Below are 56605 nucleotides of genomic sequence, written 5' to 3'. Positions count from 1 at the left end.
ATCAGTGGGAGCAGCATCTTCACGGGCGCTTCCATCGCCGCCTTCTCGGCGCGGGCGAAGCGCTCCGCGCGGCGTTGTTCGCCCTGCGCGCGCAGCATCGGGCCCAGGCTCATGCCCATGTTCTCGGCCTGAATGACCGTGGAGACCAGGTTCGCGATCGCCGGTTCGCCGATGCGGTCGGCGAAACCGCGCAGCGCGTCGGCGCGCGACTTGCCCGCACGCACGTCGCGCAGCACGCGGTGCAGTTCTTCGCCGAGCGGTCCGGCAGGGCCTTTTGCGGCCGCCTGCTGGAGTGCCCCGGTGAGGTTGAGGCCGGCCTCGACGCACAGGGTGATGAGGTCGAGCACGAAGGGGAGCTGCTTGAGCATCAGCCGGCGTCGGCAGCGGATGCGATCGTCCAGCCAGGACCACGCGATCAGTGTGCCGGCGGTGGCGCCCGCCAGCGCGGGAAGCGCCGGAGGAAGTGCCCATGCGTGGGCACACCCGAGGCCGGCGGCCAGCCCGCACAGCCCGACGGCGACCCGGTGTGCGAGCAGCTGCGCCGGAGAGAGCGTGTAGTCGAGTCCGGCAAGGCGCAGTCGCACGGCCAGCCGTGCCTGCAGCCGCGCCGGCAGCAGCGGTGCGACCAGGTGCGCGATCCAGCGCGTGGGCCACCACAGCAGGCGCAGGAAGCGCGGTGGCGTGTCGAGCCAGGTGCGGTCCTCGGGCCGGACTGCGCTGACGCTGCGGGCCAGCGCGGCGACGATGCCGGCGCTGCCGAGACCGGCGAGCAGGGCCACCGCCGCGATCACCGTGCGTTCGTCGAGCACAAGCAAGTGCGCGGAGCTCATACGTCGATCGCCACGATGCGCCGGATCAGCAGCACGCCGAGCACCTCGAGCGTGGCGATCACCGCCAGCGTCGCCCAGCCGGGCGGCGAGTGCCACAGGAAGCCCATCGCCTCCGGTTCCATGCGGTCGAGCACCAGCAGCAGCGCCAGCGGCAGCATGCCGACCACCACCGCCTGAAGCTTGCCCTGTGCGGTGAGGGCGCCGATCTTGCCTTCCATCGCGAGCTGGCTGCGTACGGTCAGCGCCGCGCGTTCGAGCGCTTCGGCCAGGCTGCCGCCGGTCTCGTTGGCGATCCGCATCGCGGCGATCACGAGGGTCAGCGAGGGCATGCGCACGCGTGCGGCGAGATGGTCGAGCGCCTCGTCGAGCGGAATGCCGAGGCGGTGCTCGCGCAGGGTGAGGTCGAACTCCTGGGCGATCGGCGGGCGCCCTTCGCGGACGAGTTGCTGCAGCGCCACCGTCATCGAAACCCCCGCGCGCAGGCCGCCGGCGATCACCTGCAGCGCGTCGGGCAGCTGCTGTTCGATGAGGTCGAGCCGGCGCCGGCGCAGCAGTCCGAAGGCAAGACGCGGTAGCAGGGCGAGCGCACCCGCGCTGGCGAGTGCGATCAGCACCTCGCCGCTGGCGAGCCAGCTGCCGATGCCGCCGACGGTGACCGCGAGGAGGTTCAGGACGAAGAGTCGCGCCGGGTCCATGAACAGGAAGAGTTCTTCGAGCTGCAGGTGGGCCTCGGCGGTGAAGCGTTCGCGGTAGCGTGCGAGCGCATTGCCCGCGATGCGCATTGCCGACCAGGCGAGCAGGGCGGAGGCGAGGCCGAAGGCGAGCGTGGCCAGCAGCACGGCGGGTGACGAAGCCAGGGCACTCATGAGCGCTTCCGGTCGAACAGGTGCAGGTCGAGCGCGACCCCTTGGCGACGCAGTTCGTCGTAGAAGCCCGGCACGGCATCGCAGCCAGTGAAGTGGCCGCCGCTCGGGTCGGCGGTGGGGGAATCGGCGGTGCGGCGCTCGAAGCGGAAGAGTTCCTGCAGCTGGATGCGTCCGCCCTCCATGCCGGTGAGCTCGGTGATGCTGGTGAGCCGGCGCGCGCCGCAGGCGAAGCGGGTCTGCTGGACGATGATGTCCACCGCGCTGGCGATCTGCTCGCGGATTGCGGCCAGCGGGAGATCCATGCCGGCCATCAGGACGAGCGTCTCGAGGCGGGCGAGCGCATCGCGCGGGCTGTTCGCGTGCAGGGTCGTCATCGAGCCCTCGTGGCCGGTGTTCATCGCCTGCAGCATGTCGAGCGCCTCGCCGCCGCGGCATTCGCCCACCACGATGCGGTCGGGGCGCATGCGCAACGCGTTGCGCACGAGGTCGCGGATGCTGATCGCGCCGCGTCCTTCCAGGTTGGACGGGCGCGCCTCCAGGCTGACCAGGTGGCTGTGGCGCAGGCGCAGCTCGGCGGCGTCCTCGATGGTGAGGATGCGTTCGCCGTCGGGGATGAAGTTCGACAGCAGGTTGAGGAAGGTGGTCTTGCCCGAGCCGGTGCCGCCGGAGACCACGATGTTGCGCCGCTGCTCGACGCAGGTGCGCAGGAATGCGGCCATCTCGTGCGAGAGCGAACCCATGCGGACGAGGTCAGCGACCTCGAGCGCCCGACGCGCGAACTTGCGGATGGTGAGCGTCGGGCCCTTGAGGGCGAGCGGCGGGATGATCGCATTGACCCGCGAGCCGTCGCGCAGCCGGGCATCGACCATCGGCGAGGATTCGTCGATGCGGCGGCCGAGCGGCGCGACGATGCGCTCGATGACGCCGAGCACCGCGCGGTCGCTGGTGAAGGTGGTGGGGTGCGGCGCGATGCGGCCGCCACGTTCGACGAAGATCTGGTCGAAGCGATTGACCATGATCTCGCTCACCGACTCGTCGGTGAGCAGGGTCTCGAGCGGTCCGAGGCCGATGGCCTCGTCGAGCACCTCGCTGCACAGCTGTTCGCGGTCGAGCCCGCCTGGAAGCGCGGCCTCGGCGGCGATGATCTCGCGTACGAGCGCGGTGGTCTCGGCGCGCAACTCGTCGTCCGACATGCGGTTGAGATCGCGCCGGCGCAGGTCGATGGTGTCGAGCAGGCGTTCGTGGATGCGTTTGCGCCAGGTGAAATCCGCGTTTGCTTCGGCAGCTGCCGGGAGTGGTTCGAAGCCCGGGCGGAACGGAGGCTCGGGTACGGGCGCGGGCGTTGCGGCCGGCGTATCCGCCGCTGCGGCCAGGGTGGTGGACGAGTCTTCGGGCGGTTTGCGTGCGGTGCGGAAAAACATGCAGGGCTCCGGTCAGTTGCCGCCGTAGAGGGCGTTCCACGCGGGATCCGCGGGCTCGCGCAGCGCCGGCGAGGGTTCGGGCGCGGGGGCGAGGGCCTGCTCGGCACGGCGTTCGAGCAGTTGCGCGCGCGGATCCAGAAGGCCTTCGCCGGGCTCGAGCAGCCAGGGGGTGACGAAGACCACGAGTTCGCTTTCGCGGCTGTTGAACCGGGTGGACCGGAACAGTCGACCGATTACCGGGAGCTCACCCAAATGCGGGAGCGCATTCTCGTCGCTCTGCTGTTCGCGCTGCAGCACCCCGGAGAGCACCAGGGTCTCGCCGTTGCGCAGGTTGAACTCGGTCTCGGTTCGGCGCGAGAGCAGGCCGGGAACGCCCTGGGCGGCGACGCTGCGGTCGAGCGAGCTGACTTCGGTGCGGATGCGCGCGCGGATCGTTCCGGCGGCGTCGGCGACCGGTTCGAGGATGTTGAGGCGGATGCCGTATTCCTTGAACGTCACGCTCGGCGTCCCGGTGGCGGAGGCGACCGGGACGGGGATTTCACCGCCGGCGAGGAAGCTCGCTTCGCCGCGGTTGCGCGCCGAGAGTCGCGGCGAGGCGAGGATGACCGCGTCGCCCTTCTGCGCGAGCAGGTTGAGGCGGCCGAAGAAGCTGCCGACCAGGGCCACGTTGGCGGCGAAGGGCGAGACGCGGTTCGCCTCGATCTCGACCTCGGAGCTCAGTTCGCCGCTGCCGAGCGTGCGCGTCACGGTCGCCCCGGTGCGGTTGTCGTGGTACAGGTCGCCGATCACGCCGATCCCGAGCAGCGGCTTGCCCTGCGTGGTCCAGTCGATGCCGAGGTCGCGCAGGCCGCTGCGGCTGATCTCCACGAAGCGCACGTCGAAGGCGAACATGCGGTCGAGCCCGACGCGGCTGGTGAAGTCGATGAGCTGCGGGAAACGCTTGGCGAGCTCGGTGACCTTGTCGCGTTCGGCGTCGCTCAGGCCCTCGCCCTCGATGACCACGTTGTCGCCGATGGTGCGCGTGCGCAGCCGCGGGACGTCGTGCAGGAAGCCCTGCAGGTCGCGTGCGATGCGGGCGGTGTCGGTCTGGCGGACGGTGATCTTGATGCGCTGGCTGCGGCCCGAGCGGGTCCACACCTGCAGCATGGTGTCGCCCGGGCCGTTGGCGATCAACAGGATCTCGCGGTCGTCGAGCACGGCCGCGGAGAGCACCTTGGCGTCGCCGACGGCGAGGCGCTGCGCGTCGCGCTGCGGCAGCACCCGGGTTTCGCCGGCGAACATCTGGATCTCGTGGACGACCGCGAGCGCTGCGCGCCCAGGTTCCGGCGGCGCGGCGCTTGCGGGCGGAGCGGCGCGGCTCGGGCCGGGCAGGCCCAGGATCAGGATTGCGCACACGAGGGGAGGGAGCGCCCGCCGGCGCGCCGGCGGGGAGATCGGGTCAGTCCGGGTCATGGGCAGGCTCGGCGCGCGGGGTGGGGCGGGTAAGGGGGGACGGGGTGGGGACGAGCGCGGGGTTCTCGATGCCGCCGTAGATGACCGGTACGCCCGCTTCGCGGGCTGGCGGTGCGAGGCCGAGCAGCGCGAGCGCGTCGGTCCGCTGCAGCGGAGCCGTTCTTGTGTCCCGAGGATGGCGGAGCACCGCGGTCAGGCGGGCGAGTGCGCGTGCGGCGACGAGCCGGGTCGCCTCCTCCTCGGAGAGATCCAGGGTCAGGGTGCCGAAGCTTCCACCCAGGAGGTCGCCCGCGCCATCGTCCTCGCCGGGCCGGGTGCGGCTCCCGGTCGCGAGCACGCGTACGCCCTGGAGCAGGGGCAGGGTCAGGTGATGGTGGTCGCGCTGCACGGTCGCGAGCAGGTCGATGCGGTCGCCCGGGCGCAGCAGGCCGGAGAGCGAGCTGGTCTCGTCGACCGGAATCGTGGTGGCGCGCCGACCCGGGGCGAGCTGCGCGGAGAGGGTGGCGGGTCGCCGCTCTTCGAGCTGCGACCACACCAGAGGCTCGCCACCGCGAGCCGGCTGGGCGAGCACCGCACCTGCCGCGCGCTCGAACTGCTCCGGGGTGATCGCGCTCGAGTGCAGCCACTCGACCGGCACTTCGCGCACGGCGACGAGGTCGCGGGTGAGGGGGGTCCCGACCGCGAGGTCCGTCTTGGCGACCACCGCATGGCCCATCTGCCCTTGCTGGCGCAGTTCGATCTCGGTGGCGCGCTCCTCCAGGTAGCGTGCGGCGAGCCACGCGGCGCCAAGGCCGAAGAGGGAGGCGACGGCCAGGATGATGAGGTTGCGGGGGACTCTCTTGAGCATGGGTGGATCACAACGGCAGTGAAATGCTGGCGAGAAAACGCGCGAAGCCGGTGGCCACGGCTTCGGCGAAGAAGACGAGGAGCGGCTTGCCGTCGAAGGCCGGAAGGCCGAAGACGCCGAGCACGATGGCGAGGATGACCAGGTATTCATGCATCGCCTGGCCGCGGAGGCGCCGGATCCGCTTCATCGCCCGCTCCGTGCGCCGTGGTCGATCATCTGCAGCGTCACCGTGGTCCCGCTGCCGTGGCGGACGATGGTCGCAACCGCCTCGCGGCCCCGGGCGCCGAACCACAGCCCCACGCCCTCCAGGCCGGGCCGGGAGACCGGCGCACGACGCTCGAGCGCGAGGCCCTGGGCCGAGAGCTCGCGGACCAGGCGCGCCGCGGCCCAGGAGGGCGAGGATTCGTCATGCCAGACGAGGATGCGTGCATGCCGGCCGGCATCGTTCGTTTCCAGGTCGGTGCTGAGCAGGCTGTCCGCCGGGCGGCCCGGAGCTGGCGAGGATGGCGCCGGATCGCGCGAGAGATCGGACTCGGACAGGGTGCCTTCGGTGCAGGCGGCCGGCGCCGTACGGCATGGACGCAGGCGCAAGGTGCGCAAGGCCGCGCCGTGCTTCCAGGACAGCACTTCCCAGCCGTCGATGCGCGAGCTCAGGGGCGTGCCCTCGACCGCTCCCTCGTAGAAGGCGCGCACGCTGGCTGTCGCGGTTCGCGCCTCGAACCGGCGGATCCGGGTCGGTACGCCATGGACGCGGGCGTTGTCGAGCACCGGCGTGATACGGGCTCCGGCGAGGGGCGGCAAGGGTTCGGGCAGGGCGGCCTCGGCGTGGGAACCGACCAGCAGCGCGAAGGCGATCGACAGGCCTGCGCGCGCGCCGCGACCACGTCCGTCCGGACGAGGCCGGGGATGGAGGGCAGGAGTCGTGTGGCGCGAAGTCGGGAGGCGCGGGGCGGGGTGTGCGGGCATGGTCAGCACCCTTGTTCGAGACGGTCGCAAGGCAGGATCTCGGCGTGCACGCGCCCGACCTCGATCGCCTTGTCGAGCACCAGCGGCGGCAGGAGGCGCCCGACCGTATTCCCGATCAGCGCCAGCGGCCGGATCGGGTAGGCGAGCGGGCCGGCGTCTTCGATGCGGCGGGCGTAGTCGGTCGATCCGGCCGCCGACCAGTTGTGACCGAGCAGGACCTGGTGGCGGCGGATCGACAGTCCGAGGGTGTCGAAGGGGGGCAGGCCGGCAACGTCGCGCGGCGACACGTGGATCGTCCCGGTGTGTTCGGAGCCGGCCGGCAGGTCGAGGCCGTGCGGGCCGGCGAGCAGCGCGGAGGCCGGTGCCGCGTTGGCGTGCGCCGCGAGATCGACCCCGATCCGGCTGGCCGGGTCGGCGAGCAGGTGTTCCCCGCGATGATCGATCCACAAGGGGTTGGCCGGATGCTCCGTCGCGGACGCGTTGCCGGCACCGCTGAGGATCGGCGCTCCGCTTGTGGAGAAGATGCGCTCGCGGACCTGCGCGGCCAGGGCTGCGGCCGTGGGGGGCTGCCGGGCAGGGCCCACGATCGAGGTCTCGAAGGCCACGTAACGTGCCGCCTGCTCGGTCGCGTGGGCGAGGTCGAGGTACTTGCCGAGCAGCGGCAGGCTCAGGAAGAGCGGGACCAGGACCAGCGCGAGCACGAGGAACTCGGTTGTCGACTGGCCGCCTTGCGCTGCGCGCGCAGCCGGGAGGAGGGGGTGGCAGGGCTTCATGGCAGCGCCATCCCGTCCTGCCGTCCGGCGGCCCAGGCGCGGTCCGTCGGGGTGACGGCGGCGAGCCTGGCCTGCCAGTAGGGGCTGTACAGACTTGCCCGCTCGGTCTTGTTGTCGCTGCGCGCGGCGGGACGCTCGAAGAACACCTCGGCGCGCGCCATCGCGGCGAGGTGGCCGCCCGGCGCGGTCGCTTCGAATGCACGCAGGTTTCCCTGCGGTTGCACGCTGCCGATGCCCCCCGAACCGCGCAGTCTTTCCCGTGCCTTGGCAACGTGGACGGTCACGCCGGAGCGGTGCTCTGCGGCGGGCGAAAGGTCGCGCAGCTCGCGTGTCTCCGGCAGCCCGCCGAAGTGCGCGGCCCCCGCATCGACGATCGCGGGCTCGGCCCGGTTCAGCGTCGTGATCGGATTGCTCGTGTAGGTGTCGCCGTGATCGCCACGCCGGGCATCGGCACCCTCATCGCCCGTAAAGCCGGCACCGCCCCAGGCGAGCGGCGTGCGACGCCAGCGCCAGCGCCAGCGTTTCATCCGCTGGCCCTGGTGTTCGAGCGTGTCGAGCGCGCGCCATTCGTCGTAACCGATCAGCTCGGTGCCGCCGCGTCGCTTGAGTTCGACCTTGCGTTGCAATGGCGGGAGGTTCAAGCCGCGGATCGACCAGACGCGCTCGCGGGTGAATGCGTCGCGCGAGCGTAGCGTCACGTCGGCGATCCGTTGGCGCGCATCGCCTTGCGCGGAGTCCTTCGCCATCGTGCGGGTGAGATTGCGGAACCCGTGGCTGATCGGGTTGATCGACGCTCGCATTTCGGGATCGATCCGACGCACGAAGTCGTTCGCGAAACCGGCCTGGGCGATGCCCGTGTCCAGGCTCGCGTGCATGACGCGCTGCGAGAGCGAGAGTGCGTTCGCGACCGCGTCGTGGGCGGTGGCGATGGTACCCAGCCCGATATCCAGGCCCTCCACGATCGCCCGCAGCGAACCGCCGCTCCCGACATCCAGATAGGACGTGCCATTGACCCCGGCGAGCAATTGAAGGAGGCGCGGATACTCGCCGGGCTTGTACAGCCAGCTCGCGGCGACCTGGTTCAGGTTCGGAGCGTTTTCGACCGCCGTCTCGAAGTAGTGCATCCACGAGATCAGGCTGATCGCCTGCGCGATCGCGACCTCGTTGGCGACGATCGCTCGATTGGTGTAGGCGTCGTAGTTGAGCGCGCGCGCCTCGAGTGTGGCCACGCTCCAGGCGGTGGCGTCGGCGGCGTTGGTGAGGCGCATCTTTTCGTCGACCACCCTGCCGGTGTTGAACATCAGCAGCAGGACCGCGAGGGTGGCAAAGACGAGGAAGAGACCGAGGACGAGAGCCTGGCCGTGCTGGCGGTCGGCTCGTTGCGGGCGCTGCGCGACGCCGGGACGCGGGGTGGCGGCCATGGCAACCGGTGCGGGCGGTTCGGACAGGCTCAGCGGCCCGCGTTGCCGGTGTAGGTGTCGAGCGTGCGGGCGGTGTTGGCCTCCGTCGCAGCCTTGCCGGCCGCGGTTTGTGCGGCGCTCTTGGCGGTGCCGCCGTCCTTGCCGGCGATCTCCGTGGCGATCGCCGCGGTCTGGTTGCGCACCGTCTGGCCGAAGTACTGATACACGGCGATCGCGGCGACCGCGATCAGGGCCACGATGATGATGTACTCGGTCATGCCCTGACCGCGCTGCCACTGGATCCTTCTGCCTGCCGCCATGATCGATCCTCCGGGTTGATGATGAGCGGATAATGACAAACGGGAATGGTGTCGTCAATATGCAAATAAGATTCTCTGTTCGAGGTCCTCGGGAGGCGTAAACGCAAAAGCCCGCTGCAGGGCATGCAGCGGGCCTCCGGGGACAGCGCGTCCGGTGGATGTGTCAGCGCGCGATCGGCTTGTAGCGGATGCGCTTGGGCTTGGCGCCTTCCTCGCCCAGGCGCTTCTTCTTGTCCTCTTCGTATTCCTGGTAGTTGCCCTCGAAGAAGAACCACTGCGAGTCGCCCTCGGCCGCCAGGATGTGGGTGCAGATGCGGTCGAGGAACCAGCGGTCGTGCGAGATCACCAGCGCGCAGCCGGCGAACTCCAGCAATGCGTCTTCGAGCGCGCGCAGGGTCTCGACGTCGAGGTCGTTGGACGGCTCGTCGAGCAGCAGCACGTTGCCGCCCTGGATCAGGGTCTTGGCGAGGTGCAGCCGCCCGCGCTCGCCGCCCGACAGGTTGCCGACGATCTTCTGCTGGTCGCCGCCCTTGAAGTTGAAGCGGCCGATGTAGGCGCGGCTGGGCATCTCGAAGCGGCCGACCGTGAGCACGTCGGCGCCATCGGAAATGGCGTCGAACACCGTCTTGTCGTTGGCCAGGCCCTCGCGGGTCTGGTCGACCGCGGCGATCTTGACCGTGGCGCCGATCTCGACCGTGCCGGAGTCGGGCTTGTCGCGGCCCTCGATCATCTTGAACAGCGTCGATTTGCCGGCGCCGTTGGGGCCGATGATGCCGACGATGGCGCCGGGCGGGATGGCGAAGCTGACGTTGTCCATCAGCAGCTTGTCGCCGAAGGCCTTGCTGACGCCGTGGAACTCGATGACCTTGTCGCCGAGGCGCTCGCCGGGCGGGATGAAGATCTCCTGGGTCTCGTTGCGGCGCTGGTATTCGACGCTCGCCATCTCCTCGTAGCGGGCCAGGCGGGCCTTCGACTTGGCTTGGCGCGCCTTGGGGTTGGAGCGCGCCCACTCCAGTTCGGTCTTCATCGCCTTCTGGTGGGCGGCCTCCTGCTTGGCCTCCTGCGCGAGGCGGTCGCCCTTCTGCTCCAGCCAGGACGAGTAGTTGCCCTTCCAGGGGATGCCGTGGCCGCGGTCGAGCTCGAGGATCCATTCGGCGGCGTTGTCGAGGAAGTAGCGGTCGTGGGTGACGGCCACCACGGTGCCGGGGAAGCGGGTGAGGAACTGCTCCAGCCACTCGACCGATTCGGCGTCGAGGTGGTTGGTGGGTTCGTCGAGCAGCAGCATGTCGGGCTTGGACAGCAGCAGCTTGCACAGCGCGACGCGGCGCTTCTCGCCGCCGGAGAGCTTGCCGATCACGGCGTCCCAGGGCGGCAGGCGCAGCGCGTCGGCGGCGATCTCCATCTGGGTCTCGACGTCGCTGCCGGCAGTCGACAGGATGTTCTCGTACTTCGCCTGTTCCTCGGCGAGCTTGTCGAAGTCGGCGTCGGGCTCGGCATAGGCGGCGTAGACCTCTTCCAGCTTCTGGCGCGCCTCCATGATCTCGCCGAGCGCAGCCTCGACCTCTTCCTTCACCGTCTTGGCGGGGTCGAGCTCGGGCTCCTGCGGCAGGTAGCCGATGCGCTGGCCGGCGAGCCACTGCACCTCGCCGTCGTATTCCTTGTCCACGCCGGCCATGATGCGCAGCACGGTGGACTTGCCCGAGCCATTGAGGCCGAGCAGGCCGATCTTGGCGCCGGGGAAGAAGGAGAGGGAGATGTCCTTGATGATCTGGCGCTTGGGCGGAACGATCTTGCTCACGCGCAGCATCGACATGACGTATTGGGCCACTGCGGGTACCTCGTTGGCGGTGTTCGGTGGGGCGGAAAAAGCGGAAGTCTACCCGAGTGGGCAGCGGCAGGCACGCATGGAGCTTGCAGCTAGCCGATTGGGGTATTACGCTGCGAAGACGTGTAAGAAATACAGGAAGGAGAGAATCGAGATGCACACCACACTGACGAGCAAGGGGCAGGTGACGATCCCCAAGCACATCCGCGACGCGCTGCATCTCGAGCCCGGATGCGCGATCGAGTTCCGCATCAATCGCGAGGGTGAGGTCGTCCTGACGCGCCCCAGTGAACTACGAGACGAGGATGATCGCTTCGAGCGCTTGCGCGGCAAGGCCGACGTCAAGTGGCGGACGGATGACCTGATGGCCTTGCTGCGTGGCGACAACTGATGCTGCTGGTCGACACCAATGCGCTGATCGATGTGCTGGAAGACGATCCGCGCTGGGCGGATTGGTCGATCGACATGCTGCGTCGGCAGTCGCAAGTGCATCGACTTGCGATCAATCCCATCATCTACGCCGAACTTTCCTTGACCTTCTCGACCGTCGAGGCGCTGGATGAGGCGGTCACCGATTTCGGCGTTGAAGTCGTCGAGATCCCCAGGCCGGCGCTCTTTCTCGCGGGCAAGGCCTTCGTCGCCTATCGTCGAAACGGCGGCCAGCGGCGCAACGTGCTGGCCGACTTCTTCATCGGCGCGCATGCCGCGGTCGAAGGCTGGAACATCCTTACGCGAGATCCGCGCAAGTACCGACAGTACTTTCCCTCGGTCGAGCTTGTGACGCCCTGAATCCTGTCGCGGGACCACGTCCGCCCCCCGCCTTGGGGCGCACGAATCCGGCCCAGCGCATGCGTCTCCCTTGCCTAGAGCATCCCCTCGATCTCCTTCACCAGTTCCTCCGGCGTGGTGGTCGGCGCGTAGCGCTCGATGCGCTCGCTGTCGCGGCTCACCAGGAACTTGGTGAAGTTCCACTTGATCGCCTCGGTGCCGAGGATGCCTTTCGCGTGCTGTTTCAGATACTTGTACAGCGGATGTGCGCCGTCGCCGTTGACCTCGATCTTGGCGAACATCGGAAAGCTCACGCCGTAGTTCCTGGTGCAGAAGGCGCCGATCTCCTCCGCGCTACCCGGCTCCTGCGCTCCGAACTGGTTGCACGGAAAGCCGAGCACCACCAGGCCGCGGTCCTTGTAGGTCTGATAGAGCTTTTCCAGGCCGGCGTAATGCGGGGTGAGCCCGCACTGGCTTGCGGTGTTGACGATCAGCAGCAGCTTGCCGGCGTATTCGCCGAGCGTGGTGGTGCCGCCGGCGAGGCGGTCGACTTCGAGGTCGTACAGGGGCGAGCTCATGGGGGAGGGTCTCCGTGCGCGGGTGGGATGCGGGCCCGCCGCATGGCGGACTTCGCAGGCTTGGAGGCGGGCGGGCCGGCGCAAGTTTCCGCCGCGCCGCGCGATTCAGGCGCGCCGGCTCAGGAAGCGCTCGATTTCGCGCGCAGGCGCCGGGCGGGCGATCAGGAAGCCCTGCAACTGATGGCAGCCGTGCATCTGCAGGAAGGCGCGTTGGGCCTCGCTCTCCACGCCTTCGGCGACCGCCTCCAGCCCCAGGCTGTGGGCCATGCCGACGATGGCTGCGGCGATCTTGCCCTCGGCGCCGTCGCTGCCGATGTCGCTGACGAAGCTGCGGTCGATCTTCAGCGCATTGACCGGGAACTGGCGCAGGTAGTTGAGCGAGGAGTAGCCGGTGCCGAAGTCGTCGATCGCCAGGCGCACGCCCATCTCGCGCAGGCGCACGAGGGTGCGGATGGTGCGATCGACGTCGCGCATCAGCATGGTCTCGGTGAGCTCGAGCTCGATCAGGCCGGGCGCGAGGCGGTGGCACTCGATGGCCGCCGCCACGGTTGCGACGATGTCGGGTTGGGCGAGCTGGTGCGCCGAGAGGTTCACCGCGAGCGGCGGCACGTCGAAACCGGCGTCCAGCCAGGCGCGCTGTTGGCGGCAGGCTTCCTCGAGCACCCACTGGCCGATCGGCACGATCAGGCCCGATTCTTCGGCGAGCGGGATGAACTGGCCGGGCGCGACCATGCCGAGCTCGGGATGCTGCCAGCGCAGCAGCGCCTCGAAGCCGCCGAGGCGGCCGTCGGCGGCGCTCACCTTGGGCTGGTAGTGCAGCAGCAGCTCGCCGCGCTCGGCGGCGCCGCGCAGCTGGTGTTCGAGCAACAGGCGGCCGAGCGAACTGGTGTTCATGTCCTCGGTGTAGAACTCGAAACCGTTGCGCCCGGCCTCCTTGGCGCGATGCATGGCGGCGTCGGCGTTGCGCAACAGGGTCGATTCGTCGCCGCCGTCGCGCGGGAAGAGGGCGATGCCGATGCTCGCCGTGATGCTGATCTCGTGCTCGCCCAGCCGGCAGGGCAGGGCGATGGCGTCGAGGATCCTGCGCGCGGTGTCTGCGCTGACGTCGGCGGTGGTGGCGTCGGGCAGCACGATGACGAACTCGTCCCCGCTCAGGCGGGCAAGCGTGTCGGTGTCGCGCAGCACGCGCCGGCAGCGTGCGCAGATCTCCAGCAGCAGACTGTCCCCGCGTTCGTGGCCGAGGGTGTCGTTGATCGTCTTGAAGCGGTCGAGGTCGAGCAGCAGCACCGCGGCGCCGCGGCCGTCGCGCCGTGCCTGCAGCAGGCTCTGGCTCAGGCGGTCGTTGAGCAGCGCGCGGTTGGGCAGGTTGGTGAGCGGGTCGTGGTGGGCGAGGTGCAGGATGCGCGCTTCGGCCTCCTTGCGTTCGGTGATGTCGGAGAAGATGCCGATGTAGTTGCACGGCTGTCCGTCCGCCCCCTCGCCCTCGCCCGGCACCGCGGTGATCGACAGCCACTCGGGATAGATCGAGCCGTCGCGGCGGCGGTTCCACAGTTCGCCCTGCCACTTGCCGCGGCTGGCGAGCGTGGACCACATGCGCCGGTAGAAGCCGGCGTCCTGCCGCCCGGAGTTCAGCAGCGCCGGCGAGCGCCCCGCGACCTCCGCCGGGCTGTAGCCGGTGATGCGGGAGAAGGCCGGGTTGGCGGCGATGATGCGGCTGTGCGCATCGGTGATCAGCATGCCCTCGCTGGCGTTGGTGAACACCGTGGCGTACAGGCGCAGCTCGGCTTCGGCACGGCCGAGCGCAGCGGCGTGTTCCTGCAGGTCGGCATGCGCCTTGCTGACAGTGAGCGAGACCGCGCGCAGTCGCAGCGCGGTGAGCAGCAGGTAGGCGCCGAGCGCGAGCGCGGCGAGCACCAGCAGCACGCGGTGGCGGTTCATGCGGGTTTGCGAGGCGACGTAGCCGTCGGTGTAGCTCTCCACCAGGCGCTCGCCCTCGCGTGCGGTCTGCAGCGCGAGGAGCTGGCGCAGGAGGCGGTCGGCCTCGGCTTCGGCCGCGCCGCCGTTCTGCGGCGGCGCGTCGAGGAGCACGCGCAGCGCGCTGATCACGGTGCGCTTGTCGGTCTGCAGGGCGGTGTAGTGATCGAGCTGGCGGCGCACGGCCGCCATCTCGCTGCCGGTGAGGAAGTCGGGAACGCGGCCGAGGTCTTCGAGGAGTTCACCCATCCGCGCCAGGTGGGCGTCGGCCCCGTGCCAGTCCTCGGCGAGCCCGAGCCGGCGGGCGAGCGCGGCGGCGCCGAGCTCGGCATCGACCTGGCGGATCTCGCGCAGGTCGCGGGCGTAGCGCAGGTGCTCGCGTGCCGAGCTGGTGCCGGCCTCGACCACGAACCACCCCAGCCCGGCGAGGCCGATCAGCGCGAGCACGAGCAGGCGGATGCTGCTCGAGGTGTGCAGCAGCAGCGCGAAGGCGGCGCGCGTCACTTCCTCCGCTCCGGAGCGAGGGGCCGGGGAGCGGGGGGCAAGGTTGAGCCGGGGAGAAGGGAGGTGGGCAAGGCGGGCGCGGGCGGATCCTATCTGCGCGTCTTGCCCTGGAATTGATCTGGATCAAAAGTTGGATGATAGGACATGCGGGTCGGGCATGCCGATCCACTATGCCGGGATGGCTCCTTCCACGACAGCTTCACTTCTCCACGAACGCGCGCTCGATCACGTAGTCGCCCGCCACGCCGATGCGCGGCGACATCTTGAAGCCGCGCGCGTCGAGCAGGTCGCAGCAGTCCTTGTTCATCGCCTGGCTGCCGCAGATCATTACGCGGTCGTGCCCGGGATCGAGCTCCGGCAGGCCAATGTCGGCGAAGAGCCGACCGGAGTCGATCACATGAGTGATGCGTCCGGTGTTGCGGAAGGGCTCGCGCGTCACCGTCGGATAGTAGATCAGCTGCTCGCGCACCTGCTCGCCGAAGTATTCATGCTGCGGCAGCTCGCGGGTGATGAAGTCGGTGTAAGCGAGTTCGGAGACGAAACGCACACCATGCACCAGCACGACCTTCTCGAAGCGCTCGTAGGTCTCCGGGTCCTGGACCACGCTCAGGAAGGGCGCCAGGCCGGTGCCGGTGGCGAGCAGGTAGAGGTGTTTGCCCGGGTTGAGGTCGTGCAGCACCAGGGTGCCGGTGGGCTTCTTGCTCACCACGATCGGGTCGCCCGGGCGCAGGTGTTGCAGGCGCGAGGTCAGCGGGCCGTCCGGCACCTTGATGCTGAAGAACTCGAGGTGCTCCTCGTAGTTGGGGCTGGCGATGCTGTAGGCGCGCGTCAGCGGCTTGCCGCCGACGTCCAGGCCGATCATCACGAACTGGCCGTTCTCGAAGCGCAGCCCGGGGTCGCGGGTGGTGCGGAAGCTGAAGAGGGATTCGTTCCAGTGATGGACGCTGAGGACGCGTTCGGTGGCGAGGCTGCTCATGGTTTCGGGTCTCTGCAGGCTGCGGGATGGAGGGGTGAGCGGATTCTAGGTACTTCTCCTTACCTGTATGGCGGATAATATTCATATCCTTCATCGACTTTATCGATATGAAGTTTACCCTCCGCCAGATCCAGGTCTTCGTCGCGGTGGCGCGCGCCGAGCACGTCTCGCGCGCTGCCGAGGGCCTCGCGTTGTCGCAGTCGGCGGCGAGTGCGGCGCTCGCCGAGCTGGAGAGTCAGTGCGCGCAGCCGCTCTTCGACCGCCACGGCAAGCGCCTGCGCCTGAACGAGCAGGGCAGTCTGCTGCTGCCGCACGCGGTGGAGCTGCTCGACCGTGCCGCCGAGTTCGAGGGCCGCATGCGCGGCGAGCAGGGCCTCGGCCCGCTGCGCGTGGGCGCGACGCTGACCATCGGCAACTACCTGCTGCCGCTGATCGTGTCGGATTTCCTCCAGGCCCACCCCGAGAGCCGGGTGCATCTGCAGGTGCGCAACACCGCGACCATCGCCGAGCGCCTGCTGCACCACGAGATCGACCTGGGTCTGGTCGAGGGCCAGGTGGTGGATGCCGAGCTGCACGTCGAGCCCTGGGTCGAGGACGAGCTCGTGGTGTTCTGCGCGCCGGGGCATGCGCTCGCCGCACGCGGTCGCGCGAGCGTGGCCGAGCTCGCCGGCCAGCCGTGGATCCTGCGCGAGCGTGGTTCGGGCACGCGCGAGACCTTCGATCGCGCGTTGCGGCATCACCCGGGCGGGGTCGTGCCGCGGCTGGAGCTCGAGCATACCGAGGCCATCAAGCGCGCGGTGGAGAGCGGCCTGGGCTTGGGTTGCCTGTCGCGGCTGGCGCTGCGCGATGCGTTCCGGCGCGGCAGCCTGGTGGCGGTGGAGGTGCCCGAGCTCGACCTGCGCCGGCGCTTCAGCTTCGTCTGGCATCGCGGAAAATATCACGGTGCCGCGCTGCGCCGCTTCGTCGAGGATTGCCGCGCCTTCACCGCCGGCGCCCGCCGCAGCGACGAGATCCCGCTGCCGCCGGTGGCTTGAATTCGTCGCGGTGTTTCGTTCGGCGCTGCGATCGCGACTTGCGTCGCTCCCACAATGTGCGACGCGGTCATCGCGACTTGCGTCGCTCCCACAATCCGCAGCGCTGATATCGCGACTGGCGTCGCTCCCACAATGTGCGCAGCGCTTCCGCAGCCCGTTCTGCAGGAGCGACGCCAGTCGCGATATCAGCGCCTCAGGCCGCGCCGCGGCGGCGGAAGTCGCGCAGGCGGAAGCCGAGTGCGAACAGGGTGGCGAAGTAGGCCACCGCGCCGCCGAGCACGATCAGGGCCAGGCGCAGGCCGCGCTCCAGGCCGCCGATTTGCGTCCACAGGCTCGCCGGCCCGCTCGCGAACCACAGTGTCGTGCCCATCACGATGAGCGCGACCAGCAGCCTGAGCGCGAACAGGCCCCAGCCCGGCTGCGGGCGGTACACCTCGCGCTTGCGCAGACCACGGTAGAGCAGGGCGGCGTTGAGGCAGGAAGCCAGGCCGATCGACAGCGCCAGGCCGGCGTGGCGCAGCGGGATTACGAAGGCGAGGTTCATCAGCTGCGTCGCGGCCAGGGTCAGGATGGCGATCTTCACCGGTGTGCGGATGTCCTGGCGGGCGTAGAAGCCCGGTGCGAGCACCTTCACCAGGATCAGCCCGGTCAGGCCCACGCTGTAGGCGACCAGCGCGCTGCGCGTCTGCATCACGTCGGCGGGGGTGAAGGCGCCGTAGTTGAACAGCGTTGCCACCAGCGGCACCGCCAGCAGCGCGAGGCCGAGCGCGGCGGGCAGGGTCAGCATCAGGGTCAGGCGCAGGCCCCAGTCGAGCAGCGAGGAGAACTCCTCCGCCTTGTCGTCGGCGTGCAGCTTGGAGAGGCTGGGGAGCAGGATGGTGCCGAGCGCCACGCCGAGCAGGCCGGCGGGAAATTCCATCAGGCGGTCCGCGTAATACAGCCAGGACACGCTGCCGCTCTCCAGGAAGGAGGCAAAGATGGTATTGATCAGCAGCGAGATCTGGCTCACCGACACGCCCAGGATCGCCGGCGCCATCAGCGTCATGACGCGGCGCACGCCGGGGTCGGAGAGGTCGAGGTCGAAGCGCGGCATCATGCCGATCTTCATCAGCGGCCGCACCTGCAGCGCGAGCTGCAGCAGGCCGCCGAGGAACACCGCCCACGCCAGCGCCAGCACCGGGGGGTCGAAGTACGGCACCGCGAACAGCGCCATGCCGATGAAGGCTAGGTTGAGCAGCACCGGCGTGAAGGCCGGGATCGCGAACCGGCTCCAGGTGTTGAGCACGCCACCCGCGAGCGCCACCAGCGACATGAAGAAGATGTAGGGGAAGGTGATGCGGGTGAGCTCGACGGTGAGCGCGAACTTGCCCGCGTCGCCGGAGAAGCCCGGGGCCGACACGTAGATGATCAGCGGTGCGGCGAGCGCGCCGAGCGCCGCGACCACCGCCACCACCAGCCCGAGCAGGGTGGCGACCCGGCTCACCAGAGTGTGGGTGGCGACCTCGCCCTGGCGGTTCTTGTACTCGGCGAGGATGGGTACGAAGGCCTGCGAGAACGCGCCCTCGGCGAACATGCGGCGCAGCAGGTTGGGCAGGCGGAAGGCGACGAAGAAGGCGTCGGTCGCCATGCCGGCGCCGAAGGCGCGCGCGATCACGAGGTCGCGGACGAAGCCCAGGATGCGGGACAGCAGGGTCATGCCGCTGACGGTGGCAAGCGCGCGCAGGAGGTTCATTCGGTCGAGGCGCGCGCCGGCCGGCGGCGCGCGGAAGATGCGGAGGGCGCATCATAGCCGCCCGCCGGTGTCTCGATAAGCGGGAGTGCGGGAAAAGACGCTTGCATTCACCGGAGCCGGTCCCTATAATCGCGGACTTTTCCAGAACCACCAATACGGACTTCAAATCTATGGCCAACTCGGCACAAGCTCGCAAGCGCGCCCGTCAGGCGACCAAGGCCCGCGCCCACAACGCCAGCCTTCGTTCCCGCCTGCGTACCGCGATCAAGGCCGTGCGCAAGGCCATCGTGGGTGGCGACAAGGCGGCGGCTCAGTCGGTCTTTCGCACCTCGATGAGCACCATCGACAGCATCGCCGACAAGAAGATCATCCACAAGAACAAGGCTGCTCGCCACAAGAGCCGCCTGTCGGCCGCCGTCAAGGCGATGGCTGCCTGATCCTTGCCGCATGCCGGCGCCTCGGCGCCGAGATCGAGAAAGCGACCCGAGGGTCGCTTTTTTGTTGGGCGTATGCCGGGAAGTCCTCGGCGCGGACTCCCGGTCCCGGGATCGGGACTTGCGTCGCTCTTGCGGTTCCGGAGCGGAGGGGATGAGTGCGCCGTCTCAGAACGGCGCGTCGCCCATCCACTCGATCTGGAGGTTGTTGTCGTTGGCGAAGTTCACCATGAACTTGTAGGCCAGCGGTTCGACGTCGTAGAGGCGGGCGTCGACGAGGACGGTCTTGTCGCCCTTCAGCGTGCACCCTGGGCGCACGTAGGGCGAATACGTCATCCGATGGTCGGCGCCGAAGGCGGACATCACGCCGCACAGGCGATCGGACCAGTCGCTCGGACGGAATTTCTTCCCCTCCCTCGTGACCCCGACGATGATGAAGTTCTCGATCTTCTGATTCATGTGTGATGCCTTGGCGGCTTCGGGGATGCGCATGTTCCGGTTCTTTGTCGCCGGAATCAGGACGGGCGGCATTCTAGCAGAAATCCCCCGCGGCCATTCCGCCGCGCGGGCGTCGGGCGATCCTGCCGAAGGGCTTCGTGCGACCTGTCGGCGCCGGGGCTCCGGTCGTGCTGACGAGGCTCGCGGATGGCGTCCGGCGTCCCGCGGAGCGCGGCCCGCTTATGTACAGGGTCGGCCGTTTTGGCTTAACATCGGCACATTTCCTGCACGGCGGCGTCTGCCGCCGTGTGCGTTTTCCGGCTTCGCACCGATCGAGGTACCCCCATGTCCCATGTCATGAATACCTACGCCCGCCTGCCCGTGGCCTTCACGCACGGCGAGGGCGTGTGGCTGTACGACGAGACAGGCAAGCGATATCTCGATGCCCTCTCCGGCATCGCGGTCAACACGCTCGGGTACAAGCACCCCCGCCTGGTCAAGGCCATCGCCGACCAGGCCGAGCGCGTCCTGCACACCTCCAACCTGTATCGCATCCCGCTGCAGGAGCAGCTCTCCGACCGCATCGCCGAAGCCGCGGGCATGGACGAGGTGTTCTTCTGCAACTCCGGCTGCGAGGCCAACGAGGCGGCGATCAAGCTCGCGCGCATGTACGGCCACAACAAGGGCATCGAGCTGCCGCACATCATCGTCATGGAGAACGCCTTCCACGGTCGCACCATGGCCACGTTGTCGGCCACCGGAAACCGCAAGGCCCAGGCCGGTTTCGAGCCGCTGGTGCAGGGCTTCATCCGCGTGCCCTACAAGGACATCGAGGCCATCCGCAAGATCGCCGAGCACAACCACACCGTGGTCGCGGTGATGCTCGAGATGATCCAGGGCGAGGGCGGGGTCAACGTCGCCGACGAGGCCTTTCAGCGTGATCTGCGCGCCCTGTGCGACGACAGGGGCTGGCTGATGATCTGCGACGAGGTTCAGTGCGGCATGGGCCGCACCGGCAAGTGGTTCGGCTGGCAGCATGCGGGCACGAGGCCCGACGTGATGACGCTGGCCAAGGGCCTGGCCTCGGGCGTGCCGATCGGCGCCTGCGTGACCAGCGGCCTGGCCAAGGGCCTGTTCGGGCCGGGCAACCATGGCTCCACCTTCGGCGGCAACCCGCTCGCCTGCGCGGCGGGCCTGGCCACCTTCGACGCCATCGTCGAGGACGAGCTCATGGACAACGCCGTCGCCGTCGGCGCGGCGATCCGCAAGGGCATGGCTGAGGCGCTCGCCGGCGAGGCGGGCGTGGTCGACATCCGCGGTCGCGGCCTCATGATCGGCATCGAACTCGACCGCCCCTGCGGCGTGCTGATGGCGCGCGCCGCCGAGAACGGCCTGCTGCTGTCGGTGACCTCCGAGCGCGTGGTGCGCTTGCTGCCGGCGCTCACCTTCACCACCGCCGACGCGCAGACCCTGGTGTCCATGCTGGCGCCGATGATTCGCGACTTCCTCGCGAACGGCTGAGGACTGCGTATGAGCTCTCCCATCAAGCACTACCTCCAGTTCAAGGATTTCACCCGCGAGGAATACGAATACGTGTTCGCGCGCGCGAAGTGGATCAAGGACAAGTTCAAGCGCTACGAGCCCTACCACCCGCTCTTCGACCGCACGCTGGTGATGATCTTCGAGAAGGCGAGCACGCGCACGCGCCTCTCGTTCGAGGCCGGCATGCACCAGCTCGGCGGCTCGGCGATCTACCTCAACACCCGCGACTCGCAGCTCGGCCGCGGCGAGCCGGTGGAGGACGCCGGCCAGGTGATCTCGCGCATGAGCGACCTGGTGATGATCCGTACCTTCGAGCAGGACATCGTCGAGCGCTTCGCCGCCAACTCGCGCGTGCCGATCATCAACGGCCTCACCAACGAGTACCACCCCTGCCAGATCCTCGCCGACATCCTCACCTTCATCGAGCACCGCGGCTCGATCCAGGGCAAGACCGTGGCCTGGATCGGCGACAGCAACAACATGTGCAACACCTGGCTGCAGGCCGCCGAAGTGCTGGACTTCAACGTTCACGTGTCGACCCCGCCGGGCTATGAAGTCGAGCCCGAGCGCGCCGGCCTGTACGGGACGGCCAACTTCGAGCAGTTCGCCGACCCGATGGACGCCTGCCGCGGCGCCGACCTGGTCACCACCGACGTGTGGACCTCGATGGGCTTCGAGGCCGAAAACGAAGAGCGCATGAAGGCCTTCGCCGACTGGTGCGTCGATGCCGAGATGATGTCGGTCGCGCACAAGGAGGCCGTCTTCATGCACTGCCTGCCCGCGCACCGCGGCGAGGAAGTCACCGCTGAAGTCATCGACGGCCCGCAGTCCGTGGTGTGGGACGAGGCCGAGAACCGCCTGCATGCGCAGAAGGCGTTGATGGAATACCTGGTCCTCGGCCGCATCGAGAACTGATCCAACGAACAATCACGGCACGCACGGGCGTGCGCGCCGGCAACACAGCAGGAAACAGGAAAACAGCATGAGCGACGTCAACAAAGTAGTGCTCGCCTACTCGGGCGGGCTGGACACTTCGGTCATCCTGAAGTGGCTGCAGGACACCTACCAGTGCGAAGTGGTCACCTTCACCGCCGACCTCGGCCAGGGTGAAGAGCTCGAGCCCGCGCGCGCCAAGGCGCTGCAGTTCGGTATCCAGCCCGAGAACATCTTCATCGACGACCTGCGCGAGGAGTTCGTGCGCGACTTCGTCTTCCCGATGTTCCGCGCCAACACCATCTACGAAGGCGAATACCTGCTCGGCACCTCGATCGCGCGTCCGCTGATCGCCAAGCGCCAGATCGAGATCGCGCGCGCCACCGGCGCCGATGCCGTCTCGCACGGCGCCACCGGCAAGGGCAACGACCAGGTCCGCTTCGAGCTCGGCTACTACGCGCTGATGCCGGGCGTGAAGGTCATCGCGCCGTGGCGCGAGTGGGACCTGCTGTCGCGCGAAAAGCTGCTCGCCTACGCAGAGAAGCACGGCATCCCCATCGAGATGAAGCACAAGCAGGGCGGCTCGCCCTACTCGATGGACGCCAACCTGCTGCACATCTCCTTCGAGGGCCGCCACCTCGAGAACCCCGCCGCCGAGGCCGAGGAGTCGATGTGGCGCTGGACGGTGTCGCCGGAGGCCGCGCCCGACGCCGCCGAGTACATCGACCTCGAGTTCGAACAGGGCGATCTGGTCGCGATCGACGGCAAGCGCATGAAGGCGCACGAGCTGCTCGCCAGGCTCAACGAGCTCGGCGGCAAGCACGGCATCGGCCGCCTCGACCTGGTGGAGAACCGCTACGTCGGCATGAAGAGCCGCGGCTGCTACGAGACCCCGGGGGGCACCATCCTGCTGCGCGCCCACCGCGCCATCGAATCGATCACGCTCGACCGCGAAGTCGCCCACCTCAAGGACGACCTCATGCCGCGCTACGCCAGCATGATCTACAACGGTTACTGGTGGAGCCCCGAGCGCCGCGCGATCCAGGCGCTCATCGACCACACCCAGCAGACCGTCAACGGCTGGGTACGCCTCAAGCTCTACAAGGGCAACGTCATCGTCACCGGTCGCGACTCGAAGACCGACTCGCTGTTCGACCCGACGATCGCCACCTTCGAGGACGACGCCGGCGCCTACAACCAGAAGGACGCGCACGGCTTCATCCGCCTGAACGCGCTGCGCATGCGCATCGCGGCCAACGCCAAGGCCAAGCGCGGCTAAACCCGCAACGGATCCCTTGCGATGGCCAACGACGACTACATCCTCGGACTCAGCTTCGTCGAGTTCGAGGACCTCGCCCTCAAACTCGGCTTGACCGGCCTGATCCTGTTCATGGTCTTCATCATCTGGAACCTGGGCAAGGAATCCAAGGCCGGCCGCTACGGCATGATGTGGCTGTTCCTAGGCCTGGGCGTGGGCTTCGTCGGCTTCATCGCCAAGGGCATCATCCAGAAGCTGCTCGGCATCGAATAAGGAAAACGCAAGCGATGGGCATTACCGCCAAGCTCGACGGCGTCGCCGTCACCACCCAGGCCAACGTCTATTTCGACGGCAAGTGCGTCAGCCATAGCGTGCAGTTCGCGGACGGCACGAAGAAATCCGTGGGGGTCATCCTGCCGGCCTCGCTCACCTTCAACACCGGCGCGCCCGAGATCATGGAGGGCGTGGCCGGCTCCTGCCGCGTCCGCCTGAAAGGCCAGGCGGACTGGAAGACCTACGGCGCCGGCGAATCCTTCGACGTGCCGGGCGACTCCAGCTTCGACATCGAGGTGGCGGGCGAGCCCTACCACTACATCTGCCACTTCGGCTGAGCGGGGGAGGGGAGCATGCCGTCTTTCGACATCCTGTCCGAGGTCGACCAGCCCGCGCTGCGCAACGCGGTCGAGCAGGCCAACCGCAAGGTCGACGGCCGTCACGACTTCAAGGGCACGAGCGCCAAGATCGAGCTCGCCGAGAAGCTGCTGACCCTCTACGGCGACAGCGACTTCCAGCTCGAGCAGATCAAGACCATCCTGCTGCCCGAGATGACCAAGAAGAACGTCGACGTCCGATGTCTCGACTACGGCGACGTGCAGAAGATCTCCGGCAACAAGGTCAAGCAGGAGGTCAAGGTGCGGGTCGGCGTGGAGCAGGAACTGGCCAAGAAGATCGTCAAGCTCTTGAAGGACAGCAAGATGAAGGTGCAGGCTGCGATCCAGGGCGACGCGGTGCGCGTCTCCGGCGCCAAGCGCGACGTATTGCAGGAGGCGATCGCGCTGGTCAAGAAGCAGATCACCGATTTTCCGCTGCAGTACGGCAACTTCCGCGACTGAGCGGAACGCCGGGGCAGGAATCCGACGGGCGCCGCGAGGCGCCCGTCGTGCGTTCGGGGGTTGGGTTGTGGGGGAGTCGGGTTGACGGCGACGAGGCGATGTTCCGGGCGGGGAATCGCGACTTGCGTCGCTCCCACGAGAAGCAGCGGGGAATCGCGACTTGCGTCGCTCCCACGAGAAGCAGCGGGGAATCGCGACTTGCGTCGCTCCCACGAGAAGCAGCGCGATTTCGGACGCGGTTCGGCTGGGGTTCGGCCGTTGTTTCCCGCGCGGGTGGGGCGGTCCTCACGCATGCCGAGCGCGCTGCGTTCGCGTATTTCCGACACCTGCACGCGCTGCAGGAGCGGCGCAAGTCGCGATGCGGGCGGTCCGTCACCCGCTGCCGCCGGTGCGGCTCAAGCTCCTCCGCTCCCTGCCGATATGCTCTTCGACATCACCGCCCTCGCCCCGGCTCGACAGGAGAACAAATCATGGAAGCAACCGCAATCGCCGCGCTGGCCTCGAACAATGCGCTCGCGCAGGTCCAGCAGGAAGCCTCGGTCGAAGTCCTGCGCAAGGCGCTCGACCTCCAGGGCGAGAGCGCGATGCAACTGCTGCAGGCGATTCCCCGGCCCCCCGCTGCGGCGGTCGGCAGCACGGCGGGCGGCATCGTCGACACCTGGGCTTGAGCAGGTCGTCGGGCCCGAACCACGAAAACCACCCATGCGTCTCGCAGCCATTGGCTGGACCCCATTTTGGGGCATCGATGAGGCCTCGATTTCGCTTTGCGTCGGTTTTTTTTACAGTTAACCAGGGTTCGGGGGGGGGGTGATAATTTAAGTCACGGATTATTAAACAAAATTTTTTCTGGCTTGATTTTTGCTGGTAACGCTCGTCGGCAAGCATGTAATACCCGCTTGCTCAAATAGAACGGGAGAACCACATGAATCCTCAACCCCGCCTGATGGCGCTGGTGCTTTCCATGATCGGCATGTCGGCTGTCCAAGCCGCACCGATGATTTCCGAGCGGACGTACGATATCGCTGAGAGAAGTTATGCAGTGACCGACTCGTCCGTGATGGACGGCGCGGTGAGTACGGCAATAACGACCAGCGGCTCGATCGGCCCGAATTCGTTCCAGCAGTTCGATGCATCGACGGGCGTGCTGACCTCGATTACCGCATCGGTCTCCGCTTCGAACTTGCTGCTCTCGCAGCAGGTCACGGGTGGCGCGACGGGGACGAGTGCGGTGCGCGTCAGCTGGACGTCCTTCGGCGAGTCCCTGTTCGATCGCCAGGTCATCGGTTCGGTGAGCACGCCGACGCCGTCGCTGAGCAATTTCGATACTCTTTCTCGAACCATCGCCTCGGGTGATGCGGCCGGAGATGCGTTCGTCGCGAAAGCCGGGCAGACGCCCGGAAACAGCGCGGCTTCGTACGGGCTTGTTGCCGACCTGAGTTCGACGGCGCCGGGTTCGGCCGACTCTTTGACCTCATTCCTCAACTCCCAGACGGCCGACGCGGCGGGATCGTTCACCCATACGCTCGCTTACAGCTACGTTCCTCATGCGATCGCCTCCTTCGAAGGAGGCCAGACCACGACGACTTGGCGGCTCCCTGTGTCAGGGAACATCGAGGTCGAGCTCGGCGACTTATTTACGCTCGATCTGAACATCTTCAACCTTGGTTTGCTCGGCGGAGCGGGACTGGATCTGGATGGATTCAAACCCAAGAGCGGTTCCGGGCTGTCGATGACGGACCTCGAATTGTTCGAGGGGCTCGCGCAGGGCACAGGCCGGAATGTCAAGGCGAGCTTCAGGGCGGACGAGCTTGGCAGCCACGAGATGCTGTTCTCGCTCTTGCTGTCGGATGAGGATGTGGGGTTCGCCTCCAGCCGCGGCAGCTACGAGTTGGAGCTGACGGTGTTTGCCAACGTCGTCGATAACGGAAACGGAAATCCGGTGCCCGAGCCGGGCGTGCTGGCGCTCCTCGGTATCGGTCTCTTCGGGCTGGCCGTGCGCGGGCGTGCCGCGCGATGACTTCTTAGGTGGTTCCCGAAACGAGAAAGGCGCCGTCGGCGCCTTTCTCGTTTCCAGTGATCGTGTCCGGTCTCAGCGATAGTTCAGTTCGCGCCAGGATATCCGGCGAATGTCGCCCCCGGACACCGAGGTCACGATCGGCTCGGCTTCGCTGCTGTCGTCGGTCTTGCGGATCAGGCCGATGACCTGGCCGTTCGGCGTCACGATCAGTACGACGCGGCTCGCCAGACCGGGCCGCAGGCGCTTGCCCACGTAGGGAAGGGCGTTTGTACCGATCGGAGCCATCCCGGTTGCGAGGTCGAACTGGAACAGATAGCTCGTCCCGCCCGGCACGCATGGATCGGACGTGCTCGGGACGTTGGTCGTGAATGCGACCGTGGTGTGGGCGATTGCGGGATCGGTCGTGGCGCGTTCGCCGCTGATGTTCAGATCCACCCGCCAGCCGCGCTTGGCAGACCAGTCGATGTCCGCTGCATCGGACAGGGTGCGCGTGCCGTCGGTCTCCGCGGCGAGGGTCCGAGGCGTCAGGTCTGCGCGCACGACGGTGCTGCCGCCGCGGTCGATGCGATCCTCGATGACATAGAAGGTCTGGACCTGGGCGGCGTCGGTCGCCGAGATCGCGGTGCCGGGGACATCCTTCTCGCCAAGGTAGCGCCCCGTGCCCACCACGACCAGGTTGCGGAAATCGTTGCCGGCCTTGACCCGGGTGAGTTCGGGCGCCGCGGTGATGGGCTGGGCGTTGCCGGTGGCGTCGGTGGCGTCGGTGAGGACCGCAAGTTTGCTTGTCGACCAGGCGTCGGGGTTGGCTGCGCTCAGGTCGAAGCGCCACAGGTTCCCCTTCAGGTCCCCACCGTAGACCCACTGCACGCTGTTATTGACGTCGGCGTTGTGCACCCAGGCGCCGAGCTGGCCGAGCCCGCTCGGGTCGCTGGCGCTGCCGACGCCCGTGGAGAGCTTCTTGATGAGCGCACCCGTCTTGGCGTTGAGAACGTACAGATAGCCTCTGCCGTCGCCACTCGTGTTGTTGTAGCCCGAGCTGACGAGCACGACCCACCCCTGGCCCGAGCGCGTCTCGTTACCCCGGTTGTCGGTGGTGACCACTTCGTGCTTGACGATGATCGGCCGCGAGAAGGCGAGGCCGAGATCGGCGTCGCCGCTGAATTCCCACAGCACCTTCGCCGTGAGCGGGCTGGACTCGGTCACTTCGGGGGAGGTGATGTCGAGTGCATAGAAGCCCTTGCCGCCGCGGCCGAGGCCACCCACCAGCAAGGTGCGCCAGTCGGCGGTGCCCCGCGTTCCCCCGGTGAAGCCGAAATCCACATCGCCTTCGGTGAGATAGCCGTCAACCGTGGCCTCGAACAGTCCGTTGGGCGAGGCCAGTCCGGGCAGCCGCGGAAACACGGCCTTGGGGACGTAGGCCCACTTCTCCGCGCCGGTGGAGGCGTCGAATGCATGCATCATGCCGTCGTTGGCGCCGACGTAAAGCATGCGGGTGCGTCCCGCGGTGCTCGAGCGGAAGCTCGCGTAGCCGGCGTCGGCATAGGAGCGGTCGGGCTCGCGCACCAGGACCGGTTCGCTGTGGATGATCGGACCGAGGACCTGCAGCCGGCGACGCAAGCTCGTCGACTCCTGGCTGCGGTCGCCGCGCAGGTAGGCGAGCACCTGTGCGCCATTGCCAGCCCCTGCCGGGGACTGGAGCTGACCGAGGAGCGTGGTGCCGAGGCCGCTGCTGGTGAAGTCCACTCCGCTGCTGCCGTTGAAGGTGGCGATCTGGCGCGAGTCCGCGGTGCGCGCCTCGAGCATCTCGGCGACCCCTTTGGCGCAGGTCCTGCTCGCATCGGTCGGGCAGGGCTTTGTCCAGGCCGGTTGGTTACGGTCGGGCTGCCCGGTTTCCAGGTGCAACTTGTAGGCCTTGATGTCGCCCATCCGCTGCGCAGCCCTGTAGCTGGTCTCGTAGGTGAAATTGTTCGCGATATCGATGTAGGGCTTGGTCACGGCCGCGGCTGCGGCGCCGCTCGGATTGTTGGCGAGCGATTCGAGCACCTTGCTCATGCGCTGGGCGAAGAGCTCCGGATCGTCGGCGCGGAAGAATTCTCCGCGGCCATTGAGTGCCGCGTGGACGAGGTCGTCGCCCTTCGCACGGTCGGTGTTCCCTCCGGTGGTCGGGTTCAGCCAGGACACCGAGTTCAGGCGGCCCGCGAACAGCGCGACGATGTCGCTTTCCGAGAGCATGCCGGTGATGCCGAAGCCGATGGTGTAGGTGGAGAGATGCTGCCAGAAGGCCGGGTTCCGATCGTCATCGGGAATGCCGTTGGCGAGGCCCGGGCGCAGGTCGGTCTTCCAGTAGTACATCGCCACGTCGGCGAGGGTATTGGTGTAGTCGTCCTTGTACGGGGCGGCCGGCAGGTAGCTATAGCTCCTGGTGCCGTCCTCGCTGGTGTGTTCGTCGCCTTCGAGGTTGTCGATGTTCGATCCCGAGATGGAGGTGCGTGCGCTGTCTCTGTCATTGTCGTAGTAGCCGTCGGTCATCAGGATGTGGTGGCTGCGCTGGCAGCTCAAGGCCGCGCTGGTAGAGTCCTCGACCTTCGCACGCCAGGGCGGCGCGCTCGTGAAGTAGTTGCCGACATCGTCCATCGCGGTGCGCAGCGGCGTGGTCAAGAAGCGCGGCATCGGGTCCTTGTAGAGCCAGTCGAAGAACTGGGTGCGCCAGCGCTTGTCGGCGGCCTCCTCGTCCTTGAACAGGCGCAGGCCGCGCACGACCCGCTTGGTCGTGAAGCCGTCGATGTCCGTCTCGGTGGTTCGGTTGATCGTCGCGTAGCCGACACGCAGGTTGTCCTTCTGTTCGGAAAAGGCCTTGCCGATCGCCGCGCGTGCGGCGAGGTGGCGGGAGCGGTGGTAGGAGAACCAGTTGGCGAAGTTCTTGATTTCCTCCGCGTAGGTGCAGGGATCGCCGGCACAGTCGGTACGCTTGGGACTGCGGGGGGGTAAGGTGGTGAGGCCGATCTGCACCCGGGCGAAGTTGCCTGGCGTGTTCGTCGTGGTCGTGTCGGTGCGGACCAGAGGGGCCGGGCCGGTGTAGACGAAATAGGTCGCAGGATAGATCGTGGCCTCTGCAACGTTGGAGTTGTCCGGTGGTGGCCGCCAGAGCAGGTTCTGCGTGAGGTCCAGGGTGTAGTCGTCCCTGTTCGGATGACCCGGATTCAGCCAGGCCCGGGTCGGCTCCGCGTTCGGCCACAGGCTGCCGTCGCTGTTGCTCCAGGGCTTGTAGGTCTTTTCCGGGTTGTAATACAGGGGGTTTCCGGCGTACGAACGATAGAAGCGCGCATTGGGGTCGTCGAGATCCGTGGAGACCGGGTTGGCCGGATAGTCGGTGGCGCCGGTGCGCCAATCGTAGACGTTCGCCGGGCGCGGAAAGAGATAGATGCCGTCCCGAAAACCATGTGAATCGGGGATGCTCTCCCAGTACATCGAGCCGGAGTCGTCGAGCGTGAACATCACGTTCGCCGGCACCGTGATCTTCGATTCGGGAGGGACCTCGGAAATCTCGGTCTGGGCGGCGAAGCCAATCTGGGCGGCGAGCAGGCCGGCTGCGAGCAGCGCGAGGCGGGTGTGCCGGGCAAGCGGCCGGAAGGCGGGGTGTGCGTTGTTCACGACGCGTTCTCCGGTTAAGGGCGAGGAGTCCATCAGTCGCGCAGCACGACCTGCACGAAGGACTGCGCATTGTTCGGGCCGCTGACGCGGACGGTCAGCCGGTAACGGATCGACGAGGCGCCGGTGATGCGTGGCGAACCGGCACGGCGGGATCCGCCTTCCTCGGGGTTGTCCGAAACGCAGGATTCGGCACGGTTGGCCGTGTCGGTGCACATGCGGTCGATCACGTACTGCACCCGGTATCCATCGGGGATCCGGGAGTCTTCGATGCAGGCGACCTTGTCCCAGTCGAGCGTGGGGACCCCCGGAATCGTGTAGCTGCGCCCACCGATGGTCGGGCTGCCCATCGTGCTCGCCGTGGCGAACATGGTCGGGAAATAGTTCGAGACCGTGGGTTCGGCGCTCGTCAGCCGACAGGTCCCACCGACCTTCCACTCGCTCTCGCGCGGCTTGGTGTCGAGGTCGTGCGCGGCGGCTTCGACGCCGAAGTCGGAGGCCTGCAGTGCCGCCTGCTGGAAGGCGAGGTTGCCGGCGATCGTGACCGTGGTGTCTACGCTGCGCACGAGCGAGACCGCGGCGATGCTCATCGCCACGAGCATGATCAGCGCCATGAAAAGCGCGGCGCCGCCCTGGCGGCGTTCACCGTGCATCACTCGCGGTTCCATAAGGCATTCCTCAACGGAACCACGGTTTCGTAGCTCCGATAACGGTAGTTGCGCTCCGCGCTGCCCAGGGTGATCTGGACCGGCGTGTCGTATTCGAAAAAGCTGAAGGTCTCGGGCGCGGTGTAGCTGGCGTCGCGCTGGCTCGCGCGCACCAGAATGCCCACGCGCACGGCGACCAGGTCCGCCGCCCCGGCTCCGGTGGGGATCGTCGAACTGAAGCTCACGGTGTTGGTCGTCCTGTTCCACCAGCCGTACTGGGCCCGCAGGGCGACGACGTCGCGCACGAGCGTCTGCGCGGCCGTGGTGCTCGCCATGTCGGCGCGCGAGGTCGCCAGGTCGGTGTCGGGTGGCGCGGTGCTGCTGCCGCGCGACTGCAGGCGATAGACTGTCTCGGCGATGCCGCCCGGGCCGAGCGAGCGGATCGTGCCGGTCCCCGACTGGTAACCGTCGGAGGGGAACAGGCCCGCCGAGTCGCCCGGGTCGTTATACGGACTGCTCGGGTTGATCTGGAACCGCCATGCACCGCCTCCGCGCCCGACCGAGCCGGGGTCCTGGGTGAGCTGCTGGATCGCGCAGTGGCCTTCCGCGTCGTTGAGCACGATCAGATCGTCCTCGGAAAACCCCATCCCGATGTTCGCGAACATTGTGGACGAGGGGCTGGGCATGGATTCGGTGAGGGTGGCCTTGGCGATCGAGGCCTCTACCGAACTCGCGTAGCGGATCGTGATGCGATCGCTGCGCGAGGCCAGGGCGCTCGGCGCGCCCGGATCCGCCACGATCGTGACCGGCATGCCATTCATCTCCTGTGCTCCGCTGGTGCCGGGCTTGAGATACTTGATCGTTCTGCAGCCCGTGCCGATCAAGCCGGCGCCCGCGTTCAGCAGATCGCGTTCCAGCAGCGTCATGGCCACCTGGCCGGCCGTCGTCGCGTCGGCGCCGCTGACCGTGTTGGCCTTGTGTGCATTGCTTGCCGAGAAGGTCTGCACCATGACGAGCAGCGCGATCAGGCCGATGGTCATGCCGACCATCAGCTCGACCAGGCCGATGCCGCGCGTGCGTAGCCTCGGAGCGCGGCGCCATCTGCCGGCGCTTGCGCGCCCGGGTGCCGGCCGCGCGGCTTCAGTTGTTCGAATTGATGCGGGCGCGGACGACATGGTTGCTCCATTCGTTGGTCTGCGGGCGCGGCCAGCAGATGGTGAGCCGGGTCTCGCCAGTGGTCTCGTCGTGGCCGATGACCACCTGGGCGCCGGGGATGGTCGTCCGCAGCTTGTTCAACCAGGACGACAGGATGTCTGGCGGTGTCGTCGCGGTCGCAGTGCAGTCGGCATCGGACCGATAGACAAAATCCTCACGCCTGATCGCAGGCGCCAGCCACATGCGACCGATGATCTCGTCGGCCAGCAGCGCCGCCTCGGCGCGCTGACGGGCCTCGGTGCTGCGGATGTTCATGCTGGCTTGCAGGCCGACGATGCCGAGCACGCCGAAGGAGAAGATCAGCAGGGCGATCAGCACCTCAAGCAGGCTGGCGCCGCGCTGCGGACGGCTGCCCGCGCAGGCCTTGGAGCGGCCGGGCTGGATGGGGAGTCTCACGGTGCGCTTCATGGCTGGCCTCCTCAACAGGCACGCGGGTCGCCGCTGGCGGTGATGCCGGGCTCGCACAGGCGGGTCTGGCCGCCCGCGCTGACGCCCAGGCGGAGCGTACGTCGTTGTGCGGAGGGGAGATTGTTGCCGAAGTCGATGGTGGCCGTGGCTCCGCCCACACTCATGCCGATCCCGTTGAAGATGAGCGTGCCCCTCGAGGTGCTGACCGTGACGCCCGCCTCACTACCCCCGGCGACGAACCTTTGCACCACCGTCGCGTCGTTGTTGCAGGTCGTGCCCAAGAAGACCACCCAGTTCGTGCCGGTGGTGTCGGCGCTGCAGCCGGTGACGGCGGAGACGACGGCGAACCCGACCGGCAGATTGCGCCGCATCGCCTCGGTACGGGCCAGATCCACACCGGCGCGGAAGGATTCGGCGATGGTGCGGGTGCGGCCGTTGACGATCATCTGCTGGAAGCTGGGTACGGCGACCGCGAGCAGGATCGCTAAGACTGCGATCGTCACCATGGCCTCGACCAGGCCGAAACCGCGCTGGATCGGCGTCCTCATAGACAGCCGCCTCCCCTCTTGCCGACCCAGCAGGTCGTGCTGGTGCCGAAGCTGCCGCCGGTTGTCGCGCGGACGTTTTGCTGGTTCAGCGTGTACGTGAACCCTGCCACGTCCGTGCCGGACTTGCCGGTCGCGGTCAGCGTGTAGGTAGTGCTGGTGCCGGTGCAACTCATCGTGAAGAACTGCTGTGTGGGCATGGCGACGCCGCAGGTGGTGCCGGTCGACACGTAGCTGCGGTTGTCCTGGTAGAACTGCTCCATGCGCACGCGCAGGTCGGACAGCACCGAGGTCGCCTCGACGATCTTCGAGCGGCGGATGTAGTCGGAGTAGGCGGGCAGGGCGATCGAGGCGAGGATGCCGATGATGGCGACCACGATCATCAGTTCGATCAGCGTGAAGCCGCGGGTGCGGGAGGCGTGGTTCAAGGGGGGCTCCGTGTCGGATGGTGCACAGTCTCGATTGCATTGTCGGACTTTGCCGCCGGGGTGTTCGTGACGGATTCTATGGCGCTACGCAGAATGCCGCCGTCGCGGGTGGACGAACGGCGGGGGCTCGGAGGATGATCGGCGGGCGGTGCGCAGCGCGGGCAGGCCCGCAGGGCGGATCGGCAACGGGGAGGGAGGTCGGCGCGATGCGGAGGAAGGACGGGATGGACGGATGGAAGGCGGCTTCGGTCGGCGTGCTGGCCATCGCGGCGGGCTTGGGCGCGGGGGCGGCGTACGCTGCCGACGTGGCGGTGGCCGGGCTGTTCGCGGGCCGGGCGGTGCTGGTGGTCGATGGCGGCGCGCCGCAGACCGTGAAGTTGGGCGCACGCACGCGCGAGGGCATCGTGCTGCGGGCGGCGACGAGCGAGGCGGCCACGCTGGAGCACGACGGCCGTGTCTTCGTCGCGCGCCTGGGCGAGCAGGTGGCGAGCAGCGCGGGAACCGCGGCGAGCGAGATCAGTCTGCAGGCCGACGGGGGCGGGCACTTCTTCACCGGCGCGCGCATCAACGGCGTGGCGGTCAATGCCCTGGTCGACACCGGCGCCACCCTGGTGGCGATGGGGCGCAGCGATGCGCTGCGGCTTGGCATCGACTACCGCGCCGGCACGATGGGCCAGAGCGCGACCGCGAACGGGCTGGCGACGATCTGGAAGGTGAGGCTGGACGCGGTGGAGCTCGGCGGCGTGCGCATGCTCGGGGTCGATGCGGCGGTGCACGAGACAGACCTGCCCGTGGTGCTGCTCGGCATGAGTTTCCTCAATCGAATGGACTGGCGGCGCGAGGGCGACCGCCTGCTGCTCAAGAAACGTTACTGAGGCGTCGCGTGAATCCTGCTAGCGGACCGCATGGTCTTCCCCCTCTGGAACAGATCCGCCGCCGGCTGGCCGCGGGCCCGCACCGGGACGGCGGGTTCAACGGCGACGGCCGCGACCTCGCGCGCTCGCGCCCGCCCAAGCCGGCGGCGGTGCTGGTGCCGCTCGTGGTGCGCGACGAGGTGCCGTCGGTGCTGCTCACCCGGCGCACCGACCACCTGCACCATCATCCGGGCGAGATCAGCTTTCCCGGCGGCCGCCTCGAGGACGACGACCCCTCGCCGGTGCATGCCGCGCTGCGCGAGACGGAAGAGGAGATCGGGCTCGCCCGCCGTCACGTCGAGCTGATCGGCGCGCTGCCCGACTACTTCACCGGTACCGGCTTCAGGGTGACCCCGGTGGTCGGCGTGGTGCATCCGCCGCTCGAACTCACGCTCGACGCCTTCGAGGTCGCGGAGGCCTTCGAGGTGCCGCTCGCGCACTTCCTCGATCCGCGCAACCATCAGGAGCACAGCATCCTGCACGAGGGGCGGATGCGACGCTTCCACGCCATGCCCTGGCACGGCTATTTCATCTGGGGTGCGACCGCGGGGATCCTGATGTCGCTGTATCGCCTGCTGAACGAGGAAGGCTGAGCGCGGCCAAGGGTTTCCGGCAGGCGGCGCGCGCTTGCCTTTGTGATATCTTGCCGCACCGATGACTCGGCTCTGTGCCCGGGGCCTTTTCGGCCCGCGACGTCCTGCCTGAATGACCTTCTTTTCCTTGATCCTTGCGCTCGTCCTCGAACAGTTGCGTCCGCTGCCGGCGCGCGGGTGGACGGTGCGCGTGGTGCGCGGCGTGGTCGGCGGAATGCGAGGGCGCTTCGAGGGCGGCTCGGCGGCGCAGGGACGGCTCGCGTGGCTCCTGCTGGTTCCCGCCGCCGGGTTCGCGAGCGCGCTCGCCTTCTGGCTGCTGTGGGAGATGCATCCCGCGCTGGCCTTCCTGTTCAACGTGGTGGCGCTCTACCTCTGCATCGGCTTCCGCCACGACACCCGCTTCTTCTCGGCCATCCACATGGCGCTTCGCCTCGGCGAGCCCGAGGGCGCGCGCAGCCTGCTCGAGGATTGGCGGGGGACCCGCCACGAGGGGGCCTCCGCGAGCGAGATCGCCCGCCTCGCGATCGAGGAGGCGCTGGTCGTCTCGCACCGCCGGCTGTTCGGCGTGATGTTCTGGTTCGTGCTGCTACCCGGCCCGAGCGGCGCGGTGATGTACCGGCTCGCCGGACTGCTGGCCGAGGAGTGGGGGCGCCCGGATGGGGGCGACGCGGGCTTCGGCGGCTTCGCGCTGCGCGCGCGCGAGGCGATCGAGTGGCTGCCTGCGCGGATCACCGCGATCGTTTTTTCCATCATGGGCAATTTCGAGGATGCGATCTACTGCTGGCGCTCGCAGGCGGTGCTGTGGCCGGAGAGGTCGTCGGCTATACTTATCGCTAGTGGTGGTGGCGCGCTGGGCGTGCGGCTCGGCATGCCGGTCCATGTGGCCGGGGGCATCGTGGATCGGCCCGAACTGGGGCTGGGGAGCGAGGCAGGCGTCGATCACATGCAAAACACGGTGAGCCTGCTATGGCGGGCTCTGTTCGTGTGTCTGTTCCTGCTCTTCCTGCTCGCGGCTGCGGGCTGGGTGGGGCGGTGACAAGTCTAATCTCAACAAGGGAGTGGGTTATGGCAAATCGTGAAGTCGTCGTTCTGAGCGCTGTTCGTTCCGCCGTGGGTGGTTTCGGTGGCTCGCTGAAGGACATGGAGCCGTCCGATCTCGGCGCGGTGGTGATCAAGGAAGCGATCGCCCGCGCGGGTGTGGACCCGAAGGCGGTTTCGTTCGCATCCGTCGGCCACTGCATCCCGACCGATTCCCGCTATGCCTACGTCTCGCGCGTGGCCACGATCAACGCCGGCATGTCGATGGATTCGGTCGCCTTCCAGGTCAGCCGTCTGTGCGGCTCGGCGCAGCAGGCCATCGTCAGCTCGGCCCAAGCCATCATGCTGGGCGATGCCGACTTCGCCATCGGCGGCGGCGTCGAAGTGATGTCGCGCGGTACCTACCTGCTGCCCGCCCTGCGCAGCGGTGCGCGCATGGGCGACACCAAGGCGATCGACTCGATGGTCGCCGTGCTGACCGACCCGTTCGGCGTCGGCCACATGGGCATCACCGCCGAAAACCTGTGCACCAAGCACGGCATCACCCGTGAAGAGCAGGATGCCTTCGCGCTCGAGTCGCAGAAGCGCGCCGCCGCGGCGATCGCCGAGGGCCGCTTCAAGGGCCAGATCGTGCCGATCACCTTCGAGACCCGCAAGGGCACCGTCGTGTTCGACACCGACGAGCATCCGCGCATGACCACCATGGAAGCGCTGGGCAAGATGAAGCCGGCGTTCAAGAAGGATGGTTCGGTCACCGCCGGCAACGCCTCGGGCATCAACGACGCCGCCGCCTTCCTGGTGCTGGCCGATGCCGCCAAGGCGGCTGCGGGCGGCCACAAGCCGATCGCGCGCCTGGTGTCCTACGCGATCGCCGGCGTGCCCAACGACGTGATGGGCGAAGGTCCGATCCCCGCCACCAAGCTCGCGCTGCAGCGTGCCGGCCTGAAGCTCGACCAGATCGACGTGATCGAGTCCAACGAAGCCTTCGCCGCGCAGTCGATCACGGTGAACCGCGGTCTCGGCCTCGACACCGCCAAGGTCAACCCGAACGGCGGCGCGATCTCGCTCGGCCACCCTGTCGGCGCGACCGGCTCGGTGATCATCACCAAGCTGCTGCACGAGCTGATCCGCACCAACGGCCGCTATGGCGTCGCCACCATGTGCATCGGCGGCGGCCAGGGCATCACCACGGTGTGGGAACGCGTGTAAGCGTCGTCCTCGTCGCAAGAAAAACCCGCGCGGCCGAGAGGCTGGCGCGGGTTTTTTCGTTTCGGGCGCGCTGAACTGGCAATCGCGACTTGCGTCGCTCCTACGGGGCGGTCTGGGGGTCTCGATCGCGACTTGCGTCGCTCCTACGGGGGGCCTCGATCGCGACTTGTGTTGCTCCTCCGGGGGGCTGCGGAGCTGTGCGGGTTTTGTGGGAGCGACGCGAGTCGCGATCTTCAGTCCGACTCCTTCTCCAGGCGCACCGACGCCGAGTTGATGCAGTAGCGCAGCCCGGTGGGCTGCGGGCCGTCCTCGAAGACGTGGCCGAGGTGTGCGCCGCACTGGTGGCAAAGGACCTCGGTGCGGACCATGAAGTGGCTGCGGTCTACCGCGGTCTCGACGTTGTCGGGCTCGGCTGCGGTCCAGAAGCTCGGCCAGCCGCAGCCGGCGTCGAACTTGTGCTCGGAGCGGAAGAGCGGGGCACCGCAGCACACGCAGTTGTAGGCGCCCTTGTCCCAGACGTCCCAGTATTCGCCGGTGAAGGCACGTTCGGTGCCTTTCTCGCGGGTGACGCGGTACTGCAGGTCGGAGAGCTGGCGGCGCCATTCGGCGTCGGGTTTGTCGACTTCGCGGGCCATGGGAACCTCGTGCGGGATCAGTGGAGGTGGCGCGGCGCCTGCACGCCCTGTTCCTCGGGCATCTCGGCATGCACGACCTCGCCCTCGGGCGAGGGGTAGAGCGGGGCGCCGCAATCGTCGCAGTACTCGAGCGGGAAGTGGTGCTCGAGCGCCACGACGTCGGTGAGACCGGATTCGCGCAATACGGTTTCGATCTGCGCGACGCAGTCGGTGGTCTCGTCCTCGGCCCCCAACAGCGGCCACACCACCCCGTGCACGACCTCGTCGCGGCCGCGCACGGTGAAGCCGATGCGGTATTCCTCGAGAGTGCGCTCCCAGAACGGCGCGACCACCGCGCGCAGGTTGGCGGCAGGTGTTTCCAGCGTGGTGGCGAGGAAGGCGACCGAGGCGCGCACCGAGTAGGGCCGGCTGTCCTTGTCGGCGGCGCGGCTGGCGGCGAAGTAGGAGTCGGGCAGCACGAGGTCGACCGCGCAGCCGGGCAGCAGCGGGGTCAGGCAGGCGCCACCCTGGGCGCGCCACTGCTCGAGCGCGCCGTCGCGGGTGCCGTCCGGCTCCTGCCAGCGGAACAGCGCGGCGCCGCGCGGCACGGCCACCGCGGCGAGCAGGTAGCGGGTGTCGGAGAGGAACTGCGCGGTCTCCGGCATGCCATCGGTGTCGATGTGCAGGTCGAGGTTGTCGGCCGCCGCACCGCAGATCACCTTGGCGAACTCCGCGGTGGCGCAGTAGCCCTGGGGCAGCTGGTCGGGGCTGAAGAGGAAGTCGGCCACCGACAGCTTGGCCCCCTTGGCGAGCACGTGGGCCTGCAGGTGCACGCGCAGGTTGGCGAGCACTGCGGGCGGGATGTTGGCGGCGGGGATGCGGTAGCGCGACCAGGCCAGCACCGGCGCGGCGATCAGCACGACGTCGTGCTCGGCGAGGCTGCCGGCGGCGCATTCGGCGCGCGACTCGATGTTGTCGGCGAGCTCGTCGTAGGCGCGCGCGTCGGCGCTGTAGAGGTGGTCGAGCGCGGCGTTGAGCACTTCCTCGTCGTTGTCGGTCAGGGTCTCGTCGATCAGCCTGGCGAGCTGCGTCTCCCAGTAGTGGTCCTCGATCCGGCTGCCGGACTGGGCCAGCCCGCCGGCGAGCCAGACGAGTTGTTCGGCAGTGCGGCCGAGACCGCCGCGGCGCTTGAGGCGCGTTCTTTTCATGTCGGGTTCCTGTTGCGCTGTTCGGGGTGCCGGCTTGGGCGGCACGCATGACCGCGTATTCTACCAATGCCGCGGGAAAACGCCGGTCGAAGCGCCCGGCGCGCGCTCAGAAACCGGGGCGGTCGACCCGGATGGTCTGCAGGATGGTGGCGGAGATCTCCTCGATCGACTTGGTGGTCGAGTCGAGGCAGCGGATGTTCTCGCGGCGCATCAGCTTGTGCGCGGCGTCGATCTCGTAGCGGCAGTTCTCCAGCGAGGCGTAGCGGCTGTTGGGGCGGCGTTCCTGGCGGATCTGCGACAGGCGCTCGGGGGCGATGGTGAGGCCGAAGAGCTTGGTGCGGTACTTGTGCAGCTCGCCGGGAAGCTTGTTGCGCTCGAAGTCCTCGGGGATCAGCGGGTAGTTGGCCGCCTTGACGCCGAACTGCATCGCCAGGTAGAGGCTGGTGGGGGTCTTGCCCGAGCGCGACACGCCGACCAGGATCACGTCGGCCTCGGCGAGCTCGCCCTCGCTGGAGATGCCGTCGTCGTGCGCCATGGCGAAGTTGATCGCCTCGATGCGGTACTTGTAGTTGAGGCTGTCGGCGATGCCGTGGAAGCGGCCCACCGCATGCGTGGAGCGCTGGCCGAGTTCGGCCTCGAGCGGGCCGATGAAGCGCTCGAAGAGGTCGAGGAAGAGGGCGTCGGATTTGTGCAGTGCATCAACGGTGGCCTGATTGACCAGGGTGCTGAACACGATCGGGCGCACGCCGTCCGCGGCCGCGGCTTCGCGGATCTGCGTCGCGCAGTCGATCGCCTTGTCGATGTCGTCGATGAAAGGGGCGCGCACCTGGCGGAAGCGCGCCTCGGGAAACTGCGCCAACAGGCTGTGGCCAAGGGTTTCGGCGGTAATGCCGGTGCCGTCGGAGACGAAGAAGACGGTGCGGCGGGCGATGTCGTTCATGATTTCGGACCTTGCGGCCCCGACCAGGGGTGCGGGGCGTGTATTGGGGCAAACCCTGTGATGCGGCACAGCACAAAAAATCGTACACTGCCGTTCGCGATATTTTGCTTTTTCCCCAACATTTGCGGAAGCCACCCATGACACGCTACGTGATCCCTTTCAACGAACTGCGCATGTCCGACGTCGAGAAGGTCGGCGGCAAGAACGCCTCGCTCGGCGAGATGATCAGCCAGCTGCCTTCCAGCGTCCGTGTCCCGGGCGGCTTCGCCACCACCGCCGAAGCCTATCGCGAGTTCCTCGCCCACGACGGCCTGGCCGACCGCATCAACGCCGCGCTTGACGCGCTCGACGTGGATGACGTCGATGCCCTGGCCAAGACTGGCGCGCAGATCCGCCAGTGGATCGTGGACCTGCCCTTCCCGGCCAAGCTCGAGGCCGAGATCAAGACGGCCTACGATGCGATCACCGCCGAGGGCGAGGGCAGCTTCGCGGTGCGCTCTTCGGCGACCGCCGAGGACCTGCCGGACGCCTCCTTCGCCGGCCAGCAGGAGACCTTCCTCAACATCCACGGCTACGAGAACATCCTGCACGCGATGAAGGAAGTGTTCGCGTCGCTGTACAACGACCGCGCGATCGCCTACCGCGTGCACAAGAACTTCGCCCATGCCGACGTCGCGCTGTCGGCCGGCGTGCAGCGCATGGTGCGCTCGGATTCGGGCGCCTCGGGCGTGATGTTCTCGATCGACACCGAATCGGGCTTCGACCAGGTGGTGTTCATCACCGCCTCCTACGGCCTCGGCGAGACCGTCGTGCAGGGCGCGGTGAACCCGGACGAGTTCTATGTCCACAAGCCCACCCTGGCGCTCGACAAGCCGGCGATCATTCGCCGCAACCTCGGCTCCAAGCTGATCAAGATGGTGTTTACCGACAAGGCCGTCGCCGGCAAGTCGGTGCGCACGGTCGATGTGCCCGAGGCAGATCGCAACCGCTTCTCGCTGACCGACGAGGACGTGCTCGAGCTCGCCCGCTACGCGGTGATCATCGAGAAGCACTACGGCCGCCCGATGGACATCGAGTGGGGCAAGGACGGCGTCGATGGCAAGCTCTACATCCTGCAGGCGCGTCCCGAGACGGTGAAGAGCCAGGATTCCGGCCTGGTGATGGAGAAGTACCGCCTCAAGCAGTACGGCAAGGCCCTCACCCACGGCCGCGCGATCGGTCAGAAGATCGGTGCCGGCACGGTCCGCATCGTCGGCGACGCCTCCGAGATGAACCGCGTGCAGGCCGGCGACATCCTCGTCACCGACATGACCGACCCCAACTGGGAGCCGGTGATGAAGCGCGCCAGCGCGATCGTCACCAACCGCGGCGGCCGCACCTGCCACGCCGCGATCATCGCGCGCGAGCTGGGCATCCCGGCCATCGTCGGCTGCGGCAACGCCACCGACGTGCTGCACGAAGGCGAATCCGTCACCGTGTCCTGCGCCGAAGGCGACACCGGCTACGTGTATCGCGGCAAGCTGGAGTTCGAGGTCATCACCACCGACATGGGCAACCTGCCCGAGATTCCGGTGAAGATCATGATGAACGTGGGCAACCCCGAGCTCGCCTTCGAGTTCGCGCAGATCCCCAACGGCGGCGTCGGCCTGGCGCGCCTGGAGTTCGTCATCAACAACATGATCGGCATCCACCCCAAGGCCATCCTCGACATCGGCCAGGTGCCGGCCAGCCTGCGCGACGAGATCACCCGCCGCTCGCGCGGCTACGCGACGCCCAAGCAGTTCTTCATCGAGAAGCTGGTCGAGGGCGTGGCCACCATCGCCGCGGCCTTCTATCCGAAGCCGGTGATCGTGCGCATGTCCGACTTCAAGTCGAACGAGTATCGCAAGCTGCTCGGCGGCGAGATCTACGAGCCGGAGGAAGAGAACCCGATGCTCGGCTTCCGTGGCGCCTCGCGCTACATCGCGCACAGCTTCCGCGACTGCTTCGAGATGGAAGTCGCCGCGATGAAGAAGGTGCGCAACGAGCTCGGCCTCACCAACGTGCAGATCATGATCCCCTTCGTGCGCAACCTCGAGGAGGCCGCAGGGGTGGTGGACCTGCTCGCCGAGCACGGTCTCAAGCGCGGCGCGAACGACCTCAAGCTGATCATGATGTGCGAGATCCCGTCCAACGCCATCCTGGCCGAGCAGTTCCTGCAGTACTTCGACGGCTACTCGATCGGCTCGAACGACCTCACCCAGCTCACCCTGGGCCTGGACCGCGACTCGGGGCTGGTGGCGCATTCCTTCGACGAGCGCGATCCGGCGGTCAAGCAGCTGCTGTCGATGTCCATCCAGGCGGCCAACAAGCTCGGCAAGTACGTGGGCATCTGCGGCCAGGGGCCGTCGGACCACCCCGACCTGGCCGAGTGGCTGATGGACGAGGGCATCCAGACCATCTCGCTGAACCCGGACACCGTGGTCGACACCTGGCTCAAGCTCGCCGCACACGGCAAGGGCTGAACGCCGCTTCGGCACGCTGTCGTATCGAGGGCGTCGACCGCGAGGGTCGGCGCCCTTTTTTATGCATCCGGGCGTTGCAGTCATGCCGCTGGAAAGAGCTTCCCGCTAACATGCGCGCTTGTCGTGCATGCGGATTCGAGGGGATCGGATGTCGGGCTTGAGGATCGAGTCGTCGGTGGAGGTGCCCGCCCGGGCAGGACATGGGGATGTGCCGCCGGCGCCACCGCCCGCATCCGTCGCGCTCGCCGACCTCGAGCGTCGCGTGGCGCGCCAGGCGCAGATGCTGTCGGTGCTGTCCACGCTGCAGCGCGGCATGCTCGTGGGGCGTTCGTCCGCCGACACCTTCTCCGCGATGCTCGACCAGCTGGTGGCCTTGACCGGCAGCGAGTACGGCTTCATCGGCGAAGTGCTGCACGACGAGGCCGGCGAGTCCTTCCTGCGCATGCACGGACTCAGCGACATCTCCTGGAGTCCCGAGTCGCGCGCCCTGTTCGAACGCATGCGCACCGGCGGTTTCGAGTTCCACAACCTCGACACCTTGTTCGGTTCGGTGGTGAGAACCGCCACGCCGGTGATCTGCAATGCGCCCGCGGGCGATCCCCGCGGCGCAGGGGTGCCGCCCGGCCACCCCGAGCTGCGCGCCTTTCTCGGCCTGCCCTTGTTCCACGGCGGGCAGCTGATCGGCATGGTCGGCCTGGCGAACGCGGCGCAGGGTTACGACCACGCCCTGATCGTCGAGCTGGAGCCGATGCTGGTCACCTGCGCGAGCATGATCATCGCGCTGCGCACCGAGCAGGACCGCAAGGCCGCACGTCGCGCCCTGGAGGAGAGCGAACGCCATTTCCGCGAGCTCGCCAACAGCAAGTCGGCGCTGATCTGGACCTCGGACGCGGACGGCGGATGCAACTATTTCAACGACACCTGGCTGCAGTTCACCGGCCGCACGCTGGAACAATCGCAAGGCACGGGCTGGGTGGCCGACGTGCATGCGGACGACCTGGAGGGCTGCCTCGACGCCTGGCAACGAGCCTTCGCCCGCCGCGAGTCCTTCCGCATGGAATACCGCCTGCGCCACGCCGCGGGCGGCTACCGCTGGATTTCGGACGAGGGCAATCCGCGCCGCGACGCGGACGGCGCCTTCGTCGGCTACATCGGCTATTGCTACGACATCACCGAGCGCAAGCGCGGCGACCTCGCGCTCGATGCGCTCGCGGCGCGCTACGCGCGGCTGTCGGGCGAGGGCTTCTACGAGGCCGTGTGCCGGCACATCGTCGAGGCGCTCGATCTGGACATCGCCTTCGTCGGCCAGCTGTGCGCGGACGGCGCGCACATCGAGGTGCGCGCGGGCTGGGGCGAGGGCGCAGCGATCGGGCCGTTCCGCTATGCCCTTGCCGACTCCCCCTGCGATGGCACGATCGGGCTGGGCGCCTGCATCTACCCGCGGGGGGTGCATGCGCGCTTTCCGCGCGACCGCGAACTCGTGCGCATGGGCATCGAGGCCTACGCCGGCATGCCGCTATTCGATCGCGATGGCGGCGTGCTCGGCCTGATCGTCGCGCTGCGTCGCCGCCCCTTCGACGACGAGGCGGCGGTACGCACCCTGCTGGAGATCTTCGACGACCGCGTCGCGGCCGAGCTGGCGCGCGAGCGCGCGGAGCGCGTGCTGAACGGACGGATCGCCTTCGAGCGCCTGGTCGGGCGGATCTCGTCCGATCTGATCCTCGCCTCGCCGGCCGAGCTCGACCTTCATCTCCATCGGGCGCTCGGCGAGCTCGGGCGCTTCGCCGAGGCGGATCGCGCCTACGTGTTCCAGGTGTCCGAGGACGGTTCCCTGCTCGACAACACCCACGAGTGGTGCGCCGAGGGCGTCGAGCCGCAGATCCACAAGCTGCAGGGCTTGCCCTTCGACGACTCGCTGCTCTTCCTGCGCACGATCAAGCAGCTCGCGATCGTCGATTACCCCAGCGTCGCCGCGCTGCCGGCCGAGGCCGAGGCCGACCGCGTGCTGCTCGGGGCGCAGTCGATCCGTTCGGTGCTTGGCGTGCCGATGGTCGTGGACGGCCAGGTGCGCGGCGTCATCGGGCTCGACGCGGTGCGCAGCGAGCGCACCTGGACCGACGAGGACAAGACCCTGATGACCCTGGTGGGCAATGCCTTCAGCGGGGTCATCGAGCGCAAGCGCGCCCACGACGGCCTGCAGGCGAGCGAGGCGCGCTACCGCTCGGTGGTCGAGAGCGTGCGCGAGGTCATCTTCCAGCTCGACGGGCGAGGGCGCTGGACCTTTCTCAACAAGGCGTGGGCCGACATCACCGGCTACGCGCTCGCGGATAGCCTCGGCCGCCACTTCCTCGCCCACGTGCACGCGGACCATCGCGACCAGCACGGCGAGATGATCGAGCAGGTGCTCGCAGGCGAGCTCGAGTCCTGCACCCACGCGGCACGCTACCGCTGCGCCGGCGGCGGATTCCGCTGGCTGGAGATGAGCGCGCGGCGCGCGTTCGACGCGCAAGGCCGGCCCGCGGGCCTTTCCGGGACGCTGACCGACATCACCCAGCAGAAGGAGCACGAGTCGCGCCTGGAATACATCGCGCATTACGACGCGCTCACCGGGCTGCCCAACCGCGTCCTGCTCAGCGACCGCATGCAGCGCGGGATGGCGCAGGCGCGCCGGCGCGGTCAGCAGCTCGCGCTCGCCTACATCGATCTCGACGGCTTCAAGGCCATCAACGATACCCTCGGCCACCAGGCCGGCGACCAGTTGCTCGCGGTGGTGGCGGCGCGCATGAAGGCGGCGCTGCGCGAGGGCGACAGCATCTCGCGCCTGGGGGGGGACGAGTTCGTCGCCCTGCTGCTCGACCTGCCCGATGTAGAGGCTTGCGAACTGCTCGTGCGCCGCCTGCTCGGCGCGGTCTCGCAGGCGGTCCAGCTTGCGGGGCAGGAGGTGAAGGTCTCGGCGAGCATCGGCCTGACCCTGTACCCGCAGGCGGAGGAGGTCGACGCCGACCAGTTGCTGCGCCAGGCCGACCTCGCCATGTACCAGGCCAAGCTCGCCGGCAAGAACCGCTACCACCTCTTCGACACCGCGCACGACCGCTCCCAGCGCGGGCGCCACCAGACCCTGGCGGCGATCCGTGGCGCGCTGCGCACGGGCGAGTTCCGCCTCCTGTACCAGCCCAAGGTGAACATGCGCAGCGGCGCGGTGGTGGGTGCCGAGGCGCTGATCCGCTGGCGGCATCCGCGCCAGGGCGAACTCGAGCCGGGCGGCTTCCTGCCCGTGGTGGCGGACCACCCGCTCGCGGTCGAGATCGGCGACTGGGTGATCGAACAGGCGCTCGCCCAGGTTGCCGCCTGGCAGCACGCGGGATTGTTCCTGCCGGTGAGCGTGAACGTGGGCGCGCGTCACCTGCAGGCGGCGGATTTCATGCCGCGCCTGCAGGCGGCGCTGGCGCGCCACCCCGATCTGGGGCCGGGCGCGCTGGAACTGGAGGTGCTGGAGACGAGCGCGCTGGAGAGCATCGCCCAGGTCACGCGCATCGTCGAGGCGTGCGCACGCATCGGCGTGTCCTTCGCGCTCGACGACTTCGGGACGGGGTATTCCTCGCTCGCCTATCTCAAGCGGCTACCCGCGGCGCGTCTCAAGATCGACCAGCTGTTCGTGCGCGGGATGGTGGAGGACGCCGAGGACCTCGCCATCCTGAAGGCGATCATGGGGCTGGCCGATGCCTTCAAGCGCGAGGTGATCGCCGAGGGGGTCGAGGAGGTCGAGCACGGCAGCCTCTTGCTGCAACTGGGCTGCGAGGTGGCGCAGGGCTACGGGATCGCGCGGCCGATGCCGGCGGAAGAGATTCCGGCCTGGGTGGCGAACTGGTCGCCGCCCTCGGCGTGGCGGCAGGCGCGGGCCTGAGCCCGCGCCCTGCGTCCTCCACCCGCGCCCCGGCCCCTCGATGCGGGCGCTCCGGGAAGCGCTCGGGGGCAGGGCGCGCGTCGAGGGCGTTCAGGCGACGACGACCGGGATCTTGCCGATCTTCGCCTGCCACTCCTGCGGGCCGGTGTTGTGCACGCTGGTGCCCTTGGCGTCGACTGCGACCGTCACCGGCATGTCCTGCACGGTGAATTCGTAGATCGCCTCCATGCCGAGGTCGGCGAAGCCGACGACCTTGGCTTCCTTGATCGCCTTCGACACCAGGTAGGCCGCGCCGCCGACCGCCATCAGATAGGCCGACTGGTTGTCCTTGATGGCCTCGATCGCAACCGGGCCGCGCTCGGACTTGCCGATCATCGAGATGAGGCCGGTCTTCTCCAGCATCATGCGGGTGAACTTGTCCATGCGGGTCGCGGTGGTGGGGCCTGCCGGGCCGACGACCTCGTCGCGCACCGGGTCGACCGGGCCGACGTAGTAGATCACGCGGTTGGTGAAGTCGACCGGCAGCTTCTCGCCCTTTTCCAGCATGTCGGCGATGCGCTTGTGCGCGGCGTCGCGGCCGGTGAGCATCTTGCCGTTGAGCAGCAGGATCTGGCCCGGCTTCCAGGACGCGACCTCTTCCTTGGTGAGGGTGTCGAGGTTCACGCGGGTAGCGACGTTGGTGTCGGCCTTCCAGGTGACCTGCGGCCAGTCTTCGAGCTTCGGCGTGGGCAGATGCGCCGGGCCCGAGCCGTCGAGGTGGAAGTGCACATGGCGGGTGGCGGCGCAGTTGGGGATCATCGCGACCGGCAGCGAGGCGGCGTGGGTCGGATAGTCCATGATCTTGACGTCGAGCACGGTGGTGAGGCCGCCCAGGCCCTGGGCGCCGATGCCGAGCGCGTTGACCTTCTCCATGAGCTCGAGGCGCAGCTCCTCGACGCGGGAGAGCGTGGCGCCGGAGGCGGCCTTCGCACGCAACTCGTGGATGTTGACCGGATCCATCAGCGATTCCTTGGCCAGCAGCATGGCCTTCTCGGGCGTGCCGCCGATGCCGATGCCGAGGATGCCCGGCGGACACCAGCCGGCGCCCATGGTCGGCACGGTCTTGAGCACCCAGTCGACGATCGAGTCGGAGGGGTTGAGCATGACCATCTTGGTCTTGTTCTCGGAGCCGCCGCCCTTGGCCGCGCAGATGACCTCGACCTCGTCGCCCGCGACGACCTCGTAGTGCACCACCGCCGGGGTGTTGTCCTTGCTGTTCTGGCGCTTGCCGGCGGGGTCGAGCAGCACGGAGGCGCGCAGCTTGTTGTCCGGGTGGTTGTAGGCGCGGCGCACACCCTCGTCGATCATCTCCTGGACGCTCATCTTCGCATCCCACTGCACGTTCATGCCCACCTTGAGGAAGACGACCGCGATGCCGGTGTCCTGGCAGATCGGGCGGTGGCCCTCGGCGGCCATGCGCGAGTTGGTCAGGATCTGCGCGATCGCGTCCTTCGCGGCCGGGCTTTCCTCGCGCGCGTAGGCTTCGCCGAGCGCCTGGATGTAGTCGAGCGGGTGGTAGTAGCTGATGTACTGGAAGGCATCCGCGATCGACTGGATGAGGTCTTCCTGGCGAATGATCGTCATGGCGCTTGGTCTCCGGAATGACATGGGGGCAGAATGACGCGACCGGACCGGAAGGCCCGGAGTGGCGCCGGATTCTACCACCGGCCCCGCCGGCCGTCGCTGGCCGGGCGGTGTAAGTCCTGTGTAAGATAGCTGTTCTCTAATGCCGGCGTTTCGAACGGCATCCGAGTGTCCGGACGGGGAGGGCCCTCACGGGGCGTCGGCGTTCGGGCGGATCATAGGCTGGGTTCAACCAGCCCACCCGCAACGGGTAGCTTCAACCATTTGAACAGTTGAGGAGAGGTGAGCATGTCCAACGAGCAACAAGTCCGCATTTACAATCCCTCGGAAGAGATGGTCAAGAACGCAGCGGTGTCCGGCATGGACGGTTATCGCGCGCTGTGCAAGGAAGCCGAGGACGACTACGAGGGTTACTGGGGGCGTCGCGCCAAGGAGCTGCTGGACTGGAAAGTGCCCTTCACCCAGGTCCTCGACCAGTCGAATGCGCCCTTCTTCAAGTGGTTCGCAGACGGCAAGCTCAACGTCTCCTACAACTGCCTCGACCGCAACGTGGCCAACGGCCTCGGCGACAAGGTCGCGCTGATCTTCGAAGCCGACGGCGGCGAAGTCACCCGCATCACCTACAAGGACCTGCTCTCCCGCGTCAGCAAGTTCGCCAACGCCCTGCGCGGCATGGGCGTCAAGAAGGGCGATCGCGTCATCATCTACCTGCCGATGTCGATCGAAGGCGTGGTCGCGATGCAGGCCTGCGCCCGCATCGGCGCCACCCACTCGATCGTGTTCGGCGGCTTCTCCGCCCAGGCGCTGCGCGATCGCATCGAGGACGCCGCTGCCGTGGCCGTGATCACCTCCGACGGCCAGTTCCGCGGCGGCAAGGCGCTGCCGCTCAAGCCGATCGCCGACGAGGCGCTGTCGCTCGGCGGCTGCGATACCGTCAAGAACGTCATCGTCGTCAAGCGCACCGGTGCCGACATCGCCATGGTCGCCGGCCGTGACAGCTGGTTCCACGACGTGGTGGCCACCCAGTCCGAGGTCTGCGAGCCGGAGTGGGTCGAGGCCGAGCATCCGCTGTTCGTGCTCTACACCTCGGGTTCCACCGGCAAGCCGAAAGGCGTGCAGCACTCTTCGGGCGGCTACCTGCTGCAGGCCGTGCTGTCGATGAAGTACACCTTCGACATCAAGCCGAACGACGTCTATTGGTGCACCGCCGACATCGGTTGGGTCACGGGTCACACCTACATCACCTACGGCCCGCTCGCCTGCGGCGCGACCGAGATCGTGTTCGAGGGCGTGCCCACCTACCCGGACGCCGGCCGCTTCTGGAAGATGATCCAGGACCATAAGGTCAGCATCTTCTATACCGCGCCGACCGCGATCCGTTCGCTGATCAAGGCCGCCGACAACAACCCGGCAGTGCATCCGAAGCAGTACGACCTGTCCTCGCTGCGCATCCTGGGTTCGGTCGGCGAGCCGATCAACCCGGCGGCCTGGGAGTGGTACTACGAGAACGTCGGCGGCGGCCGCTGCCCGATCGTCGATACCTTCTGGCAGACCGAGACCGGTGCGCACATGATCACGCCGATGCCGGGCGCCACGCCGATGGTTCCGGGCTCGTGCACGCTGCCCTTCCCGGGCATCATGGCTGCGGTGGTGGACGAGACCGGTACCGAGGTGCCCTGGGGTCAGGGTGGCATCCTCGTCGTCACCAAGCCGTGGCCGTCGATGATCCGCAACGTCTGGGGCGATCCCGACCGCTTCAAGAAGACCTACTACCCCGAGGACTTCAAGGGCAAGCTCTACCTCGCGGGCGACGGCGCCATCCGTGACGCCGAGACCGGTTACTTCACCATCACCGGTCGTATCGACGACGTGCTGAACGTCTCCGGCCACCGCATGGGCACGATGGAAATCGAGTCGGCCCTGGTCGCGCACGAGAAGGTGGCCGAGGCCGCCGTGGTCGGTCGTCCGGACGACCTGACCGGCGAGGCGATCGTGGCCTTCGTGGTGCTCAAGGGCGCGCGTCCGACCGGCGAGGATGCCGCGAAGATGATCAAGGAACTGCAGAACTGGGTGGGTCACGAGATCGGGCCGATCGCCAAGCCGAAGGACATCCGTTTCGGCGAGAACCTGCCCAAGACCCGCTCCGGCAAGATCATGCGCCGCCTGCTGCGCCAGCTCGCCAAGGGCGAGGATGTCACCCAGGACACCTCGACGCTCGAGAACCCGCATATCCTCGAGCAGCTCAAGGGCTGATGCAGTGCCGGCCGGGCGCCCCGCGTCCGGCCTTCCTGAACGACAGGAGGAAGCCGGCCAGCGAGCCGGTGCCGGGGGGAGACCGGGTACGCGCAAGGCGTGCCCCTGATCGTGCGTCGCGCCGACCCTGCCACGAAGAGCAGGGCGGCGCTGCGCCTTTTCGTTTGCCGTGGCTCGTTTCATGGGAGCGACAGGATGCGCAAGGGTCTGGCCGGGCAGCGGCTGGTGGCCGTGTTCATCGCCGGCCTGGTGTTGCTCAACTATCCCATACTGTCCCTGTTCGACCGGCCGCAGACCGTTCTCGGGTTGCCGCTGCTCCACGTCTATCTGTTCTCGGTGTGGGTCGCGCTGATCCTGGTCGTGGCGTGGATCGTCGAGCGCGGGGCGCGCTGATGCGGAGGTCGGCATGCTCCCGGGCTGGCTGATCGTCGGCGCTTCGTTCGCCTATCTGCTGCTGCTGTTCGCGGTGGCCTACTTCGGCGACCGGCGCGCGGATGCCGGGCGCTCGGTCATCGACAATCCCTGGGTTTTCAGTCTTTCGCTCGCGGTGTATTGCACCGCGTGGACCTATTTCGGCAGCGTCGGCCGCGCCGCCTCGGGCGGGCCGTGGTTCCTGCCCACCTATCTCGGGCCGACGCTGGGCCTGACCCTGGCCTGGCTGGTCGTGCTCAAGATGATCCGCATCGCGCGCAGCTACCGGGTCACCTCGATCGCCGACTTCGTCGCCTCGCGCTACGGCAAGAGCCACCTGCTCGGCGGGCTGGTCACGCTGATCGCGGTGGTCGGCATCGTGCCCTACATCGCGTTGCAGCTGAAGGCGATCTCCAGCGGCTACGCGCTGCTGGTGGGCGAGCACGACCCGCTGTTCCGCATCGAGAGCCAGGCGGGCTGGTGGCAGGACGGCACGCTCTACATCGCGCTCGCGCTCGCCGCCTTCACGGTGCTGTTCGGCACCCGCCACCTCGACACCACCGAGCGCCACGAGGGCATGGTCGCGGCGATCGCCTTCGAGTCGGTGGTCAAACTTTTCGCCTTCCTGGCGGTGGGCATCTACGTCACCTACTGGCTCTACGACGGCTTTGGCGACCTCTACGCGCGCGCCGCCGCCGTGCCCGAGCTGCACCGCCTGCTCGCCTTCGACGGTGCCGGCCGGCTCGGCTACGGCGGCTGGTTCGCTCACGTGCTGCTGGCCATGCTGTCCATCATCTTCCTGCCGCGGCAGTTCCAGATCGCGGTGGTCGAGAACGTCAACGAGCAGCACCTGCGCCGCGCGACCTGGGTCTTTCCCGCCTACCTGCTGGCGATCAACATCTTCGTGATCCCGATCGCGATCGGCGGGCTGCTGCATTTCGGCCGCGGCACCGTGGATCCGGACACCTTCGTGCTGACCCTGCCGCTCGCGCACGGGCAGAGCGCGCTCGCGCTGCTCGTCTTCATCGGCGGCCTGTCGGCGGCGACCGGCATGGTGATCGTGGAGGCGATCGCGCTCTCCACCATGGTGTGCAACGACCTGGTGATGCCGATGCTGCTGCGCAGCCGGCGGCTCGACCTCGCGCGCGAGCGCGACCTCACCGGCCTGCTGCTGGGCATCCGCCGCGGTGCGATCGTGGTGCTGCTGCTGCTCGGCTACCTCTACTTCCGCCTCGCCGGCGAGGCCTACGCGCTGGTCAGCATCGGCCTCATCAGCTTCGCCGCGGTGGCGCAGTTCGCCCCGGTGGTGATCGGCGGCATGTACTGGCGCGGCGGCACCCGCGAGGGCGCGCTCGCCGGTCTGCTCGCCGGCTTCGCGGTGTGGGTCTATACGCTGCTGCTGCCCTCGTTCGCCAAGTCGGGCTGGCTCGATCCGGGCTTCCTCGAGCACGGCGTGCTCGGCCTGGAATGGCTCAAGCCCGAGCAGCTCTTCGGCCTCACCGGCCTGGACAACATCAGCCACGCGCTGTTCTGGAGCCTGCTCGCCAACATCGGCTGCTACGTCGCGGTATCGATGCTGCGCGTGCCGACCGGGCCGGAGGCGACCCAGGGCGCGCTCTTTGTGGACGTGTTCCGGAGCGGCGCGGCGGCGCCGGCGAGCTTCTGGCGCACCGGCGCCGAGGCCGGCGAGCTGGTGCCGCTGGTGGCGCGCTTCCTCGGGCAGCGCCGCACCGAGGAGGCCTTCGGCGCCTACGCGCGCTCGCACGGCCTGCAGCAGGTCTCCGAGCTCAAGGCCGATCCCGAGCTGGTGCACTTCGCCGAGACCCTGCTCGCCGGCGCGATCGGCAGCGCCTCCGCGCGGGTGATGGTGTCGACCGTGGTGCAGGCGGAGCCGCTCGGGCTCGGCGAGGTCATGGACATCCTCGACGAGGCCTCGCAGGTGCGCGCCTACTCGCACAAGCTCGAGGAGAAGTCGCGTGCGCTCGAGGCCGCGACCGCCGAGCTGCGCGCCGCCAACGAGCGCTTGAAGGAGCTCGACCGCCTCAAGGACGACTTCATGTCCTCGGTGACGCACGAGCTGCGCACGCCCTTGACCTCGATCCGAGCGCTCTCCGAGATGATGCTCGACGACCCCGACATCGACGTCGAGGACCGCCAGCGCTTCCTCGGCATCATCGTGTCCGAGGCGGTGCGCCTGTCGCGCCTGGTGAACCAGGTGCTCGACATGGCCAAGATCGAGTCCGGCCATGCCGAGTGGCACAACACCGACATCGACCTGTGCGAACTGGTGCGCCACTCGGGCGACGCCACCCTGCAGCTCTTCCGCGACCGCGGCGCCGAACTGCACCTGCACCTGCCGGAGTCGGTGCCGACCCTGCGTGCCGACCACGACCGACTGCTGCAGGTGATGCTGAACCTGCTGTCGAACGCGGCGAAGTTCGTGCCCACGGGCAGCGGTCGCGTGGATGTGACGTTGAGCTGCGATGGCGAACGCCTGCGCGTCGCGGTGAAGGACAACGGGCCGGGGATCGAGCCGGCGCAGCAGCCGGTGGTGTTCGAGAAGTTCCGCCAGGGCGGCGACGAACGCTCGCGACCGCAGGGTACCGGCCTGGGGCTGCCGATCAGCCGCCAGATCGTCGAGCACTTCGGCGGTCGGCTGTGGCTGGAGTCGGTGCCGGGCGAGGGCGCGACATTCTCCTTCGAGCTGCCGCTGAAGTCGGCGGCGGGCGAGGGATGACATAGAATATCGGGCGGGGAGGAGACGCTGATGGACAAGAAAGTACTGATTGCCGACGATGAACAGAACATCGTCATTTCGCTGGAATTTCTCATGAAGCGCGAGGGCTACCAGGTCGAGGTGGCCAACGACGGCGAGGAGGCGGTGCGCAGGATCCGCGCCTCGCGACCCGACCTGGTGCTGCTAGACGTGATGATGCCGAAGAAGAGCGGCTTCGAGGTCTGCCAGGAGATCCGTTCCGACCCCGAGATGGCGGGAATCCGCATCCTGATGCTGACCGCCAAGGGCCGCGACACCGAGGTCGCCAAGGGCCTCGCGCTCGGCGCCGACGCCTACATGACCAAGCCCTTCTCCACCCGCGAGCTGGTGGACAAGGTGCGCAGCCTTCTGGAGCACTGAATCATGCAGGCACGTGCGCGATTCATGCTCGCGGTCGTCGTGCTGTTCCTGCTGATGACCGGGCCCTTCCTGCTCACGGCGCTGATCGTCTGGGTGGAGACCGAGGGCGAGGCGCGCGACCTGCTCCTGAAGGTGCTGTCGCCGCACCTCACGCTCGGTACCCTGCTCACCGCGATGGGCTTCGCTGCCGGGGTGGGCGTGGTGCGCGTGCTCTTCCGTCAGTACGTCCAGGGCCTGCTGCGCATGTCGGAGAACCTGCGCCTGATGCTGGGGGCCAACCGCGGTTTCCGCGTGCACCCCGAGGGGCCGCCCGAGGTGCAGCAGCTCGCGGTCGCCACCAACGAGCTCGCGAGCCAGCGCGACGTGCTGCTGCAGGACGTGGAGGCGCAGATCGGGCGCGCCAAGGCTTCGGTCGAGCTCGAGAAGGACCGCCTCGCCGCGCTGATGTCCGAGCTCACCCAAAGCGTGGTGGTGTGCAACCTCGACGGCCGCGTGCTGCTCTACAACAACCGTGCGCGCGCCCAGTTCCGCGCGCTCTCGGACGCGCCCGGCGTGGCCGGCGGCGGCGAGCTGATCGGGCTGGGGCGCTCCATCTATGGCGTCTTCGAGCGCAACCTGATCGCGCACGCGCTCGACACCATCCAGCAGCGCCTGCGTCGCGGTGCCGCCCAGGCACAGGCCAACTTCGTCACCACCACGCGTGCCGGCCAGCTGCTGCGCGTGCAGATGGCGCCGGTGCTGTCGCTGGCCGCGCCGGCGCTTGTGGCGGCGGAGTCGACAGCCGTCGCCGCAGGGAGCGTGACCGGTGTGCAGCAGAATGCGGCAGCGGAGGGCGACGGCGCTGGCAATGCAGGGGGCGGCGCGTCCCCCGCAGCGCCCGAGGTCGCCGCGGCAGCGGTCACGTCCGAGCGCACGCTCACCGGTTTCATCCTGATGCTCGACAACATCACGCGGAACTTCGAGACCGAGTCGCGCCGCGACCAGATGCTGCACAACCTCACCGAGGGCAACCGCGCCTCGCTCGCCAACGTGCGCGCGGCGGCCGACATGCTCGAGTTCGAGGACCTCACCGACGAGATGCGCACGCGTTTCCGCAAGGTGGTGCGCGACGAGGTGCAGGCCATGAGCCAGCGCCTCGACCACACGGCGAACGAGTTCGCCGACTCGCTGAAGGCGCGCTGGCCGCTCGAGGAGATGCTCGGCGCCGACCTGATCGCCGCGGCGCAGCGCCGCATCGAGGCCCGCATCGGCCTGCCCACCAAGCTCGAGGAGGTCGATGAATCCCTGTGGGTGAAGGTCGACAGCTTCTCGCTGATCCAGGCCATCACCTACCTCGCCAGCCGGCTGTCGGACGAATTCGAGGTGCGCGAGGTGCGCTTCCGCCTGAGCGCGGCCGGGCGCCTCGTGCACCTCGACCTGATCTGGTCGGGGCAGGCGATGAGCACCGAGACGGTGATGAGCTGGGAGCTCGAACCGATGAAGATCGAGGACGAGAGCAGCCCGCTCACCGTGCGCGACGTGGTCGACCGCCACGACGGCGAGATGTGGCTCGAGCGCGAGAAGGTGCGCCACCGTGCCTTCTTCCGCATCCTGCTGCCGGCGGCGACGCCGCAGGAGCAGGCCGAGGCCGAGACCTACCTGCGCGGCGAGAGCCGTCCCGAGTACTACGACTTCGATCTCTTCGCGTGGTCGGAGAAGTCGCACGAACTCGACGACCGCCTGCTCTCCGAGCTCAGCTACACGGTGTTCGACACCGAGACCACCGGGCTCAACCCCTCGCAGGGCGACGAGATCATCCAGGTCGGCGCCACCCGCATCCTCAACGGCAAGCTGCTGCGCGCGGAATCCTTCGAGCAGCTGGTGGACCCGGAGCGTCCGCTCGCCCCCGAGTCGGCCAAGATCCATGGCATCACCTCGGAGATGCTGCGCGGCCAGCCCACCATCGACAAGGTGCTGCCCGCCTTCCACGCCTTCGCCGCCGACACCGTGCTGATCGCGCACAACGCCGCCTTCGACATGCGGTTCCTGCAGCTCAAGGAAGAGCAGACCGGCCTGCGCTTCGACCATCCGGTGATCGACACCCTGCTGCTGTCGGCAGTGGTGCATCCCAACCAGGAGTCGCACCGCCTGGAGGCGATCGCCGAGCGCCTGGGCCTGACCATCGTCGGCCGTCACACCGCGCTCGGCGACGCGATCGTGACCGCCGAGGTCTTTCTCAAGCTGATCCCGCTGCTCGCCGAGAAGGGCATCCGCACCCTGCGCGACGCGCGCGAGGCCGCCGAGAAGACCTACTACGCGCGGGTCAAGTACTGATGACCGGCTGCCGCAGGCCGCGCGGAGAGCATTCCCCTTGAGGCGCAACCCCGGCTTCGCGCGCCAGCTGCGCCGCTACTACGGCATCTACACCCTCGGCTTCGCGCTTTTCGTCGTGCTGCTCGCGATCGGCGAGAGCCTGGGCCTGTCGCAGCAGCTCATCGGCCACGTCTTCCTGTTCGTGACGATCGCGATCTACGCCACCATCGGCGTGCTCTCGCGCACCTCCGACGTCACCGAGTACTACGTCGCCGGGCGCCGCGTGCCGGCGCTGTTCAACGGCATGGCGACCGCGGCCGACTGGATGAGCGCCGCATCCTTCATCGGTCTGGCCGGTACCTTGTACTTCAGCGGCTTCGAGGGCCTGGCCTTCGTGACCGGATGGACCGGCGGCTTCGTGCTGGTGGCCTTGCTGCTCGCGCCCTACCTGCGCAAGTTCGGCCAATACACCATCCCCGACTTCCTCGGCGCGCGCTACCAGGGCAACGTCGCGCGCCTGGTCGGACTGGCGGCGGCGGTGCTGGCGAGCTTCGTCTATCTGGTCGCGCAGATCTACGGCGTGGGTCTCGTGACCAGCCGCTTCGTCAGCGTCGAGTTCGAGATCGGGCTCTTCATCGGCCTGGCCGGCATCCTGGTGTGCTCCTTCCTCGGCGGCATGCGCGCCGTGACCTGGACCCAGGTGGCGCAGTACGTGATCCTGATCATTGCCTACCTCGTTCCGGTCGTGATCCTGTCCTACAAGCTCACCGGGATTCCGATCCCGCAGGCGGTTTACGGCACCGTGCTGCAGCAGATCAGCGCGCGCGAGGACGAGCTCCTCGAGGCTCCCACCGAGCGCGCGGTGCGCGATCTCTACAGCGCGCGCGCGCGCGACTACGCCGACAAGATCGCCGCGCTGCCCGCCTCGCTCGAGGACGAGCGCCGGCGCATGATCGACGAGCTCAACCGCATGCGCCTGGACAGCGCGCCGGCGCGCGACATCGCACTGACCGAGCGCGCGTTGCGCGACCTGCCGCGCACGCCGGCCGAGGCCCGCGAGGCCTGGCAGCGCGCG

At 68.1% G+C, this 56605-nt stretch carries 50 protein-coding genes (1 of these 50 cut by a window edge); 24 read left to right on the top strand and 26 right to left on the bottom strand.

The window, feature by feature from the left end; translation table 11 throughout:
* From C665_RS02020 to ettA, 11 genes are all read right to left on the bottom strand, one after another.
* Positions 1-830, bottom strand: the 5' portion of a protein-coding gene (locus tag C665_RS02020) for a type II secretion system F family protein (protein ID WP_004298709.1). The gene continues 76 nt to the left of window position 1, outside the view; only the first 830 of its 906 coding nucleotides appear in the window; the start codon lies at positions 828-830; its stop codon lies beyond the left edge, outside the window.
* Positions 827-1696, bottom strand: coding sequence for a type II secretion system F family protein (locus C665_RS02015; protein ID WP_004298704.1), 870 nt, complete (start codon positions 1694-1696; stop codon positions 827-829). Before C665_RS02015 ends, C665_RS02020 begins: the two co-directional genes overlap by 4 nt.
* Positions 1693-3117, bottom strand: coding sequence for a TadA family conjugal transfer-associated ATPase (locus C665_RS02010; protein WP_004298702.1), 1425 nt, complete (start codon positions 3115-3117; stop codon positions 1693-1695). The genes C665_RS02015 and C665_RS02010 overlap by 4 nt, the downstream gene beginning before the upstream one ends.
* A gap of 12 nt (positions 3118-3129) precedes the next feature.
* Positions 3130-4398: a type II and III secretion system protein family protein gene (locus C665_RS02005; RefSeq protein WP_004298699.1), complete on the bottom strand. Its 1269-nt coding sequence runs from the start codon at positions 4396-4398 to the stop codon at positions 3130-3132.
* Between the two features lie 157 nt (positions 4399-4555).
* The gene (gene cpaB, locus C665_RS02000; RefSeq protein ID WP_004298695.1) at positions 4556-5416 is read right to left on the bottom strand and encodes a Flp pilus assembly protein CpaB; all 861 of its coding nucleotides are present in this window, start codon (positions 5414-5416) and stop codon (positions 4556-4558) included.
* 7 nt (positions 5417-5423) lie between these two features.
* Positions 5424-5603 (bottom strand): hypothetical protein, encoded by a 180-nt coding sequence (locus tag C665_RS01995; protein WP_004298692.1) that lies wholly within the window; start codon positions 5601-5603, stop codon positions 5424-5426.
* Positions 5600-6382 (bottom strand): hypothetical protein, encoded by a 783-nt coding sequence (locus C665_RS01990; protein WP_012585612.1) that lies wholly within the window; start codon positions 6380-6382, stop codon positions 5600-5602. The genes C665_RS01995 and C665_RS01990 overlap by 4 nt, the downstream gene beginning before the upstream one ends.
* 2 nt (positions 6383-6384) lie before the next feature.
* Positions 6385-7155 (bottom strand): hypothetical protein, encoded by a 771-nt coding sequence (locus C665_RS01985; protein ID WP_004298684.1) that lies wholly within the window; start codon positions 7153-7155, stop codon positions 6385-6387.
* Positions 7152-8576 (bottom strand): Tad domain-containing protein, encoded by a 1425-nt coding sequence (locus tag C665_RS01980; RefSeq protein ID WP_004298681.1) that lies wholly within the window; start codon positions 8574-8576, stop codon positions 7152-7154. Before C665_RS01980 ends, C665_RS01985 begins: the two co-directional genes overlap by 4 nt.
* A gap of 29 nt (positions 8577-8605) precedes the next feature.
* Positions 8606-8875, bottom strand: coding sequence for a hypothetical protein (locus tag C665_RS01975; protein WP_004298679.1), 270 nt, complete (start codon positions 8873-8875; stop codon positions 8606-8608).
* Between the two features lie 163 nt (positions 8876-9038).
* On the bottom strand, positions 9039-10703 hold the full coding sequence (ettA, locus tag C665_RS01970; protein WP_004298677.1) for an energy-dependent translational throttle protein EttA: 1665 nt from the start codon (positions 10701-10703) through the stop codon (positions 9039-9041).
* Between ettA and C665_RS21035 the strand changes: the two genes are divergently transcribed.
* Both C665_RS21035 and C665_RS01960 read left to right on the top strand, forming a co-directional pair.
* On the top strand, positions 10630-11091 hold the full coding sequence (locus tag C665_RS21035) for an AbrB/MazE/SpoVT family DNA-binding domain-containing protein (RefSeq protein ID WP_245537121.1): 462 nt from the start codon (positions 10630-10632) through the stop codon (positions 11089-11091). The two genes, ettA and C665_RS21035, sit on opposite strands and share 74 nt — an antisense overlap.
* Positions 11091-11489, top strand: a complete 399-nt coding sequence (locus C665_RS01960) for a type II toxin-antitoxin system VapC family toxin (RefSeq protein ID WP_004298674.1) — start codon at positions 11091-11093, stop codon at positions 11487-11489. The genes C665_RS21035 and C665_RS01960 overlap by 1 nt, the downstream gene beginning before the upstream one ends.
* A gap of 74 nt (positions 11490-11563) precedes the next feature.
* Here the strand turns inward: C665_RS01960 and C665_RS01955 are convergent, their stop codons facing one another.
* The 3 genes from C665_RS01955 to C665_RS01945 all read right to left on the bottom strand — a co-directional run bounded on the left by C665_RS01955 (position 11564) and on the right by C665_RS01945 (position 15500).
* The gene (locus tag C665_RS01955; protein ID WP_004298672.1) at positions 11564-12046 is read right to left on the bottom strand and encodes a glutathione peroxidase; all 483 of its coding nucleotides are present in this window, start codon (positions 12044-12046) and stop codon (positions 11564-11566) included.
* A gap of 105 nt (positions 12047-12151) precedes the next feature.
* Positions 12152-14524: an EAL domain-containing protein gene (locus C665_RS01950; RefSeq protein ID WP_004298671.1), complete on the bottom strand. Its 2373-nt coding sequence runs from the start codon at positions 14522-14524 to the stop codon at positions 12152-12154.
* Between the two features lie 199 nt (positions 14525-14723).
* Positions 14724-15500 carry a ferredoxin--NADP reductase gene (locus C665_RS01945; RefSeq protein WP_004298669.1) on the bottom strand — a complete coding sequence of 259 codons (777 nt, stop codon included), beginning with the start codon at positions 15498-15500 and terminating at the stop codon, positions 14724-14726.
* Between the two features lie 107 nt (positions 15501-15607).
* Between C665_RS01945 and C665_RS01940 the strand changes: the two genes are divergently transcribed.
* The gene (locus C665_RS01940; RefSeq protein WP_004298667.1) at positions 15608-16534 is read left to right on the top strand and encodes a LysR family transcriptional regulator; all 927 of its coding nucleotides are present in this window, start codon (positions 15608-15610) and stop codon (positions 16532-16534) included.
* A gap of 193 nt (positions 16535-16727) precedes the next feature.
* Here C665_RS01940 and murJ read toward each other — a convergent pair whose 3' ends face one another.
* Positions 16728-18266, bottom strand: coding sequence for a murein biosynthesis integral membrane protein MurJ (gene murJ, locus C665_RS01935; protein WP_004298666.1), 1539 nt, complete (start codon positions 18264-18266; stop codon positions 16728-16730).
* 170 nt (positions 18267-18436) lie between these two features.
* Here murJ and rpsT point away from each other — a divergent pair, with 170 nt between their 5' ends.
* A complete protein-coding gene (gene rpsT / locus C665_RS01930) occupies positions 18437-18703 on the top strand; it encodes a 30S ribosomal protein S20 (protein WP_004298664.1) in 267 nt (88 codons plus the stop codon).
* Positions 18704-18868: 165 nt separating this feature from the next.
* Here the strand turns inward: rpsT and C665_RS01925 are convergent, their stop codons facing one another.
* Positions 18869-19159 (bottom strand): DUF3579 domain-containing protein, encoded by a 291-nt coding sequence (locus C665_RS01925; RefSeq protein WP_040828285.1) that lies wholly within the window; start codon positions 19157-19159, stop codon positions 18869-18871.
* Between the two features lie 324 nt (positions 19160-19483).
* On the opposite strand from C665_RS01925, the gene C665_RS01920 reads away from it, so the two are divergent.
* From C665_RS01920 to C665_RS01885, 8 genes are all read left to right on the top strand, one after another.
* Positions 19484-20659: an aspartate aminotransferase family protein gene (locus C665_RS01920; protein ID WP_004298659.1), complete on the top strand. Its 1176-nt coding sequence runs from the start codon at positions 19484-19486 to the stop codon at positions 20657-20659.
* A 9-nt stretch (positions 20660-20668) separates the two neighbouring features.
* On the top strand, positions 20669-21595 hold the full coding sequence (gene argF / locus C665_RS01915; RefSeq protein WP_004298656.1) for an ornithine carbamoyltransferase: 927 nt from the start codon (positions 20669-20671) through the stop codon (positions 21593-21595).
* A 67-nt stretch (positions 21596-21662) separates the two neighbouring features.
* The gene (locus C665_RS01910; RefSeq protein ID WP_004298653.1) at positions 21663-22892 is read left to right on the top strand and encodes an argininosuccinate synthase; all 1230 of its coding nucleotides are present in this window, start codon (positions 21663-21665) and stop codon (positions 22890-22892) included.
* A gap of 21 nt (positions 22893-22913) precedes the next feature.
* On the top strand, positions 22914-23144 hold the full coding sequence (locus C665_RS01905) for a DUF2788 domain-containing protein (protein WP_004298652.1): 231 nt from the start codon (positions 22914-22916) through the stop codon (positions 23142-23144).
* A 14-nt stretch (positions 23145-23158) separates the two neighbouring features.
* Positions 23159-23482 (top strand): pyrimidine/purine nucleoside phosphorylase, encoded by a 324-nt coding sequence (gene ppnP / locus C665_RS01900; RefSeq protein WP_004298651.1) that lies wholly within the window; start codon positions 23159-23161, stop codon positions 23480-23482.
* Between the two features lie 15 nt (positions 23483-23497).
* On the top strand, positions 23498-23983 hold the full coding sequence (locus C665_RS01895; protein WP_004298649.1) for a YajQ family cyclic di-GMP-binding protein: 486 nt from the start codon (positions 23498-23500) through the stop codon (positions 23981-23983).
* A 470-nt stretch (positions 23984-24453) separates the two neighbouring features.
* A complete protein-coding gene (locus tag C665_RS01890; RefSeq protein WP_004298647.1) occupies positions 24454-24651 on the top strand; it encodes a YjfB family protein in 198 nt (65 codons plus the stop codon).
* Positions 24652-24905: 254 nt separating this feature from the next.
* The gene (locus C665_RS01885) at positions 24906-26000 is read left to right on the top strand and encodes a PEP-CTERM sorting domain-containing protein (RefSeq protein WP_040828283.1); all 1095 of its coding nucleotides are present in this window, start codon (positions 24906-24908) and stop codon (positions 25998-26000) included.
* 72 nt (positions 26001-26072) lie between these two features.
* Here C665_RS01885 and C665_RS01880 read toward each other — a convergent pair whose 3' ends face one another.
* From C665_RS01880 to C665_RS01855, 6 genes are all read right to left on the bottom strand, one after another.
* A complete protein-coding gene (locus tag C665_RS01880) occupies positions 26073-29651 on the bottom strand; it encodes a pilus assembly protein (protein WP_004298644.1) in 3579 nt (1192 codons plus the stop codon).
* Positions 29652-29683: 32 nt separating this feature from the next.
* A complete protein-coding gene (locus C665_RS01875; RefSeq protein ID WP_004298642.1) occupies positions 29684-30301 on the bottom strand; it encodes a pilus assembly PilX family protein in 618 nt (205 codons plus the stop codon).
* Entirely contained in the window at positions 30301-31344 is a 1044-nt protein-coding gene (locus C665_RS01870) for a PilW family protein (protein ID WP_004298640.1), read from the bottom strand. Before C665_RS01870 ends, C665_RS01875 begins: the two co-directional genes overlap by 1 nt.
* A 91-nt stretch (positions 31345-31435) precedes the next feature.
* Positions 31436-31918 (bottom strand): type IV pilus modification PilV family protein, encoded by a 483-nt coding sequence (locus C665_RS01865; RefSeq protein ID WP_004298637.1) that lies wholly within the window; start codon positions 31916-31918, stop codon positions 31436-31438.
* Positions 31919-31929: 11 nt separating this feature from the next.
* On the bottom strand, positions 31930-32466 hold the full coding sequence (locus C665_RS01860; RefSeq protein ID WP_004298635.1) for a GspH/FimT family pseudopilin: 537 nt from the start codon (positions 32464-32466) through the stop codon (positions 31930-31932).
* Entirely contained in the window at positions 32463-32891 is a 429-nt protein-coding gene (locus C665_RS01855) for a type IV pilin protein (RefSeq protein ID WP_004298633.1), read from the bottom strand. Before C665_RS01855 ends, C665_RS01860 begins: the two co-directional genes overlap by 4 nt.
* Positions 32892-33115: 224 nt before the next feature.
* Between C665_RS01855 and C665_RS01850 the strand changes: the two genes are divergently transcribed.
* The 4 genes from C665_RS01850 to C665_RS01835 all read left to right on the top strand — a co-directional run bounded on the left by C665_RS01850 (position 33116) and on the right by C665_RS01835 (position 36645).
* Positions 33116-33766 carry a retropepsin-like aspartic protease family protein gene (locus C665_RS01850; protein WP_004298631.1) on the top strand — a complete coding sequence of 217 codons (651 nt, stop codon included), beginning with the start codon at positions 33116-33118 and terminating at the stop codon, positions 33764-33766.
* A gap of 8 nt (positions 33767-33774) precedes the next feature.
* Complete coding sequence (locus tag C665_RS01845; RefSeq protein ID WP_004298629.1) at positions 33775-34398, top strand: CoA pyrophosphatase; 624 nt, start codon at positions 33775-33777, stop codon at positions 34396-34398.
* Between the two features lie 112 nt (positions 34399-34510).
* Positions 34511-35434, top strand: a complete 924-nt coding sequence (locus C665_RS01840; protein WP_004298627.1) for a CobD/CbiB family protein — start codon at positions 34511-34513, stop codon at positions 35432-35434.
* A gap of 29 nt (positions 35435-35463) precedes the next feature.
* Complete coding sequence (locus tag C665_RS01835; protein ID WP_004298625.1) at positions 35464-36645, top strand: acetyl-CoA C-acyltransferase family protein; 1182 nt, start codon at positions 35464-35466, stop codon at positions 36643-36645.
* Between the two features lie 233 nt (positions 36646-36878).
* Here C665_RS01835 and msrB read toward each other — a convergent pair whose 3' ends face one another.
* From msrB to ppsR, 3 genes are all read right to left on the bottom strand, one after another.
* Positions 36879-37280 (bottom strand): peptide-methionine (R)-S-oxide reductase MsrB, encoded by a 402-nt coding sequence (gene msrB, locus C665_RS01830; RefSeq protein ID WP_004298623.1) that lies wholly within the window; start codon positions 37278-37280, stop codon positions 36879-36881.
* A 17-nt stretch (positions 37281-37297) separates the two neighbouring features.
* Entirely contained in the window at positions 37298-38467 is a 1170-nt protein-coding gene (locus tag C665_RS01825) for a DUF2863 family protein (protein WP_004298621.1), read from the bottom strand.
* Between the two features lie 106 nt (positions 38468-38573).
* The gene (gene ppsR, locus C665_RS01820; RefSeq protein ID WP_004298619.1) at positions 38574-39407 is read right to left on the bottom strand and encodes a posphoenolpyruvate synthetase regulatory kinase/phosphorylase PpsR; all 834 of its coding nucleotides are present in this window, start codon (positions 39405-39407) and stop codon (positions 38574-38576) included.
* A gap of 137 nt (positions 39408-39544) precedes the next feature.
* Here ppsR and ppsA point away from each other — a divergent pair, with 137 nt between their 5' ends.
* A complete protein-coding gene (ppsA, locus tag C665_RS01815; RefSeq protein ID WP_004298617.1) occupies positions 39545-41911 on the top strand; it encodes a phosphoenolpyruvate synthase in 2367 nt (788 codons plus the stop codon).
* Positions 41912-42059: 148 nt separating this feature from the next.
* Entirely contained in the window at positions 42060-45815 is a 3756-nt protein-coding gene (locus C665_RS01810; RefSeq protein WP_051021661.1) for a bifunctional diguanylate cyclase/phosphodiesterase, read from the top strand.
* Positions 45816-45905: 90 nt separating this feature from the next.
* Here the strand turns inward: C665_RS01810 and C665_RS01805 are convergent, their stop codons facing one another.
* A complete protein-coding gene (locus C665_RS01805) occupies positions 45906-47438 on the bottom strand; it encodes a fumarate hydratase (RefSeq protein WP_004298615.1) in 1533 nt (510 codons plus the stop codon).
* 288 nt (positions 47439-47726) lie between these two features.
* On the opposite strand from C665_RS01805, the gene acs reads away from it, so the two are divergent.
* The 6 genes from acs to C665_RS01775 form a co-directional block, all read left to right on the top strand.
* Positions 47727-49691 (top strand): acetate--CoA ligase, encoded by a 1965-nt coding sequence (gene acs / locus C665_RS01800; RefSeq protein WP_004298613.1) that lies wholly within the window; start codon positions 47727-47729, stop codon positions 49689-49691.
* Positions 49692-49886: 195 nt separating this feature from the next.
* On the top strand, positions 49887-50084 hold the full coding sequence (locus C665_RS01795; protein WP_004298611.1) for a hypothetical protein: 198 nt from the start codon (positions 49887-49889) through the stop codon (positions 50082-50084).
* A gap of 13 nt (positions 50085-50097) precedes the next feature.
* Complete coding sequence (locus C665_RS01790) at positions 50098-52839, top strand: sensor histidine kinase (RefSeq protein WP_004298609.1); 2742 nt, start codon at positions 50098-50100, stop codon at positions 52837-52839.
* Between the two features lie 30 nt (positions 52840-52869).
* On the top strand, positions 52870-53238 hold the full coding sequence (locus C665_RS01785; RefSeq protein WP_004298607.1) for a response regulator transcription factor: 369 nt from the start codon (positions 52870-52872) through the stop codon (positions 53236-53238).
* A gap of 3 nt (positions 53239-53241) precedes the next feature.
* Positions 53242-55551, top strand: a complete 2310-nt coding sequence (locus C665_RS01780; protein ID WP_004298605.1) for an exonuclease domain-containing protein — start codon at positions 53242-53244, stop codon at positions 55549-55551.
* 37 nt (positions 55552-55588) lie between these two features.
* Positions 55589-56605, top strand: a 1017-nt coding sequence (locus C665_RS01775; protein WP_004298603.1) for a VC_2705 family sodium/solute symporter, incomplete at its 3' end; no start/stop codon positions are given.

The organism is Thauera aminoaromatica S2 (assembly GCF_000310185.1).
Classification (GTDB): Bacteria; Pseudomonadota; Gammaproteobacteria; order Burkholderiales; family Rhodocyclaceae; genus Thauera; species Thauera aminoaromatica.
Note: the sequence above shows the minus strand (reverse complement) of the source record. Positions and strands in the feature narration are given on the sequence as shown.

Excerpts from the sequence above, each read along its gene's own strand:
- C665_RS02015 (WP_004298704.1), bottom strand. The coding sequence starts at position 1,696 with ATGAGTGCCCTGGCTTCGTCACCCGCCGTGCTGCTGGCCACGCTCGCC.
- C665_RS02010 (WP_004298702.1), bottom strand. The coding sequence starts at position 3,117 with ATGTTTTTCCGCACCGCACGCAAACCGCCCGAAGACTCGTCCACCACC.
- C665_RS02005 (WP_004298699.1), bottom strand. The coding sequence starts at position 4,398 with ATGTTCGCCGGCGAAACCCGGGTGCTGCCGCAGCGCGACGCGCAGCGC.
- cpaB (WP_004298695.1), bottom strand. The coding sequence starts at position 5,416 with ATGCTCAAGAGAGTCCCCCGCAACCTCATCATCCTGGCCGTCGCCTCC.
- C665_RS01995 (WP_004298692.1), bottom strand. The coding sequence starts at position 5,603 with ATGAAGCGGATCCGGCGCCTCCGCGGCCAGGCGATGCATGAATACCTG.
- C665_RS01990 (WP_012585612.1), bottom strand. The coding sequence starts at position 6,382 with ATGCCCGCACACCCCGCCCCGCGCCTCCCGACTTCGCGCCACACGACT.
- C665_RS01985 (WP_004298684.1), bottom strand. The coding sequence starts at position 7,155 with ATGAAGCCCTGCCACCCCCTCCTCCCGGCTGCGCGCGCAGCGCAAGGC.
- C665_RS01980 (WP_004298681.1), bottom strand. The coding sequence starts at position 8,576 with ATGGCCGCCACCCCGCGTCCCGGCGTCGCGCAGCGCCCGCAACGAGCC.
- C665_RS01975 (WP_004298679.1), bottom strand. The coding sequence starts at position 8,875 with ATGGCGGCAGGCAGAAGGATCCAGTGGCAGCGCGGTCAGGGCATGACC.
- C665_RS21035 (WP_245537121.1), top strand. The coding sequence starts at position 10,630 with ATGTCCTTGATGATCTGGCGCTTGGGCGGAACGATCTTGCTCACGCGC.
- C665_RS01960 (WP_004298674.1), top strand. The coding sequence starts at position 11,091 with ATGCTGCTGGTCGACACCAATGCGCTGATCGATGTGCTGGAAGACGAT.
- C665_RS01955 (WP_004298672.1), bottom strand. The coding sequence starts at position 12,046 with ATGAGCTCGCCCCTGTACGACCTCGAAGTCGACCGCCTCGCCGGCGGC.
- C665_RS01945 (WP_004298669.1), bottom strand. The coding sequence starts at position 15,500 with ATGAGCAGCCTCGCCACCGAACGCGTCCTCAGCGTCCATCACTGGAAC.
- C665_RS01940 (WP_004298667.1), top strand. The coding sequence starts at position 15,608 with ATGAAGTTTACCCTCCGCCAGATCCAGGTCTTCGTCGCGGTGGCGCGC.
- murJ (WP_004298666.1), bottom strand. The coding sequence starts at position 18,266 with ATGAACCTCCTGCGCGCGCTTGCCACCGTCAGCGGCATGACCCTGCTG.
- rpsT (WP_004298664.1), top strand. The coding sequence starts at position 18,437 with ATGGCCAACTCGGCACAAGCTCGCAAGCGCGCCCGTCAGGCGACCAAG.
- C665_RS01925 (WP_040828285.1), bottom strand. The coding sequence starts at position 19,159 with ATGAATCAGAAGATCGAGAACTTCATCATCGTCGGGGTCACGAGGGAG.
- C665_RS01920 (WP_004298659.1), top strand. The coding sequence starts at position 19,484 with ATGTCCCATGTCATGAATACCTACGCCCGCCTGCCCGTGGCCTTCACG.
- argF (WP_004298656.1), top strand. The coding sequence starts at position 20,669 with ATGAGCTCTCCCATCAAGCACTACCTCCAGTTCAAGGATTTCACCCGC.
- C665_RS01910 (WP_004298653.1), top strand. The coding sequence starts at position 21,663 with ATGAGCGACGTCAACAAAGTAGTGCTCGCCTACTCGGGCGGGCTGGAC.
- C665_RS01905 (WP_004298652.1), top strand. The coding sequence starts at position 22,914 with ATGGCCAACGACGACTACATCCTCGGACTCAGCTTCGTCGAGTTCGAG.
- ppnP (WP_004298651.1), top strand. The coding sequence starts at position 23,159 with ATGGGCATTACCGCCAAGCTCGACGGCGTCGCCGTCACCACCCAGGCC.
- C665_RS01895 (WP_004298649.1), top strand. The coding sequence starts at position 23,498 with ATGCCGTCTTTCGACATCCTGTCCGAGGTCGACCAGCCCGCGCTGCGC.
- C665_RS01890 (WP_004298647.1), top strand. The coding sequence starts at position 24,454 with ATGGAAGCAACCGCAATCGCCGCGCTGGCCTCGAACAATGCGCTCGCG.
- C665_RS01885 (WP_040828283.1), top strand. The coding sequence starts at position 24,906 with ATGAATCCTCAACCCCGCCTGATGGCGCTGGTGCTTTCCATGATCGGC.
- C665_RS01875 (WP_004298642.1), bottom strand. The coding sequence starts at position 30,301 with ATGCACGGTGAACGCCGCCAGGGCGGCGCCGCGCTTTTCATGGCGCTG.
- C665_RS01870 (WP_004298640.1), bottom strand. The coding sequence starts at position 31,344 with ATGGTCGGCATGACCATCGGCCTGATCGCGCTGCTCGTCATGGTGCAG.
- C665_RS01865 (WP_004298637.1), bottom strand. The coding sequence starts at position 31,918 with ATGAAGCGCACCGTGAGACTCCCCATCCAGCCCGGCCGCTCCAAGGCC.
- C665_RS01860 (WP_004298635.1), bottom strand. The coding sequence starts at position 32,466 with ATGAGGACGCCGATCCAGCGCGGTTTCGGCCTGGTCGAGGCCATGGTG.
- C665_RS01850 (WP_004298631.1), top strand. The coding sequence starts at position 33,116 with ATGGACGGATGGAAGGCGGCTTCGGTCGGCGTGCTGGCCATCGCGGCG.
- C665_RS01840 (WP_004298627.1), top strand. The coding sequence starts at position 34,511 with ATGACCTTCTTTTCCTTGATCCTTGCGCTCGTCCTCGAACAGTTGCGT.
- C665_RS01835 (WP_004298625.1), top strand. The coding sequence starts at position 35,464 with ATGGCAAATCGTGAAGTCGTCGTTCTGAGCGCTGTTCGTTCCGCCGTG.
- msrB (WP_004298623.1), bottom strand. The coding sequence starts at position 37,280 with ATGGCCCGCGAAGTCGACAAACCCGACGCCGAATGGCGCCGCCAGCTC.
- C665_RS01825 (WP_004298621.1), bottom strand. The coding sequence starts at position 38,467 with ATGAAAAGAACGCGCCTCAAGCGCCGCGGCGGTCTCGGCCGCACTGCC.
- ppsR (WP_004298619.1), bottom strand. The coding sequence starts at position 39,407 with ATGAACGACATCGCCCGCCGCACCGTCTTCTTCGTCTCCGACGGCACC.
- ppsA (WP_004298617.1), top strand. The coding sequence starts at position 39,545 with ATGACACGCTACGTGATCCCTTTCAACGAACTGCGCATGTCCGACGTC.
- C665_RS01810 (WP_051021661.1), top strand. The coding sequence starts at position 42,060 with ATGTCGGGCTTGAGGATCGAGTCGTCGGTGGAGGTGCCCGCCCGGGCA.
- C665_RS01805 (WP_004298615.1), bottom strand. The coding sequence starts at position 47,438 with ATGACGATCATTCGCCAGGAAGACCTCATCCAGTCGATCGCGGATGCC.
- acs (WP_004298613.1), top strand. The coding sequence starts at position 47,727 with ATGTCCAACGAGCAACAAGTCCGCATTTACAATCCCTCGGAAGAGATG.
- C665_RS01795 (WP_004298611.1), top strand. The coding sequence starts at position 49,887 with ATGCGCAAGGGTCTGGCCGGGCAGCGGCTGGTGGCCGTGTTCATCGCC.
- C665_RS01790 (WP_004298609.1), top strand. The coding sequence starts at position 50,098 with ATGCTCCCGGGCTGGCTGATCGTCGGCGCTTCGTTCGCCTATCTGCTG.
- C665_RS01785 (WP_004298607.1), top strand. The coding sequence starts at position 52,870 with ATGGACAAGAAAGTACTGATTGCCGACGATGAACAGAACATCGTCATT.
- C665_RS01780 (WP_004298605.1), top strand. The coding sequence starts at position 53,242 with ATGCAGGCACGTGCGCGATTCATGCTCGCGGTCGTCGTGCTGTTCCTG.